At 61.4% G+C, this 56439-nt stretch carries 54 protein-coding genes (2 of these 54 running past the window's edge); 14 read left to right on the forward strand and 40 right to left on the reverse strand.

Annotated elements, in window-relative coordinates; all coding sequences use genetic code 11:
- The 14 genes from LC343_RS11185 to LC343_RS11250 all read right to left on the reverse strand — a co-directional run.
- Positions 1–712, reverse strand: the 5' portion of a protein-coding gene (locus LC343_RS11185; RefSeq protein WP_223477184.1) for a polysaccharide pyruvyl transferase family protein. The gene continues 443 nt to the left of window position 1, outside the view; the window shows 712 of its 1155 coding nt (coding positions 1–712); its start codon is at positions 710–712; the stop codon falls past the left edge of the window.
- A complete protein-coding gene (locus LC343_RS11190; RefSeq protein WP_223477185.1) occupies positions 709–2169 on the reverse strand; it encodes an alkaline phosphatase family protein in 1461 nt (486 codons plus the stop codon). Before LC343_RS11190 ends, LC343_RS11185 begins: the two co-directional genes overlap by 4 nt.
- Before the next feature lie 11 nt (positions 2170–2180).
- Complete coding sequence (locus LC343_RS11195) at positions 2181–3611, reverse strand: lipopolysaccharide biosynthesis protein (RefSeq protein ID WP_223477186.1); 1431 nt, start codon at positions 3609–3611, stop codon at positions 2181–2183.
- Positions 3608–4159, reverse strand: a complete 552-nt coding sequence (locus LC343_RS11200) for a hypothetical protein (protein WP_223477187.1) — start codon at positions 4157–4159, stop codon at positions 3608–3610. The genes LC343_RS11195 and LC343_RS11200 overlap by 4 nt, the downstream gene beginning before the upstream one ends.
- A gap of 408 nt (positions 4160–4567) precedes the next feature.
- Positions 4568–4870, reverse strand: coding sequence for a hypothetical protein (locus tag LC343_RS11205; protein WP_223477188.1), 303 nt, complete (start codon positions 4868–4870; stop codon positions 4568–4570).
- A gap of 36 nt (positions 4871–4906) precedes the next feature.
- Positions 4907–5857 carry a GDP-L-fucose synthase gene (gene fcl, locus LC343_RS11210; RefSeq protein WP_428982548.1) on the reverse strand — a complete coding sequence of 317 codons (951 nt, stop codon included), beginning with the start codon at positions 5855–5857 and terminating at the stop codon, positions 4907–4909.
- A gap of 19 nt (positions 5858–5876) precedes the next feature.
- The gene (locus tag LC343_RS11215) at positions 5877–6632 is read right to left on the reverse strand and encodes a glycosyltransferase family 2 protein (protein WP_223477190.1); all 756 of its coding nucleotides are present in this window, start codon (positions 6630–6632) and stop codon (positions 5877–5879) included.
- A gap of 121 nt (positions 6633–6753) precedes the next feature.
- Positions 6754–8175 (reverse strand): mannose-1-phosphate guanylyltransferase/mannose-6-phosphate isomerase, encoded by a 1422-nt coding sequence (locus tag LC343_RS11220; RefSeq protein ID WP_223477191.1) that lies wholly within the window; start codon positions 8173–8175, stop codon positions 6754–6756.
- A gap of 36 nt (positions 8176–8211) precedes the next feature.
- Positions 8212–9303, reverse strand: coding sequence for a GDP-mannose 4,6-dehydratase (gmd, locus tag LC343_RS11225; RefSeq protein WP_223477192.1), 1092 nt, complete (start codon positions 9301–9303; stop codon positions 8212–8214).
- A gap of 34 nt (positions 9304–9337) precedes the next feature.
- Positions 9338–9769, reverse strand: a complete 432-nt coding sequence (locus tag LC343_RS11230; RefSeq protein WP_223477193.1) for a MarR family EPS-associated transcriptional regulator — start codon at positions 9767–9769, stop codon at positions 9338–9340.
- Positions 9770–9919: 150 nt separating this feature from the next.
- Positions 9920–11134, reverse strand: coding sequence for a sugar transferase (locus tag LC343_RS11235; protein ID WP_223477194.1), 1215 nt, complete (start codon positions 11132–11134; stop codon positions 9920–9922).
- Positions 11135–11314: 180 nt separating this feature from the next.
- On the reverse strand, positions 11315–12028 hold the full coding sequence (gene nusG / locus LC343_RS11240) for a transcription termination/antitermination protein NusG (RefSeq protein ID WP_223477195.1): 714 nt from the start codon (positions 12026–12028) through the stop codon (positions 11315–11317).
- Entirely contained in the window at positions 12018–12740 is a 723-nt protein-coding gene (locus tag LC343_RS11245) for a tyrosine-protein phosphatase (protein WP_223477196.1), read from the reverse strand. Before LC343_RS11245 ends, nusG begins: the two co-directional genes overlap by 11 nt.
- An 891-nt stretch (positions 12741–13631) precedes the next feature.
- On the reverse strand, positions 13632–14126 hold the full coding sequence (locus LC343_RS11250; protein ID WP_223477197.1) for a FecR family protein: 495 nt from the start codon (positions 14124–14126) through the stop codon (positions 13632–13634).
- Between the two features lie 419 nt (positions 14127–14545).
- On the opposite strand from LC343_RS11250, the gene LC343_RS11255 reads away from it, so the two are divergent.
- On the forward strand, positions 14546–15523 hold the full coding sequence (locus LC343_RS11255) for a glycosyltransferase (protein WP_223477198.1): 978 nt from the start codon (positions 14546–14548) through the stop codon (positions 15521–15523).
- Here the strand turns inward: LC343_RS11255 and uraH are convergent.
- The 7 genes from uraH to LC343_RS11290 all read right to left on the reverse strand — a co-directional run bounded on the left by uraH (position 15520) and on the right by LC343_RS11290 (position 22267).
- On the reverse strand, positions 15520–15885 hold the full coding sequence (gene uraH / locus LC343_RS11260) for a hydroxyisourate hydrolase (protein WP_223477199.1): 366 nt from the start codon (positions 15883–15885) through the stop codon (positions 15520–15522). The two genes, LC343_RS11255 and uraH, sit on opposite strands and share 4 nt — an antisense overlap.
- A 1-nt stretch (position 15886) precedes the next feature.
- Positions 15887–16399 (reverse strand): 2-oxo-4-hydroxy-4-carboxy-5-ureidoimidazoline decarboxylase, encoded by a 513-nt coding sequence (uraD, locus tag LC343_RS11265; RefSeq protein ID WP_223477200.1) that lies wholly within the window; start codon positions 16397–16399, stop codon positions 15887–15889.
- A complete protein-coding gene (gene xdhB, locus LC343_RS11270) occupies positions 16396–18726 on the reverse strand; it encodes a xanthine dehydrogenase molybdopterin binding subunit (protein WP_223477201.1) in 2331 nt (776 codons plus the stop codon). Before xdhB ends, uraD begins: the two co-directional genes overlap by 4 nt.
- Positions 18723–20138 (reverse strand): xanthine dehydrogenase small subunit, encoded by a 1416-nt coding sequence (gene xdhA, locus LC343_RS11275; RefSeq protein WP_223477202.1) that lies wholly within the window; start codon positions 20136–20138, stop codon positions 18723–18725. The genes xdhB and xdhA overlap by 4 nt, the downstream gene beginning before the upstream one ends.
- An 18-nt stretch (positions 20139–20156) precedes the next feature.
- Positions 20157–20663, reverse strand: a complete 507-nt coding sequence (locus tag LC343_RS11280; RefSeq protein ID WP_223477203.1) for an ureidoglycolate lyase — start codon at positions 20661–20663, stop codon at positions 20157–20159.
- On the reverse strand, positions 20660–21589 hold the full coding sequence (gene puuE / locus LC343_RS11285) for an allantoinase PuuE (protein WP_223477204.1): 930 nt from the start codon (positions 21587–21589) through the stop codon (positions 20660–20662). The genes LC343_RS11280 and puuE overlap by 4 nt, the downstream gene beginning before the upstream one ends.
- Before the next feature lie 93 nt (positions 21590–21682).
- Positions 21683–22267 carry a biotin transporter BioY gene (locus tag LC343_RS11290; protein ID WP_223477205.1) on the reverse strand — a complete coding sequence of 195 codons (585 nt, stop codon included), beginning with the start codon at positions 22265–22267 and terminating at the stop codon, positions 21683–21685.
- A gap of 120 nt (positions 22268–22387) precedes the next feature.
- On the opposite strand from LC343_RS11290, the gene LC343_RS11295 reads away from it, so the two are divergent.
- Positions 22388–23299, forward strand: a complete 912-nt coding sequence (locus LC343_RS11295) for an MBL fold metallo-hydrolase (RefSeq protein ID WP_223477206.1) — start codon at positions 22388–22390, stop codon at positions 23297–23299.
- Here the strand turns inward: LC343_RS11295 and LC343_RS11300 are convergent.
- Positions 23296–24099, reverse strand: coding sequence for a DUF1499 domain-containing protein (locus LC343_RS11300; protein ID WP_223477207.1), 804 nt, complete (start codon positions 24097–24099; stop codon positions 23296–23298). The genes LC343_RS11295 and LC343_RS11300 overlap by 4 nt on opposite strands.
- Before the next feature lie 152 nt (positions 24100–24251).
- On the opposite strand from LC343_RS11300, the gene LC343_RS11305 reads away from it, so the two are divergent.
- The gene (locus tag LC343_RS11305) at positions 24252–24650 is read left to right on the forward strand and encodes a hypothetical protein (RefSeq protein ID WP_223477208.1); all 399 of its coding nucleotides are present in this window, start codon (positions 24252–24254) and stop codon (positions 24648–24650) included.
- Between the two features lie 16 nt (positions 24651–24666).
- Here LC343_RS11305 and ppdK read toward each other — a convergent pair whose 3' ends face one another.
- The 3 genes from ppdK to LC343_RS11320 form a co-directional block, all read right to left on the reverse strand.
- Positions 24667–27339 carry a pyruvate, phosphate dikinase gene (gene ppdK / locus LC343_RS11310; RefSeq protein WP_223477209.1) on the reverse strand — a complete coding sequence of 891 codons (2673 nt, stop codon included), beginning with the start codon at positions 27337–27339 and terminating at the stop codon, positions 24667–24669.
- Positions 27340–27523: 184 nt separating this feature from the next.
- Positions 27524–30985, reverse strand: coding sequence for a chromosome segregation protein SMC (smc, locus tag LC343_RS11315; RefSeq protein ID WP_223477210.1), 3462 nt, complete (start codon positions 30983–30985; stop codon positions 27524–27526).
- A 60-nt stretch (positions 30986–31045) separates the two neighbouring features.
- Complete coding sequence (locus LC343_RS11320; RefSeq protein ID WP_223477293.1) at positions 31046–31672, reverse strand: DsbA family protein; 627 nt, start codon at positions 31670–31672, stop codon at positions 31046–31048.
- On the opposite strand from LC343_RS11320, the gene LC343_RS11325 reads away from it, so the two are divergent.
- Positions 31581–31796 (forward strand): hypothetical protein, encoded by a 216-nt coding sequence (locus LC343_RS11325; protein ID WP_223477296.1) that lies wholly within the window; start codon positions 31581–31583, stop codon positions 31794–31796. The two genes, LC343_RS11320 and LC343_RS11325, sit on opposite strands and share 92 nt — an antisense overlap.
- Positions 31797–31833: 37 nt before the next feature.
- Here the strand turns inward: LC343_RS11325 and LC343_RS11330 are convergent, their stop codons facing one another.
- Together LC343_RS11330 and LC343_RS11335 are read right to left on the reverse strand one after the other, a co-directional pair.
- On the reverse strand, positions 31834–32253 hold the full coding sequence (locus LC343_RS11330) for a secondary thiamine-phosphate synthase enzyme YjbQ (protein ID WP_223477211.1): 420 nt from the start codon (positions 32251–32253) through the stop codon (positions 31834–31836).
- Positions 32253–32867 carry a LysE family translocator gene (locus tag LC343_RS11335; RefSeq protein WP_223477212.1) on the reverse strand — a complete coding sequence of 205 codons (615 nt, stop codon included), beginning with the start codon at positions 32865–32867 and terminating at the stop codon, positions 32253–32255. Before LC343_RS11335 ends, LC343_RS11330 begins: the two co-directional genes overlap by 1 nt.
- A gap of 191 nt (positions 32868–33058) precedes the next feature.
- On the opposite strand from LC343_RS11335, the gene ung reads away from it, so the two are divergent.
- Entirely contained in the window at positions 33059–33745 is a 687-nt protein-coding gene (ung, locus tag LC343_RS11340; RefSeq protein ID WP_223477213.1) for a uracil-DNA glycosylase, read from the forward strand.
- A 12-nt stretch (positions 33746–33757) separates the two neighbouring features.
- A complete protein-coding gene (locus LC343_RS11345) occupies positions 33758–34387 on the forward strand; it encodes a LysE family translocator (RefSeq protein ID WP_223477214.1) in 630 nt (209 codons plus the stop codon).
- Between the two features lie 226 nt (positions 34388–34613).
- Here the strand turns inward: LC343_RS11345 and LC343_RS11350 are convergent, their stop codons facing one another.
- From LC343_RS11350 to LC343_RS11385, 8 genes are all read right to left on the reverse strand, one after another.
- Positions 34614–35117 (reverse strand): hypothetical protein, encoded by a 504-nt coding sequence (locus tag LC343_RS11350; RefSeq protein ID WP_223477215.1) that lies wholly within the window; start codon positions 35115–35117, stop codon positions 34614–34616.
- Between the two features lie 149 nt (positions 35118–35266).
- Complete coding sequence (locus LC343_RS11355; protein ID WP_223477216.1) at positions 35267–37003, reverse strand: hypothetical protein; 1737 nt, start codon at positions 37001–37003, stop codon at positions 35267–35269.
- A 117-nt stretch (positions 37004–37120) separates the two neighbouring features.
- A complete protein-coding gene (locus LC343_RS11360; protein WP_223477217.1) occupies positions 37121–37354 on the reverse strand; it encodes a hypothetical protein in 234 nt (77 codons plus the stop codon).
- Between the two features lie 128 nt (positions 37355–37482).
- Positions 37483–38307 carry a DUF930 domain-containing protein gene (locus LC343_RS11365; protein WP_223477218.1) on the reverse strand — a complete coding sequence of 275 codons (825 nt, stop codon included), beginning with the start codon at positions 38305–38307 and terminating at the stop codon, positions 37483–37485.
- A gap of 143 nt (positions 38308–38450) precedes the next feature.
- Entirely contained in the window at positions 38451–38819 is a 369-nt protein-coding gene (locus LC343_RS11370; RefSeq protein WP_223477219.1) for a thiol-disulfide oxidoreductase DCC family protein, read from the reverse strand.
- A 52-nt stretch (positions 38820–38871) separates the two neighbouring features.
- On the reverse strand, positions 38872–40926 hold the full coding sequence (rpoD, locus tag LC343_RS11375; RefSeq protein WP_223477220.1) for an RNA polymerase sigma factor RpoD: 2055 nt from the start codon (positions 40924–40926) through the stop codon (positions 38872–38874).
- Between the two features lie 313 nt (positions 40927–41239).
- Positions 41240–43168 carry a DNA primase gene (dnaG, locus tag LC343_RS11380; protein WP_223477221.1) on the reverse strand — a complete coding sequence of 643 codons (1929 nt, stop codon included), beginning with the start codon at positions 43166–43168 and terminating at the stop codon, positions 41240–41242.
- Positions 43169–43274: 106 nt separating this feature from the next.
- Positions 43275–43673 (reverse strand): PilZ domain-containing protein, encoded by a 399-nt coding sequence (locus tag LC343_RS11385; protein WP_223477222.1) that lies wholly within the window; start codon positions 43671–43673, stop codon positions 43275–43277.
- A gap of 75 nt (positions 43674–43748) precedes the next feature.
- Between LC343_RS11385 and LC343_RS11390 the strand changes: the two genes are divergently transcribed.
- On the forward strand, positions 43749–44108 hold the full coding sequence (locus tag LC343_RS11390) for a CidA/LrgA family protein (RefSeq protein ID WP_223477223.1): 360 nt from the start codon (positions 43749–43751) through the stop codon (positions 44106–44108).
- Positions 44098–44838: an LrgB family protein gene (locus LC343_RS11395; RefSeq protein ID WP_428982542.1), complete on the forward strand. Its 741-nt coding sequence runs from the start codon at positions 44098–44100 to the stop codon at positions 44836–44838. The genes LC343_RS11390 and LC343_RS11395 overlap by 11 nt, the downstream gene beginning before the upstream one ends.
- A gap of 9 nt (positions 44839–44847) precedes the next feature.
- On the opposite strand, the gene LC343_RS11400 is transcribed toward LC343_RS11395, so the two are convergent.
- Positions 44848–45300, reverse strand: a complete 453-nt coding sequence (locus LC343_RS11400; RefSeq protein ID WP_223477224.1) for a GatB/YqeY domain-containing protein — start codon at positions 45298–45300, stop codon at positions 44848–44850.
- 276 nt (positions 45301–45576) lie between these two features.
- On the opposite strand from LC343_RS11400, the gene carA reads away from it, so the two are divergent.
- The 3 genes from carA to LC343_RS11415 all read left to right on the forward strand — a co-directional run bounded on the left by carA (position 45577) and on the right by LC343_RS11415 (position 48627).
- Positions 45577–46809, forward strand: a complete 1233-nt coding sequence (gene carA / locus LC343_RS11405; protein ID WP_223477225.1) for a glutamine-hydrolyzing carbamoyl-phosphate synthase small subunit — start codon at positions 45577–45579, stop codon at positions 46807–46809.
- Between the two features lie 47 nt (positions 46810–46856).
- Positions 46857–48176 carry a mechanosensitive ion channel family protein gene (locus LC343_RS11410; RefSeq protein ID WP_223477226.1) on the forward strand — a complete coding sequence of 440 codons (1320 nt, stop codon included), beginning with the start codon at positions 46857–46859 and terminating at the stop codon, positions 48174–48176.
- Positions 48177–48255: 79 nt separating this feature from the next.
- Positions 48256–48627, forward strand: coding sequence for a VOC family protein (locus tag LC343_RS11415; protein WP_223477227.1), 372 nt, complete (start codon positions 48256–48258; stop codon positions 48625–48627).
- A 29-nt stretch (positions 48628–48656) separates the two neighbouring features.
- Here the strand turns inward: LC343_RS11415 and LC343_RS11420 are convergent, their stop codons facing one another.
- From LC343_RS11420 to LC343_RS11435, 4 genes are all read right to left on the reverse strand, one after another.
- Positions 48657–49283 (reverse strand): DUF2937 family protein, encoded by a 627-nt coding sequence (locus tag LC343_RS11420; RefSeq protein ID WP_223477228.1) that lies wholly within the window; start codon positions 49281–49283, stop codon positions 48657–48659.
- A gap of 73 nt (positions 49284–49356) precedes the next feature.
- Positions 49357–50025, reverse strand: coding sequence for a DUF2161 domain-containing phosphodiesterase (locus LC343_RS11425; protein ID WP_223477229.1), 669 nt, complete (start codon positions 50023–50025; stop codon positions 49357–49359).
- Between the two features lie 9 nt (positions 50026–50034).
- A complete protein-coding gene (ypfJ, locus tag LC343_RS11430) occupies positions 50035–50967 on the reverse strand; it encodes a KPN_02809 family neutral zinc metallopeptidase (protein ID WP_223477230.1) in 933 nt (310 codons plus the stop codon).
- A gap of 94 nt (positions 50968–51061) precedes the next feature.
- Positions 51062–51568 carry a DUF2306 domain-containing protein gene (locus LC343_RS11435; protein WP_223477231.1) on the reverse strand — a complete coding sequence of 169 codons (507 nt, stop codon included), beginning with the start codon at positions 51566–51568 and terminating at the stop codon, positions 51062–51064.
- A 57-nt stretch (positions 51569–51625) separates the two neighbouring features.
- Here LC343_RS11435 and LC343_RS11440 point away from each other — a divergent pair, with 57 nt between their 5' ends.
- From LC343_RS11440 to carB, 3 genes are all read left to right on the forward strand, one after another.
- The gene (locus LC343_RS11440; RefSeq protein WP_223477232.1) at positions 51626–52456 is read left to right on the forward strand and encodes a LytTR family DNA-binding domain-containing protein; all 831 of its coding nucleotides are present in this window, start codon (positions 51626–51628) and stop codon (positions 52454–52456) included.
- Between the two features lie 66 nt (positions 52457–52522).
- A complete protein-coding gene (locus tag LC343_RS11445; protein ID WP_223477233.1) occupies positions 52523–52951 on the forward strand; it encodes a PilZ domain-containing protein in 429 nt (142 codons plus the stop codon).
- A gap of 165 nt (positions 52952–53116) precedes the next feature.
- Positions 53117–56439 carry the 5' portion of a carbamoyl-phosphate synthase large subunit gene (gene carB / locus LC343_RS11450; protein WP_223477234.1) on the forward strand. 181 nt of this gene lie beyond the right edge of the window, so only the first 3323 of its 3504 coding nucleotides appear in the window; its start codon is at positions 53117–53119; its stop codon lies off the right edge, out of view.

Here is a 56439-nt window from a genome sequence, read left to right on the forward strand (position 1 = left end):
ACTGGCTAAACTCCCGGATCCAAGCCCGGTCCATAATCTGCATCGTGTTGACAACCACATACGGTTGCACAGCCGGCGACACATGTCGTGCCGCCCGCATTGTTTTGCGCAACGAAAAGACCGGGTCCGGCACAATCTCTGGTGTGATATTGGGGGCGATCCGCCGGATTTGGCGCAAGGTCCAAGCATCGCGCACCGAAATCCCGTCCATCGCTCGTAAGGCACGGGCCATTCCCTGCCGAGAAACCGCGTCCATACGCGACAGGTTGGATCCCATCGCGCTTGGGGCCAAAGCCACGCGCTTGGGCGCAGTCCCTGGCCCATCTGGAATCCCAGTCAACCAATAGGGGTTGGGAAAGATCAGATCGGCGCGGCTGCTGGCCGGGTTTAGCCGAAAGACCGCGTCCGAGCCAGTAACGAACAGATCTGCCGGCGTCGCACGAACGAGCCGCTCGAACCCCGCCTGATCCTCGATAGGTTTTGTTTGCGGCAGATTATCCTCCACAAAAAGCCTATGCGCCTCCTGTTGCGCGTGGGGAATCGACTCTCGGTATTTCTCCACCAGCCCGCGAGGGCGAAAATCGACGAAATCTACATCGTAGCCACGCGCCTCCAACAATCTTTTCGTCCCCAACGCCTGCAGGTTGGCACCGAAATTCGGCACCCAATGGTGGGTCAGCACATAGGCCTTTTTGGTCGGTCCGACTATCACTTCGCACCGTAAAGCTTAGCAGTAAGGCGATAAACCAGCCGAAGGTCCATAGGATCGTTCTCGCTCTTCAGCGCCGCCAGGGAGGTGTCGGCCATCAGGATCGGTTTCGTGCCCTTTTGGCCGCTATGCATGCCGCCGGCGCCGGTTAGCGTGGTCACTGGTCCGAAATTGTGATTGCGCCCGTACCAGTGGCTTCCCAAGATCGAAGGGAAGGCGTGCCCCGATTGCAGGATCGAGACATCCGGCAATATCCTGGCCTGCGGCGCGTCCCCAAAGGTCGAGCGGTAGCGCACCGCCTGCATTGGAATCTGCCGCTGCTGCGCGATCCAGTTGAAGCTGTCGATGATGCCGTCGGTTTCTGCGCCAAGGGCATCGCCGGACACGGGCCCGCCGAAACGGTCTCTGTCGTTCACGTAGATCCCGTAGACATAGGTGCCGGAAAACGCCCGCGGTTGGTTCTTGGTATTGCGCCCCGCCGTCGCCGTCGCCCGAAAAACCTGACGCAGAGGCACGTCCGCCATCTCGGCGCGGAAGCGCGGGCGCAGCACCAACTTCGCCGCCGATTTCGCCAATGTGGTTCCCGACACGCCAAATTCGGCTAGCCCGGCCTCGGTCAGAAACCCATTGAAATCAACGTTATGCGTCCAAGGTACGATGCTGTGATCTGACGTCACAATGTGGTGCTTGGGCTGCAATTCATCGAATAATTTCGCCAGACAGTCGTCCAAAGTCCTCAGGTGGCTCTCGATGATCGCCAGCCATCCCTCGGACCAGCTTTGACGGCGAGTGTCCCCGCGCGGAACGCGCATCGCGTGGGCGACCTCGCTCATGCCCAGGAAAAGAAGGACTGTCGTCGCCCGGTAGGCCAAGAAGCCGAAGTCGATCTCTTGCGATTTCGCCAGCTTGACGAAGGTGCTGGTGCGCGCCTTCATCATCTCCTCGATATGCTGGGTAAGGTCTCGCACGCTGGAGAAATCCTGCGCGCCGGGTCGGGTGTCGAAAATATATCCGGCCTGCTCGATTTCAGAGACAAGGGCCTTCGGATAGACGGCACCGTCAGGCAGACCGCCCTGAAAGATGCCGCCGCCACCGCCAGCCACGTAAAACCCGGGCACTGCCTGAGCCGGCGACGTCGTGGGGACGTTCATCATGCCGACACGGTCGCCAGCGTCTTCGGCGAGCCTCCAAATCGGGCGGAACTTGGCGGCAGCGCTCATCATCTCGTAATTGAAGCTGAAGTCGAAGGTTCGGCTGCCGTCAAAATTGGGCCTCATATACAGCCCGCCATTCTCGGACGCATCCTGTCCCGAAAGCATGCGCGCCCAGCCGCGCTGATTGAGGTCTTCTGTCACATCGAAGGTGACGTCGGCGTTCCGCAGAGACTGCCAAAACGGCATATCGAATGCGTCGAAGATCGCGGCGGTGCCGCCGTCAATGCCAACGACTAGCTGTTTCATGGGGCGTTCCTTCAGCTCTTCAGGGCGCTGAGTTCCGGTGCGAATTCACGATCCGCTAGCAGAAGAACCGCGATGAAGAACGCGGTAGAGACCGTTACCGCAGCGACGAGCAGCGCGGTGGCGGTCCAACTGGATAGAAGGGCAACGCATGCCGAAGCTACGATGACTAGCGCGATCGCGCCCAGCAGGATGCCTCTCAAGCTGCGTAGATAGTCCAAATTGTTCGCTCCTAGCTTGCGCAGCAGGTAGCCCAGTTGCATTGGTTCGACGATTAGACCGCGCACAAACAATGCCGCCGCAGCATAAACCACCCCCAAGGGCGTCGCCGCAACCAACAGAATCGTACCAATCGCGGCGCGGAAGCTTGAGAACCATAGCCGCGCCGACGGCTGACCGATGGCCACGATCGTCGATCCGTTGATGTAGTTTAGCGCCGTCAACAGCCCAGCACCGCCAAGGAAGGCGAGGATCGGCGCGACAGTTTCCCATTGCCGGCCCAATACAACCTCGACCAAGCTGTCGCGCAGTACGATGGTGAGCAGGAAAATCGGCACTATCGCCGCTCCGCCAAGCCGGACGATCCGCAGGAATATCTCCTTTAGCCGTTTCGGAGAAGACCGGTTGACCTCTGCCAAAACTGGCAGCGTGACCTTGGTGAGGGCTACGCCGACAACTTGCAGAAGCAGGTTCATCACCCGCATGCCCATAGAGAATATGCCTAGGGCGTCGACCCCCAGAAATAGGCCGACAAACATCTTTGGACTTTCGCGATTGTAATGCGTCAGCAGATCCGCACCAGTGATCGAAGCGCCGAAAGTGAGCATCTCGCGCGCCGCCTTGATGTCGAAGCCTATCCGAATTGACCATTCGAGCATGACATAGGTCAGCGCAAGCGTCAGCACTGCGCCGCCTACCATCTGTACGACCAGCGCCCAATAGCCGAAGCCGGACAATACGAAGGGAAGGGCGACTAGTCCTGAAAGTAGATTGGCGATCAACGTACGCTTGGCGAGTGACTTCATCCGCAGATCGCGACGCAGCGCGCCGGTCAGCGTCGCCGTCAGGGAGGTGGCAACAGTCCCAATGGCAAGTAGCGGGATGATCCCGGTGATCCGTGGCTCGCCGAAAACCCATGCAAGCTGCGCAGCAGAGACCGACAACGCGAAGCCAAGCGCCACCGAGATTAGCAGCGTTGTCCACACGGCGGTGCTGAACTCTCGTTCGTCCAGTTTAGTTTTTTGGACGATGACCGTATCCAGGCCAAACACGCCGATCTTGGCTGCAAAGCCAGCCAGCAGCGCGCCGGCGGAAAAGATGCCGAAGTCTTCCGGAGTTAGTATCCGCGCGAAGGCCAGTAGAAAAATCGTGCTGACCCCTTGCCCACCGACCTGCTCCACAGCCGACCAGATGACTGCCCCGAGTACTCGTTTCTTCCAGATCATTCGAGTATCTGAAATCTTGGCAGCGCTCCGATTCTTTCGTCCAGCGCAGCATAAGTGCGTTCGAAACGGACCTTGGTAGCGGCGTCGAACTCACTCACTCCAACCCGTGGCCTGCGAGGTGGCAGCGTTATCGGGATCCCGCAAAACGCCGACAGGTCATCGGAATAGTCCCATAGCGCATCGTAGTGAATGATCGCTCGCGGCACCCCGGAAAGGCTGAGCCATCCATCGATCTGCTCCTCAAAGCGCAAAACGTCCTTTTCGCCGAGGTCCTCAAAGCGGCCAGACGCATGTAGGTGCTCGAAATGCTCTTCTATCCAATCCTCGCCGTAGCGGTTACGGCAGGACACGACCGAGAGCGCGGCATCAGATGCGGAGCCGAAGACGAAGACCACCTTCGTCCCGAGGCCGCGCGGCATTGACTGGGCAAGATCGTGGGTCTTGTAAACTACCCCCTGAGCGAAGCTAGTTTCATCTAGGTTCCACGCATAGTCTGAGACCACTCTGATCCCAAGACCTTGGAACGGGCCAAACCGCCTCTTGGCCATGCTTTCGCGTAGAGCATCCCAAATTAAAGTCGAGCCCGATCGCCCCATGCTCGCGACGATCAAAGGCGAACGGCTGCTCGGAAACACTCGTTGTAACAAGCGTTTGGTTCGGAGCCTGAGTTTGGATGAGATCATTTCAATTCAAGTGAACAGGAGTCACACCAGAGCTATAAGTCCGGCACCGTTTGGCTTTGCGCGAACATGAAATTGATCGTCGCCATCCGTTGTTAGGGCCTCGAAAAACTCATTCCTGCAGCAAACGCCCGATAATGTAAACTATCGGTTGGCTTATTCGAGAGTGGCGATCCGCAGTCCAGCGGCTAAACAGTGGACATTTGAGCGGTAATCATCGCCCCTACAGACCGGCAGTCGCCGCCGCACGGACTGTAAACGCTGCCAGTCCGACCGTCACGCCGATATGCTTGCAATCCAGTCGCTGAAGCTCATCTCGCGACCGACGGGCCTCTGAACGAATTCTAGGAGACCGCCGGCAGTAACCATCAGTGCCGCCAACAGGCCGGCGGGCGTCCATAGGCACGCGCCGATTAAGGTCAGGCAAGAAAGGGTCGCCGCATGCAGGAGATGATCGCTGCGGACCGACAGCAGCGTCAGTTTCGCAGTCGGCGGCGACAAGACCAGTCCGTAGACCAGTGCCAGCGCCATGCCGCCGGCGAACAGGCACTTCAGGCCAAGCCAGGCAGACGAAGACATCGAGGTTAGCTACACCCGCAGGAACAAACCGCCGGCTCATACAAACCGCAGCGCATCCGGCTCGCTCTCCAGGAACCAGCGATAGGTGTCGGCAAGGCCCTCCTGCAAAGAAATGGCGTGGCTCCAACCCAGCGCATGTAGGCGCGAGGAGTCGGCCAGCTTGCGCGGCGTTCCGTCCGGTTTCGATGCGTCGAACACAAGCTCGCCGTCGTAGTCGACCACCGCCTTGATCGCCTCGGCGAGAGCTTGGATCGATACTTCTTCGCCGGTGCCACAATTGACATGCATCTCCCCGGAATAGGTCTGCATCAGGAAAACCAGTGCATCGGCGAGATCGTCGACATGCATGAATTCGCGAAGCGGCGCGCCCGACCCCCAGACAGTCATCGACGGCGCGTTTTTTCGCTTCGCGTCGTGCGCCTTTCGCATCAGGGCGGGAAGGACATGGCTGGTTTCCAGATCGAAATTGTCGCCCGGCCCGTAAAGATTAGTCGGCTGCGCAGCTATGAAGTCCGATCCATGCTGCCTGCGATAGGCTTGGCAGAGCTTGATCCCGGCGATCTTTGCAATCGCATACCATTCATTGGTCGGCTCCAGCGGCCCCGTCAGCAGCGCTTCCTCCGGGATCGGCTGAGGACTGAGCTTCGGATAGATGCAGGTCGAGCCGAGCAGAAGCAGTTTCTCAACGCCAAACTCGTGAGCTGCATGGATGACATTCGCCTCGATCATCAGATTGTCATAAAGGAAATCAGCTGGAAAACGATCGTTGGCCGCGATGCCGCCGACCTTTGCAGCTGCAAGGAAGATCGCTTGCGGCTTATTTTTCTCCATCCACCGCCGCACTTCGGCTTGATCGCGAAGATCCAGGTCTCCGCTTGAAGCGGTTAACAATTCGACATTCTCGTGTTCCAGACGTCGCACGAGCGCCGCTCCGACCATACCGCGATGACCGGCGACAAAAATTTTCTGGCCGGAGAATTCGTACAAAATGTCGCTCATCTGACCGTCATGAGTGGGACACGCCGACGAACTGCCCGAGTTTTCTGGCGGGCTTAGCGATCAGCGCGTAGTCTATGAAGCCGACACCCAGCCACCTGCGGCGAGCACGCATGGCTTCCCAGTTATGTGCCAGATGAGCCGACAGACTTGTCGTGCTCCGGCCGCCCTGCTGCATGTCGATCAACACGTGGTCGATCGCGGTGATCGAATGGTCATTCAACTCGACGGCACGCAGCATCCAATCATAGTCCGACGCCGTCTTGAGCGAGAGATCGAAAGCTCCCACCCGCTCTGCGACCGCGCGGCGCACGTAAAAAGTCGGATGGGCCGGCATCCAGCCCGTTCGAAAGCCGCGCGGAGGCCGCGCCTCAGCGCGCCATCGGCGCACCGGTTTCCGGGTGACGTGATCCGCGACGAAATCGAGATGACCATGCACGATGTCGGCCTTTCCCAACCCATCAGCGATGCGTGAGAGTGCGGTGCTGTCATGATAGGAATCGTCAGAGTTGAGGACGCCAACCGCATCGCCGGTGAAACGCTCAAGGCCCTTGTTCAAGCCATCATACATGCCATCGTCGGCTTCCGAGATCAGCGTGATTTGGTCGCTTGCAAAGGACCGAACGATATCGACGGTCCCATCCTGCGACGCCCCATCAATGACGATCATTTCCTTTTCTTTGTGGTCCTGTGCCAGGAAGCTCTCAATCGTATGCGAGATCGTGGCGGACGAATTGTAGGATACGGTAAGAACAGAGATTTTCATCGCCGTACCGACATTTGCGCCGTGGTGCCGAACGTAAACCAAGCTCGGAGCTCTTTCTCGCCGCGATTCCTAGGCAAACGGATCCCACTAAAAACGGCCCCGGTGTCCGGGCATCGAGCGCTCACGCGACTTCTGCTCGATCGTTGCGGTTATAGCGATCCTCAAGGCGGATAATATCATCCTCGCCGAGATAACTTCCGGTTTGTACTTCGATCAGCACGACCGGCTCCTCGCCTCGGTTGGAAAGGCGATGAACGGCACCAAGAGGCACATAGACCGACTGGTTCGGCTCCATGATACGCTTAACGCCGTCTATCTCCACGTCAGGATGCCCCTGAACGACGATCCAGTGTTCAGCGCGATAACGGTGCTTCTGCAGAGACAGGACTCCGCCCGGCTTCACGACGATCCTCTTTACCTGATAGCCATCATCGAAATCGAGACGCTCATAGTTGCCCCACGGCCTGAAAATCTTCAAAGCCTCGGTGGCTTCCGTCCAGTCTTCCTTTTCAAGACGCGCGACCAGCGGCTTGACGTCTTCGGCGCGATCTTTGGGCATTACCAAAACGCAGTCACGCGTCGCGACGACAACCATATCTTCCGCACCGATCACCGTAGTTAATCGGCCCTCGGAGTGAATTACATTGTTCCGACCATCGAGGACAACGCCGCTGCCGACAACCGCGTTCCCATTGTCATCGGCTTCAACGGTTGTAGAAACCGCACTCCAGCTTCCGACATCCGACCAAGCGTAATCGACCGGCATTACAGCCGCCTTGTCGGTTCGTTCCATCACGGCATAGTCGAATGCAATCGATGGCGATGCTCCGAATGCATCGGCATCGAGCCGCAAGAAATCTAGATCGTTCGTTGCGCCCTCATGCGCCTTGGTGACGGCCTTGAGTGTTTCCGTTTCATACCGACCCACTTCATCGATCAGCACATCGGCACGGAAGGCGAAATTACCACTGTTCCATAAATAGCCGTCATCCACGTATCGCCGTGCATGTTCGCGATCAGGCTTTTCAACAAACCGGTCGACCTTGCATGCGTTGCCGAGCGAATGCCCGGGTAGAATGTAACCGTAGGCGGTCGAAGGTTGTGTTGGTTTGACCCCAAAGGTCACCAGATGTCCTGCTTCAATGTCGTCGCTGGCTGCATCAACGGCAGCGACAAAAGCGTTGGCGTCGGGAATGAAATGATCGGCAGCGAGCACGAGGACACGTGCACTTGTCGATCGTCGCAATGCCTGAAGCGCACCGGCGACGATCGCGGCGCAGGAGTTGCGCGCTACCGGCTCCAAGAGGATATCGGCTTCGACGCCGATTTCGAGAAGGTCCTCAGCAAGGAGAAACCGGTGGTCGTCGGAGCCGACAATGATAGGCTGCGGATCGAATAGATCCGAGCGACAGCGCAGTACCGTCTCCTGGAACAATGAGTGCTCGCTGCCGAATGACAAGAACTGCTTCGGTTTCGACTGTCGCGACACTGGCCAGAGCCGTGTGCCTGCGCCACCGCTCAGAATGATCGGAATGATGGTCATTTCTTCACTATTTGCGATCGCTACCACAAGATCGGCTTATTCAGCGGCATGCCGATCATGCTCTTCGTCGAGACGACGCCATTCGGCTTCACGCCTGACCGTATCCAGATCCGAACGCACCATCTCGTGCACCATATCTGTAAGCGACGTCTTCGCCTCCCAGCCTAGGACCTGCTTCGCTTTGGTCGGATTTCCGATGAGGAGATCGACCTCGGTCGGACGAAAGTAATGCGGATCGACCGAAACGAGGACCCTGCCCGTCTTCTGCTCCACGCCGATCTCGTCGACACCGGTGCCTTTCCATTCGATTCCAATTCCGACCTCGCCGAATGCCGCCTCGACAAAGTCTCGAACTGAAACCGCGCTGCCTGTCGCCAGCACATAGTCATCAGGCACATCCCGCTGGACAATGCGCCACATACCCTCGACATAATCTTTGGCATGCCCCCAATCACGCTTGGCATCGAGATTTCCAAGAAAGAGCCGGTCCTGCAGCCCAAGCGAAATAGAGGCCACGCCCCGAGTGATCTTCCTCGTCACAAAGGTCTCGCCGCGCAGCGGGCTTTCATGATTGAAAAGGATGCCGTTCGACGCATGGATATCGTATGCTTCGCGGTAGTTGACGGCGATCCAATAGGCGTAGAGCTTTGCCGCCGCATAGGGCGAACGCGGATAAAACGGCGTTGTTTCCGACTGCGGTATTTCCTGCACCTTGCCGTAAAGCTCGGATGTGGACGCCTGGTAGAAGCGCGTCTTCTCTTTAAGCCCCAACAGGCGGATCGCTTCGAGTAGTCGCAACGTACCAAGTGCATCGGCATTCGCCGTATACTCCGCAGTTTCAAAGCTCACCTGGACATGCGACTGAGCGGCCAAATTGTAGACCTCGTCGGGCTGGACCTCCTGGACGATGCGAATGAGATTGGTCGCGTCGGTCAAGTCGCCATAGTGAAGCTTCAGACGAACATCGCGTTCGTGAGGATCCTGATAGAGATGATCGATTCGTCCGGTATTAAATGACGAAGCGCGCCGTTTGACTCCATGTACGTGATAGCCCTTTTCAAGCAACAACTCGGCAAGGTAAGCGCCGTCCTGGCCTGTAATGCCTGTTATGAGCGCCGTTTTGGTCATCTGAGTTCCATCCTTACTGGATCTATCTTGGACACTAATCGCTCATAAGCGAAATATTTTGGACGCTCTGCTCTCCCTGGAGCATCTCAATTTCGCGTTTCAACGACTCGTATTCGCGAAGCTTGCGCCGCAGAAACCGCGAGGTCAGCGCCGCTTTTTCGGATATCCCCTTGGGCGTCAGCAGGTAGGCATATCTGAGCTTGTTGTCGGCGGCGCGGAAGTTATTGACCTTCACATGCCCCTTTTCGATCAGCGCATTAAGACAAAAATTCACGGCACCCAGGCTCACACCCAGTTGCCGGGCGATATCCCGCTGCGAACAATCGGGATTGTCTTCGAGCATTCTGAGCACTCGAAAGCGGACATCCTCGCGCTGTTCGCTGATCCTGTCTGATGTCATCGAGGAGAAAGAATGAGCTGGGAGATCGACAAAAGCTACCGCAGCGAGGGTCGCTTCAACGACCACTCGTGATCAGCTTTTCGGCAATATGTGCGAAACGACATCGTAAGCGTTCACGCGTGAACACTAACTCCTCCGCGTGGACTTGCAACTCCAAATTCTTCGCAGGTATCGGTTTAAGCCAACAATCTGACCGCTGTGCGACAGGCGACCGTCTTACTTGGACCCGACCCCTCGAATCATCGTCTCGATGGTGCGTAGAACGATCAGGCAATCGAGCCAGAAGGACAGGTACTTGATGTAGAAAAAATCGTAATAGAGCTTCTCAAGTACGTCATCGGAAGCAACCACATGGCCCTGATTGACCTGCGCCCAGCCCGAAATCCCCGGACGCACCACGTGACGATAGCGATAGAAGGGCAATTCCTCCTCGTACCAGACGGACAAAGGCACCGCCTCTGGACGCGGACCGATCCAGCTCATCTCGCCTTTCAGGATATTGATGATCTGCGGCAGTTCGTCGATGCGGTATTTGCGCAGGACCTTGCCGACCGACGTGATGCGGCCATCGTCATCCTTGGTCTGCGCCGCCTCCCGGTCACCGTGACCGGATTTATTATCGGTCATGGTGCGGAACTTGTAGACAATGATTTCCTCGCCGCGATAGCCGACCCGCGGCTGTCGAAAAAAGACAGGGCCATCGGATGTCAAACGGATCATCGGGCCTACGACCGCCAGGACCAGGCCGAAAAAAGGCAGAAGGATCAAGGCCGCCACCCAGTCGACGACCTGTTTCGCCTGGATATAGATCAGATTAGGCAGGAGCGACCCGAAAGTATTCTCGGAAAGATGTTCGATCTGCACGCGGCCAGTCAGCGATTCCATCACCTGCTTGGTGTGATAGACGGGAACGCCTCGAAGAGTCGTATCGGCCAGAAACTTTTCCCATTCATCGCTCAAATCGGAGCGAAGGTCAGCGACGATGCCCCCGACATGCGGCAACGGACTATCCGGGGCGGGCAGCGCCGTCCAGCGCACCCTGTCTATCGCCAGCACGTCATCGGCATTGCCGCCCGGCACGACCGCGAGATGCGGGCGAACCACGCGTTCATTGATCCACTGGATCACCGTGAACCAGCCAAGCGCGAAGACATAGCTCGCAATCAGGATGAAGCGGCTATAGTCGAAACGGAAGATCAGGAATGTGACAGCGAGCGCGGCATAGGGCAAGCTCACCGTGACAAGCGTATAGGCCCCCGTCTGGATACCCGGGAAACTATAAAGTCGCCGGACGAGAATGAACGCGGCGATCACTGCGATGCTGGCCCCTGTTGCGGCAAAAAAGACCGTATCCGGCATCCGCCCGAAGATCTGATACTGCCCCCTCAGGAGCACCGGCACGACAACGCAGAGCAGAAGCGCGATCGGCAATTGAAACCGCATCCGCATGACGAAACGCGGTATTCGACTTTCTCGGCCGCGCGTCGTCTCCGAGCGAGCATGGTACAACGAGAAAGAAGTGTTCATCTTTTCGGTCCGTTTTCTCCATCCGCCGCTTGCGCCCAGATGATACTTTCGGGTCCGGCCGCTGCTTTTCGGCCGGTTGAAATGTCATGCCGGCAACAAATTGTCCTGTGTCGTCTTGACCGCCACCGAGGAGACGAAACGCATCAGCACCTCGACACGGCCGCGATCATCCTTCGCGATCAATTCGCCGATCTCGTTTGCAAACGGTCCCGCCATCAAAGTGACCTTGTCGCCAACTTTTAGATCCGGCGCATAAGTCACCATGCCGTCCGATCCGGCATGAGCTATGATCGCCTCCACGAAGCCTTGGGGAAGCGGTACCGGCCGCTCGTCCTGGCTTAGAATGAACTTAACGCCCAGCGTTCCGTTGATCGCGCGCCAGCGGATCGAGTCGAGACGCATTTGTACGAAGAGATAGCCGGGGAAAAGCGGCCTTGCGCGTGTCACAAGTTTTCGCACACGACGCATCGTCGCCTTGCGCTTCGGAGAAAACACCTCGAAACCCTGGTTGCGTAATTGGCCGGCGGCGAAGAACTCGCGCGCAGGCTTGGTGGCCACCACATACCATCGTGGCCTACCGGCGATCTCGTGCGTTGCCATGCGTCTTCGCACCCTTTCCCGGTTTCCCGGTATTTCATCACTCGCCCTGCCCGGCAAGAATCCCGCTCTGCCCACAACCCGGACAGAAATAAGGACAACCCACGGTATAGCGCAACCTGAAATATTTAATCCGGCAACATGTTGCCATGTCCGCCACACCGACCCTTGTCCGCAGGCCTGTAACTGGTCATGCCGCAAGATCCTTGTCTGCCAGTATCTTCAGCGGCATGCCCTCCGTCACCTTGAGCGCCAGCTCATCATCGTGACGTGCCGCGATCGCATCGCGTGCCTCCGACATGATCGGTGGGCGCCGGCGCGGATCATGGGCATCCGTGGCGATCACATCGACGATGCCTTCATCGAGCATTCGCTCCGACCAGTATTTTACCCGCGATCCGAACCGCCCCGTTACCGCGCCTGCCGTCAACTGGATAAGACAGCCCGCCTTTTTCAGATCGAGCACCGTCTGATAATGCTGTTCTATCCAGCTCAACCTCTCCGGATGGGTGACGATCGGATAGTAACCGGCGCGGATCAGAACGCCGGCGAATTGCACCAGGCCCGGCAGGCGAACATGATGTGGCGGCTCGAACAGGAAATAGCGGGTCTCATTCAGGGTCGGGATTTCGCCGCGCCTGAACCGCTCATCGAGATGCGGTGCGACATGAATATCTGCGCCCGCAAGGAGCCACAGGTTGATCGCTTCCTCGTCAAGGCGCTGCTGCAGCGCGGCGATGCGCTTCAGGATATCCGGCTTGGTGTTGTCATAAACACCTGGCGTCACATGCGGCGTGCAGGCCATATGAGTAATTCCGTCATCAACCGCGATCCGCGCCATTTTCAGCGCAGTCTCGATCGTGTCGGCCCCGTCGTCGATGCCAGGCAGGAGATGAGCGTGCAGATCAATCATGGATCGGTTGTCGAATTCGCAAATTGTCCGGCGGCCCGTCTTTGCGTTACCGGTCCCGGATGCTCCTGCATAACTTAGGCATCGACGTCCTGTCGACCTTGACTGCGATCAATTACTCAACGCTCATCTTCTTGTCGCCGCCATCGGTTGTGGCGAAATGAATAGTCAAACCCGCTTCGAGCGCGCTAAACCCGATGAGTGGACCCCAATTCTGCCAGAACCCAGGCGATGTCGACGCGGTTGTGGGAACTTCGCTCACCCTCACGCACATTTGCCCGCGCGAATCGAGGATCGAAACCTCCGAATTGGCGGCAACCGACATGGAACAGTCGCCAAGAGCAAGATCGGCGGATGATGCCGGCCCGGTTATCATCTGCGAGCCAACGACAAGCGGACTTCCCTGCTGCGCAGGGACCAGCCCCCCATCCGTCGACACGAGGACCCGCCCTGTCATACGCGTCAGTTCGCCGGCCGCAGCGCCTTGCGGCAACTGCGTCGCACAATCGCAGTCAAGCGATTGCGCCGCCACCGGGCCCGCGGCGGCAAATGTCGCGACGGCCAAAATCAAGATCGTTTTCATCGGTTCAAACACTCCAGGTTTTACCCCCCAACCTAGCTGTCGCCTTAAACGTGCAATGCCAAGCTGTTGTGAAACTTGATTCGCCGTCCGGCTCTTGTGCCATGCAACAAGCCGGATGCGCCGGGATTGTACAATTCACGAAATCTTATAGGCCAGAACCTGCGGAAGCCCCCGCGCAGCGGAATGTGAGCGCACCGCACCGATCAAGTGACTGGAATATCGAGGGAAAATATCAGGAAACCGAAAATGAAAACGGCCGCGATCGAAAGAGCCCGGCCGATCAACAAGTCGCAAAGGCTGTAAACCGAGCGTTATTGGGCGCTCGTCTTCTTGTCGCCGCCGCTCACCACGATCGCGGTCACGCCACCAACGGTGCCCAAGATAAGAAGCGCCGCTGCAGCCTGGCCATTTCCGCCCGACGCAGTCGTCGAGGCCGGTTGGGACTGATAAGCCGCAACGCAGATTTCCGTGTCGCTGGCGAAAATCGACATCTCCGAGTTCACATCCATCGTGAACCGGCAGCCATTATCCGCCGTGTCATTGGTTGGGAAGATCGAGATCTGTGCCGTCCCGTCGGTGCCGGTCACAACCCGCGAACCAAGAAAAAGAGGTTGCCCGGCCTTCGCGCCAGACAATGCCCCACTGAAATCGATCGCGCGAACGTCACCAGCACCGTCGGCGATTTCGCCGATCTCCTTGCTGCCATCGGTGAGCGGGATTTTACAGGTGCATTCCTGCTGCGCGAAGACAGGCCCGACTGTAGCTGCCAACAATGACGCGGCCAACAAGGCTTTGATCGTGTTCATGCGAGCGGACCCCCAGATCCTCAAATAAATAATTGATTCCGTGATTTTGAGGTATCATGCACAGCAGTTGCTGATCAACAGTTAACCTCTTCGGATTTCCGAAGTTTTGCGTTCAGTAAAGCAAACGTGAGTGATTGTAGCAAAAGCACAACACGTGCCCTGACGTCAGCAAACGAAATATTTCTGTCAGTCGCGGATCCGGGCACGAATGACGACGCCAAACCGGAAACGCCGGATTAAGAAAGCGCCAGATTCAGCGCGCGCGCCAGTTTTTTAAGCAGACCACCGGCAGCATCATTTCACTTGCCTGCAGGACCGGTTGCCAAAACAAAAAAGCCCTCTCGCCGGCCGTTAACGGTTTTGACGGGGCTTTTATGCCATGACCCACGCAAAGCTCTCGCGAAGGGGAACCCCCCGTCATGGAAATCCAAAAGCTGTCACTGGAACAGTTCGGTCGGGCCTTGTCGCCGACCATCGCCGTCCTGATCCCCTGTTTCAACGAGGCTGCGACGATCGCGGCGGTCGTGAGGGATTTCAAGGCGGCCCTGCCCGACGCGCGCATCTATGTGCATGACAACAACTCGACGGACGGCACGTCCGAAATCGCCGCCAAGGCCGGCGCCATCGTCAGGCACGAGGGAAATCAGGGCAAAGGCAATGTCGTGCGGCGCATGTTCGCCGACATAGAGGCCGATCTCTACATCATGGTGGACGGGGACGGCACATATGATGCCCAAAGCGCCACGCGTATTCTCGAAATGCTCCGCACCGGACCCTTTGACATGGTCAACGCCGCGCGCGCGCATACGGAGTCGGGTGCCTATCGCCCCGCGCATGTGTTCGGGAATCGAATGCTCACAGGCACCGTCGGCATGCTTTTCGGCAAGCAGACCAATGACATGCTGTCGGGCTACAAGGGATTCAGCCGCCGTTTCGTGAAGACATTTCCTGCGCTCAGCCGCAATTTCGAGATCGAAACCGAACTGATGATCCACGCCCTCGACCTGCGCCTGCCGATCGCGGAGATCGAAGCGCCTTACGGTGCGCGCCCGGACGGATCGGAAAGCAAGCTCAGCACGTTCCGCGACGGCTTCAGGATCTTGCGCCTGATCGGCTGGTTCCTGCGCAACGAAAAGCCGCTCGCATTCTTCTCGGCGGTCGCCGCGGCCTTCTGCCTGCTGTCGATTGGCATCGCCACACCCGTGATCATCGAGTTTTTCGAAACGGGGCTCGTGCCGCGTCTGCCGACGGCGGTCCTTGCGGCATCGATCATGCTGCTGTCCGCTCTCAGCCTCTTTACAGGGTTCATTCTCGACACCGTCACCCACGGTCGCCGCGAGGCGAAGCGCCTCGCCTATCTCAAGGAACCGCCACCGCCGGAAAGCGGCCGAATCTAGCTTCCGCGATAGGTGGAGTAGCTCCAGGGTGTGACCAGCAACGGGACATGATAGCCCGAGTTGGTGTCCGATATCCCAAAACGGATCGGAACCACGTCCAGGAACGGCGTATCGGCCTGTTCCACGCCGCCCTTTTGCCCATAGTAAGCCGCCACTTCGAAATGGATTTCGTAGACCCCGGCCTTCATTTCGTCAGCGCCCAGCAGCAATTCGTCCGTGCGTCCATCCGCATTCGTGACGGCCTGCTTGACTGTTTCGAGATCGCCTGTACCCGACTTCGCCGCATAAAGTGTCAGGCGCATGCCCTGCGCCGGCTTTCCGGTGGCGGTGTCGAGCACATGGGTCGAGAGTTTTCCGGGCATGTTATTCCTCGATCAGGTCGTGAAGGCGAAAAGAGCCGATCTGAGCAATCTGCGCCAGCGCTTCGGATTTCTCATCGGGTTGTGAGTTCTCGAGACGGCGCTCGAAGGCGTCGAGTATCGAATGCTTGTCGTGACCTCGCACTGCCAGAATGAACGGGAAACCGAATTTCTGTTTGTAGGCGTCGTTCAGGGTGTGAAATCGGGTAAATTCCTCGCTCGTCAATCGGTCGAGGCCGGCTCCCTTTTGCTCGGACGTCGATTCAGCCGTCAGTTCACCGGCGAGCGCGGCCTTTCCCGCAAGGTCGGGATGCGCGCGAATAAGCGCCAGCTGCGCGTCCTCGTCCGCGTCGTCGACGGCTGAGACCATGGCGGCGTGAAGAGCTTCGATGCTCGCAAAGGGCCGCATGCCCGAAACCGCCTCGGCGACCCATGGCGAATGCTCGAAAATCGCACCGAGCGCGGCGACGAATTCGGAGTCGGAACAGGTGTTTAGCGTGGAAAGCGGAAGGGTCACGAAAGGCTCCCGCTGCGCGCGCGGACATCGTCGATCGCGGCCAGAATATTTTCCGGCGTAGCCGGCGCTATCAATTGCGGCGCCAGGCCGGGTGCCCCGCAGGAGGCGACCGCGTCGCGGATCGCAAGCCACACCGACACGGCGAGCATCAATGGCGGTTCGCCAACCGCCTTCGAGCGATAAACGGTTTCCTCGGCGTTCGGTGCATTGCCCAGAAGGTGAACATTGAATTCGCGCGGCACATCGCGGGAACCGGGAATCTTGTAGGTCGACGGCCCGATCGTGCGCAGCCGCCCCTTGCCGTCCCACCACAGTTCCTCGCATGTGAGCCAGCCCATGCCCTGTATGAAAGCCCCCTCGATCTGGCCGAGATCGATCGCAGGATTGAGCGACGCGCCGCAATCCTGCAGCAGGTCCGCGCGAAGGCAACGGCTTTCGCCGGTCAGCGTATCGATGGCGACCTCGGCGACGGCGGCGCCATAGGTGTAGTAGAAGAACGGCCGGCCCTTCAGCGTCTTCGGGTCCCAATGGATCTTCGGCGTCGCATAGTACCCCGCCTCGGAGAGCTGCACTCGGGCCGCCCAGGTCATCTTCGCCAGTTCCCCGAAGGAGACGGAGCGATTGCCGGCATGCACGCGGCTCTCGCGAAAAACGATCTGCTCGACGGAAACATCGAAATGTTCGGCGGCAACACTGGCCATGCGTCCCCGTATCGCTGTCGCCGCATTGTAGGCCGCCATGCCGTTCAGGTCCGAACCGGTGGATGCGGCGGTCGCCGACGTATTCGGCACCTTTCCGGTCGTCGTCGCCGTGATCTTCACCTGGTCGATGTCGATCTGGAAGACTTCCGCCACGACCTGGGCGACCTTCATGAACAGCCCCTGCCCCATCTCGGTACCGCCATGGTTCAGATGCACCGATCCGTCCTGGTAGACATGGACCAGCGCGCCGGCCTGGTTCAGGGAGGTCAGGTTGAAGGAGATGCCGAACTTGATCGGCACCATCGCCAGGCCGCGACGCAGCAACGGGTCTTCGGCATTGTGCGCATCGATTTCCGCACGGCGGCGCTGCCAATCGGAACTCGCCAGCAGCGCTTCTGTCACTTCGATTAGTCGATTGTGCTCGACCGGCTGACCATAGGGCGTAACCTCGCCCGTTTCCGGACCGTAATAATTGATCGCGCGGACCACGTTCGGATCGAGCTGCAATTCGCGCGCGATCGAATCCATGATCGCCTCGATGGCGATGATGCCCTGCGGGCCGCCGAACCCGCGAAATGCCGTATTCGAGACGGTGTTCGTCTTGCAGGCATGGCCGACAAAGCGCGCTGCGGGGATGAAATAGGAATTGTCGGAATGGGTCAGTGTGCGCGTGATAACCGGGCCCGTCAGGTCCGGTGTGTTGCCGGCGCGCGCAAGATACTCAATATCGAGACCGCGAATGCGTCCGTTCGCATCAACCCCGGCCTTCCATGTCGCCACCATGTCGTGGCGCTTGCCGGTGGCCGTCATGTCCGTCGAGCGCTTGAGGCGCAGCTTCACCGGCTTTCCGGTCTGTCGAGCCAGCAAGGCGGCGGCCGCTGCAATAATCGTCGGCTGACTCTCCTTGCCGCCGAAGCCGCCGCCCATGCGGCGTGTGAACACATCGACGGAGTTCGCCAGTCCGCCCAGCACATGGGCGACGTGATGCTGCACCTCCGTGGGATGCTGGGTGGATGAATGGACCACCATGTCGCCGTCCTCGCCGGGAATGGCGTAGGCAATATGGGTTTCCAGGTAGAAATGGTCCTGGCCGCCGATATCCAGCCGGCCCTCGACGATCTTTTCGGCAGAAGCAAGGGCCGCGTCGACATCGCCTTCAAGCACCTTTTGCGGCGGCATCACGTAGGAACCGGCCTTGTGCGCGGCTTCGACATCGAGCGCAGGTTCCAGTTCATCGATATCAAGCCCGACCGCACGCGCGGCCTTCACGGCCTGTTCGAATGTCTCGGCCGCGATCGCGCCGATCGGCTGACCGAGATAGTCGACGATCTCTTCCGCGAAAAGCGGCTCTCCGTGAAGGATCGGGCCGATGTCATTGTGACCCGGAATGTCCGCCGCCGCGACAAAGCCCTTCACACCCGGCAGGGCCAGCGCCTTTGCCGGATCAATGGCGTTCAACCTGCCATGCGCGACCGGCGAGATGACCAGCGCCGCATGCAGTGTGCCGGGCATTTCGGTCATATCGTCGATATAGGCCGCATCGCCCGAAACATGTTTGACCGCGCTGTCGTGGGCCAGGCCATGGCCGACAACGCTTCGCTGAATCGTTTCGATCTCGATCGTCATAGCGCCATTACCTCCACCGTCTCGCCCGCGAGGTCACGGGCAAAGCGCTGCAGCAACGATGCCGCGCTGCGCGAGCGATAGGCCGCACTGCCGCGCCAGTCCGACAGCGGATCGAAATCCTCCGAAAGGGCCTGGCCCGCCTCGGTCGCCGAACCTGATTCAAGGGACGTGCCCAACAGCTTGTTTTCAGACGCTTTTGCGCGCTTCGGAATCGCGGCCATTCCGCCGAAAGCCAAGCGGCACGCGGCGACTTTTCCGTCGTCCATCGAGACCCAGAAAGCGCCACAGACGGTCGAAATGTCCTGATCGTAGCGTTTCGACAATTTATAGACACGGAACGCTTCGCCGTCCTTCGGACGCGGCAAAGTCACGGCGGCAATCACCTCGTCGTCTGCGAGTTCGGTCTTGCGGTAATCGAGGAAGAAATCCTCCAGCGGCAGCGTTCGCGCGCCACGCGCCTTCGAGGCGAGCGTGATCGATGCGCCAAGCGCGATCAGTGCGGGCGGACCATCGCCGATGGGACTGGCGGTCCCTATGTTGCCGCCGACCGTTCCCATCGCGCGGATCTGGGTCGAGCCGAACCGGCGGATCAGGACTGCAAGGCTCGGATAGTCCGCGCCGACTGCCTGAAGGATTTCATCCCAGGTTACGGCCGCGCCAAAGGTCCAGGCGTCCGAGCCTGTCTCGATCATGCGCAGTTCACGAACGTGACGTGTGGAGATGATCCGGTCCCAATCGGAATGATAATCGGCGCGCGCGACACCGAGGTCGGTTCCGCCCGCAAGGATGACTGCATCGTGATATTGCGCGCGAAGGTCGGTGAATTCATCCAGTGTTGCGGGCTGATGCAGGACCGATCCGCCGAACTCGATTTCCGGCTGACAACCGGGCAGCTCCGGTGCGGCCTGCTCCGGCCTGTCCGCTTTCGCCGCCGTTTTCGCCGCCTCGACGATCGGCCGGTAGCCGGTACAGCGGCACAGATTTCCCGCAAGCGTGTCGTGAATGACCTCCTCGTCCGGATCGGATGTCTTTTCGAGCAACCCGGTCAGCGCCATGACGATGCCCGGCGTGCAAAACCCGCATTGCGACGATCCGTTCGACGCCATCGCCTCCTGGACGGGGGTCAGAACATTGTCGGTCTTCAATCCTTCCACGGTCGTCAGTTCCGCGCCGTCGAGCTGGGCCGCAGTCATGATGCAGGCATTGGCGGCCATGCGAGGTCCATCGCCACGCCGCAGAAGCACGGTGCAGGCCCCGCAATCGCCTTCTGCACAGCCCTCTTTCGTGCCCTTCAGACCGAGATGATTGCGGATCGCGTCGAGTGCCGTTGTGTCCGGCCGGACCGGCAGATCGACCGGACTGCCGTTGAGCACGAACCGAATTGAACCGGATGATTGCGGAGAGGTTGTCATGATCGGAAACCCTGCCCGTCAGCTTGCAATTGCGTCAATGCGGTAATGCGCGTTGCCATAGACCCGCTCCTCGAGATTGTCGCCCGGTCCATCGCGGTCGACGACGATGAAATCGCTGACCGCCTCAAGGGAAAGCAGCGGATGATGCCAGGTATTCCTGGCGTAGTTCACGCCGGTTCCGGGCGGGCACAGAAACGCAACCGGCTCGCCCGGCAACCCGTCCGCGTCCGGCGCGACAACGGCGAGAAACGGCCGTTGCGACAGGGGGAAGAACAGCTGGCTTCCCAGCGGGTGACGTTCCATCATCGAAATCGTGATCGGCAGGGAGAATGGCTGACCGCGAAACAGGCTTACGATCGCACTTCCGCCGCCGTCGGAAACATCGATTGTCGCCAGATCGTGAAACCGCTCCGTCGAGCCCTGATTGATCATCCGCAGTTCCGCGCCTTCGGTTTCGACAACATCGCCGAAATGAGCGAAAGCTTCCTTCGACAGCGCGCGAACGGGAAGCGGTACGATTCTCATGCGGTCTCCGACTTCGGGGGGTGAACGTCCTGCCAATGGCGCGCGATCTCGATACGCTTCGCCACCCAGACATCCTCGTGCGCTTTGACGTAGTCCAGAAAACGCGCAAGGGCCGCGGCCCGCCCCGGTCGGCCAACGAGACGGCAATGCAGGCCGACGGACATCATCTTCGGCGCGCCCGCGCGTCCTTCCGCCAGCAGGACATCGAAACTGTCCTTCAGATAGGCGAAGAACTGATCTCCGGAATTGAAGCCCTGCGGGGTCGCGAAGCGCATATCGTTTGCGTCGAGCGTGTAGGGCACGATCAGATGCGGTCCATTCGGTCCGTCAACGTAATAGGGCAGTTCGTCGGCATAGGAATCGGCCGAATAAACGAACCCGCCCTCCTCCATGACGATCTTCAGCGTGTTGTCGGACGGCTTGCCCTGGTAGATGCCGAGCGGTCTCTCACCGGTGATTTCCGTATGCAGCCGCACGGCCTCCAGAATGTGGGCGCGCTCGGTCTCTTCGTCGAAATCCTTGTATTCCAGCCATCGCAGGCCGTGGCTGGCGATTTCCCAGCCCGCTTCCTTCATCGCCGCCACGGCTTCCGGATTGCGGGCCATCGCGACCGTCACACCGTACACCGTGACCGGCATGTCGCGCTCCGTGAACAAGCGCCACAAACGCCAGAAGCCGGCCCGCGACCCGTACTCGTAAAGCGATTCCATGTTGAGGTTGCGCTGACCGGGCCATGCATCCGCGCCGACGATCTCGGAGAGGAGCTTCTCGGAAGCCGGGTCGCCGTCGAGAATGGTGCTTTCGGCGCCTTCCTCGTAATTGACCACGAATTGCACCGCCAGTTTCGCACCGCCGGGCCACTTGGGATCGGGTGGAGTCCGACCGTAACCGGTCAAATCCCTCGGATAATCGTTTTTTGAATACATGGTCTAATTTTGAACCCGGAATTGTCTTGTTCGCAAGCGCAAAAAAGCCGCGGACACAGCCGCGGCTTTCGATTGTGTCGTAAACAGCCGTTCTTACTTGCGGCGGAACAGGCTCCACAGCGCCGGAACGAGTGCGGCCGCCAACGTTGCCTTGATGATATCGGTGATGATGAACGGGCCGACGCCCCAGGCGATCATCTTTTCCGATCCGAAGAGAATGCCCATCCAGAGAGCGCCGAGGACGAGAACCACAAGCGTACCGGCCATGTTCGCCGTCCAGAGCTTAACCGGGCTGCGCGACCAGCCCCGATCCGCCGCCCAGCCGGTGATTCCGGCGGCAACGACGAAACCGACGAGGTAACCGAAGGTCGGTCCGACAAGGTTCGCGACACCGCCACCATTGGTGAACACAGGCAGGCCCGCGGCGCCTTCTGCGAGGTAGGCGATCAGCGTGGCGACGGCGAGGTTGCGGCCATAAGCGGCTGCGATGGTGAAAATGGCGAGCGTCTGCAGCGTGACGGGCGTCGGGTTCGGCCAGAGCGGCACCTTGATCTGGCCGGCGACGGCGATCAACATCGAACCGGCGATCACGAGAAACGCATACATCGCGTAGCGCGTCGCGGTTTCCGTCGGCAAGGCGCGGGAAACGAGCGATTGGGAAGTGGTGGGAAATGCCATGTCCATAATCCTGTCTTGGAGCCCCGGACGGGAATGCGGGACCTTCCTTGCCTATATCGGCGAAGCTGGTAATCAGCAACCCGACCTTATGGCGAGACCGCAAAAAGGACCGCATTATCCATGGCCGAAGACATCGAGTTCGACCGCCATTTCGAACCGGCACATGGCAAGGCCGTTCCCGTCGCGGAGAATGTCCTGCGCGTCACGGTCAATAATCCCGGTCCGTTTACCTTCGAGGGGACGAACAGCTACGTGATCGGGCGCGACACGCTCGCGGTGATCGACCCAGGCCCGGATGACGAGGCCCATTTGCAGGCCTTGCTTGCCGCGATCGACGGACGGCCGGTCAGCCATATCTTCGTCAGCCATACCCATGCCGACCACTCGCCGCTCACGCCGCGTTTGAAGGACGCCACGGGCGCGACAGTCATGGCCGAAGGCCCGCATCGGGCCGCCCGCCCCTTGCATATCGGCGAGGTAAATCCCCTCGACGCCTCCTCCGATACCGCCTTCGAACCGGACTTCCGGTTGGCCGACGGCGAAATCGTCGATACCGGCGAATGGGCCGTGGAAGCAATCGCGACGCCGGGGCATACGGCCAATCACATGGCGTTCGCGCTCAATGGCACCGGGATATTGTTCTCCGCGGATCACGTCATGGCCTGGGCCACCTCGATCGTCGCGCCACCCGACGGCGCGATGGCGGATTACATAGCCTCGCTCGAACGGCTCCTGCAGCGGGACGACGCGATCTATTTGCCCGGCCATGGCGGCCCGGTGACGAAACCGCGCAGCTTCGTCCGCGCGCTGAAAACGCATCGCCGGCTGCGCGAGGCCGCCATCCTCGAGCGATTGCGCAAGGGCGACCGGACGATCGCCGGGATGGTTCGCGAGATCTATCGTGACACCGATCCGCGGCTGCATCAGGCGGCCGGGCTTTCGGTTCTTGCGCATCTGGAAGACCTTGTGGCGCGCGGGGCCGTCGAAACCGACGGGCCGCCGGCCATCGAGGGCATCTACCGGCCGAACTAGGCTTCGACAATTCCGATGAGTTGGAAATCGAGCGCTTTCAGGTAGCGGTCGATCAGCCAGGCGTTCCAGCCGAGATCATGGGTTACGAAATCGGTGCGCGCGCGCATGTCGATGAAACTCGTGTCGCCCTCGTCGGTGAGCCTCAACACGACCGTGCCGGGTATACCGATGACCGGAATGGAATAGGCGAACTCGAACAGAAGTTCATCATCCGCACCGATTCGCCCGCGCCGCGAGACCAGCGTCCAGCCGAGATTCCCGCCAACCGCCAGTATCGTTTCCTCGATCGCGTCCGGCGCTGCCTTGAAACGCCGGCCGGTCAAATTGGGATAGCCGTTTCTCAGTTGCGCGGCGACCTGGGCCGCCGAGCCGCCGGCAGGTGTTCGCAGTTCCTCGGACAGGAGCGGCGGATCGATCAAATCCGTCGAGACATCGCTCTGTTGCGGGCGCGCGATCCAGGCGAACAGGGCGAGCACGAAGGGTGCGAGCGTCAATGTGACGAGAAAAAGCGCCCAGATGGCCTGCTGACCGCCCCTCGTTCCCCGCGTCCAAAGGCTTCGAAACGCCACGCCGACCAGAAACAGCGCAAGCAGCGCGACGAGCGCGACACAGCCGATCAGGAGAAGGAAGTTCGGCGTATCGACGATTTCCATGTTGTGCGCGATGAGGATCACGATCGCCAGGACCGGCGCAAAGGACGCCAGACGGAGCGACCAGCCGGCGGCATGCGAGCGTTTTCGCTCCGGCAAAGGGCGAAGTGTAACGGGTTCGTGTCTGCGTCCAGCCTTGAGCATCGCCATGATCAGTCGCGTTAGCGCGAAAACACGCAATGTGTAAAGCCGATCATAAAAGTGCCCCGGTACCGCCCCGTCCCCGCCCAATTGCGGCCAAACTGGCCTTCGAGAGTCGATCGCGCTGGTGGGAATGAAAACCACAAATGGGAGACGTGCATATGCCGTCGGCTGACATGATTGAAACGACGCTCATCGAGCAAACCGGAAACCAGATCGCAAACGGCGAAAAGGAGTTCGTCGACCTGGAATCGGTTGAACTGGAACTCGCCCTGAACCTGCAGACACTTCAGGAGTTCGGCTTCGAGGAATGTCTCAAGGAAGCCAGCGAAGCGAGCGGCTTCAAGTTCCTTTTCCAGCTTCCGGTCTTCGACCAGATACCCGGCCAGCGTATCGCCGTGATGAGCACCAAAGACGGCGACAAGCTGCTCTATGCGGTGCTCGACAACACCGGCAAGGCCATCGAGATCGTTCCACAGGATGCGATGCGCGTCGAAATCCGTGATTTCGCATCGGCATTCATGGACGTGTTCGCGCAGCTCGGAAATCTGCAGAGCTAGGCTCTGCACGGCACGGTCAGGCGCGCTCGTCCGTCCCGTTGGCGAGCGTCGCCTGTGCCGCGGCCAGGCGCGCGACCGGCACGCGATAGGGCGAGCACGAAACATAGTGCAGACCCACGGTCTCGCAGAAATGGATCGAGGCGGGATCGCCGCCATGTTCGCCGCAAATTCCCAGCGTGATGTCGGGCCGCGTCCTCTGGCCGCGTTCTGCGGCCATCTGGACGAATTCGCCGACCCCTTCGACATCGATGGTTATGAACGGATCGCGATCGATCACGCCCTTGCGGAGATATTCGTTGAGGTAAAGGCCCGCGTCGTCACGCGATATTCCGAACGTCGATTGCGTCAGGTCGTTCGTGCCGAATGAGAAGAAGTCCGCACTCTCCGCGATCTTGTCGGCCCGAATGGCCGCGCGCGGCAATTCGATCATCGTGCCGACGAGATACTGGATTTCGGTGCCCCACTTCTCCATGACCGCCTTCGCGATCACGTCGATGCGGTCCTTGATGAATTTCAGTTCGCGCTCATAGGCGACGAGAGGCACCATGATCTCCGGGACGACCTTCTTGCCCGTCTTTTCGCCGGCCTTCATCACAGCTTCGAAAATCGCGCGGGCCTGCATCTCGATGACTTCCGGATAGCAAATCGCCAGCCGCACGCCGCGATTGCCGAGCATCGGATTGATCTCGTGCAATTCCTCCGCCCTCTGGCGGATCCGCTCCACGTCGATACCCATAGCCTCGGCGGCATGCTCCATTTCCCGGCCCGGACGCGGCAGGAATTCGTGCAGCGGCGGGTCGAAAAGGCGGATCGTCACCGGCATGCCGCGCATGATCTCGAAGAGCTCGAGAAAATCGGCTTCCTGCATCGCCTGCATGTCGGCGAGCGCTCCGTCTCGCGCCGCGCCGCCATCGGCCAGAATGAACTCGCGCACCGCGCGCAATTTCTCATCGTCGTTGAACATGCGCTCGGTGCGGCACAATCCGAGTCCTTCGGCACCGAACTCCCGCGCGGTCAGTGCGTCTTCCGGCGTCTCGGCATTGGCGCGCACCTTCATGCGGCGGATGCCGTCCGCCCATTCCATCAATTTCCCGAAGTCGCCGGACAGTTCGGGCTGCACCATCGGCAATGCGCCGAGAAGCACCTCCCCCTTCGTGCCGTCGATCGTGATCACCTCGCCGGCGTGCAGGGTACGGCCGCCGGCGAGCATGGTCCCCTTCTCGGCATTGATCCGGACCGCGCCGGCGCCGGAGATACAGGGCTTTCCCATACCGCGCGCGACCACGGCCGCATGGCTCGTCGTGCCGCCATGGATGGTCAGGATGCCCTCGGAGGCATGCATGCCATGGATATCCTCGGGACTCGTTTCCGGCCGGACGAGAATCGTCTTTCGGCCGGCGCCATGGGCTTCCACCGCTTCTTCGGACGTGAAGACGATTTCCCCGGTCGCCGCGCCCGGCGAAGCCGGCAGGCCACGCCCGATGACGATGCGCTCCACGTCGGGGCTGATGGCCGGGTGGAGCAATTGTTCAAGCGAGGCGGGGTCGATGCGCCGTAACGCCTCGGTCTTGGAGATCAGCCCCTTTTCCGCCATCGATACGGCGATGCGGATCGCTGCCCGCGCGGAGCGCTTGCCGTCGCGGGTTTGCAACAGCCACAGCTTACCCGCCTCGATCGTGAACTCGATATCCTGCATCTCGCGATAGTGGTTCTCGAGCCTCTTGGCGACGTCCTTCAATTCCTGGAAAGTCACCGGCATGGCGTCTTCCATGGAAACCGCATCGCCGCTCGAAGCCTGCGCCTTGCTCAAAGGGTGCGGGGTACGCAGCCCTGCGACGATGTCCTCGCCCTGGGCGTTGGGAAGGAATTCGCCGTAGAGACAGTCCTCGCCGCTCGCCGGATCGCGCGTGAATACGACGCCGGTCGCGGATCCCTCTCCCCGATTGCCGAACACCATCGACTGGACGGTCACCGCCGTACCCCAGCCCTCGGGAATGTTGTGCAATGCCCGGAAGGTCAATGCCCGCGGATTCATCCAGCTCTTGAGGACGGCGCGAATGGCGCCCCAGAGCTGTTCCGTCGCGTCCTGGGGAAACTCTTCGTCGAGCTCGTCGATAACAGCCGCCTTGTAGCCGTCGATCACCGTGCGCCAGTGGTCTGCGGTCAGTTCGCCGTCACGGGTCGCGCCGCTCTCCTGCTTGACGCTGTCTATGATGTCCTCGAACACGGAATGATCCAGGCCGAGCACGACGCCGGCATACATCTGGATGAATCGTCGGTAGCTGTCATAGGCGAATGTCGCGTCACCGCTCGCCTTGGCCAGGGCTTCGACCGACTTGTCGTTGAGACCGAGATTGAGCACCGTGTCGAGCATACCCGGCATGGATTCGCGCGATCCGGAGCGCACCGACACGAGGAGCGGTTTCCCTGCCCCGCCGAATTCCCTGCCGGTTTGGCGCTCGAGGGTTTCCAGCGCCTGGGTAACCTCGCGTTCGAGGCCATCAGGCAATGCATTCGCGTTCGCATAGAAATGCCGGCAAACGTCCGTGGCAACAGTAAAACCGGGCGGTACGGGCAGGCCCAGCCGCGCCATTTCCGCAAGGTTAGCACCCTTGCCGCCGAGCTTGTCTCGGTCGCGCGCGCTACCCTCGGCCTTTCCTCCTCCGAAGCTATACACCCAATTCGTCATTGGTTCTGGTCGGTCCTCTCCCGTCCGGTCATTGGCGGCCTCCTCCTTGCCGCGTCAACAGGAACTGATGCATAGCGCAAACACATGGCGCAATGCGAGGTCTTTTTTGCAGTGCAGCAAATTCGGCCACAATCGCGGTAAATGCGGTTGGAACTCACGGTCTGGGCCAAACTCGGAGAATTCCCTAGACCGCCTCGCGCAATTCCTCGGCCTGCTGGAGATCGACCGAGACCAGCTGAGATACGCCCTGCTCCGCCATCGTGACTCCGAACAGGCGATCCATGCGCGCCATGGTGATCGGGTTGTGGGTGATGATAACGAACCGGGTGTCGGTATCCTTGGCCATCTGGTCCATCAGGTTGCAGAAACGCTCGACATTGTGGTCGTCGAGGGGAGCATCGACCTCGTCGAGGACGCAGATTGGGGCCGGATTGGTCAGGAAGACGGCGAAGATCAGCGCCATCGCGGTCAGAGCCTGCTCGCCGCCGGACAGCAGCGTCATGGTCTGTGGTTTCTTGCCTGGCGGCCGCGCGACGATTTCCAGACCGGCTTCCAGCGGATCCTCGCTTTCGATCAGTTGCAAGTCGGCCGTTCCGCCACCGAAGAGATGCGTGAAAAGCCGCTTGAAATGGTCGTTGACCACGTCGAAGGCTTCGAGCAACCGCTCGCGGCCCTCCCGGTTCAGGCTTGCAATCGCCGAGCGCAATTCACGGATTGCGTCGATCACGTCATCACGTTCGCGGACCAGCGATTCCAGCCGCTCGATCAGTTCTGTCTGCTCTTCCTCGGCGCGAAGGTTCACCGCCCCGAGGCGCTCGCGCTCTATCTTCAACCGGTCGAGGCGCCGTTCGGTGGCGTCCATGTCCGGCATGGCGTCGTCCGACGACAAACCGCTCAGTTTCAGGGCTTCGTGCGGCGCGCAGTTCAGCGCCTCGTGAATACGCCCCTCGACCTCCTTGCGGCGCTCCATGGCGGCCGTCAGGCGTTCTTCGGCGCGGGCGCGTTCCTCGCGGGCGCCGGAGAGCGCCGTGATCGCGTCGGTCGCGGCCTTGTCGGACTCCCGCACCGCCGTTTCCGCCAGAGCCAGCTTGTCTCCGGCTTCCTTGCGAGCCTGTTCCGCCGCCTCGATTTCGCGAACCAGTTGGCGGCGGCGCGCCGGCATCTCGTCCGGCGTCTCATCGAGCGAAGCCAGTTCGGTCGCCGTTTCCTGGCGGCGCTTCGCGAGAACGCCGATCTGCCCGTCCGCATTCGCGGCGCGGGTGATCCAGTTTTCGCGTTCGCTCTTGATGGCAGCGAGACGCCGCTGACGCGCTTCGCGCTCACGGGCCAGAGATTGGTGGTTGGCGCGCGCTTCGGTCAAAGCCGCGCGCTCCGTCGTGACGATCGTGCCCTGCTTCTCGACGCCGACATCGAGGGCAGAGAGATCCGGCTCGCCGGCCAACGCGGTCTCGGCTTCAGCGAGAACGCCCGCCGTCTCTTCTATGTCGGATTTTGCCCGCTGGAGGCTTTCATCGAGCACTGCCTTGCGTTTGGACAATTCGCCTGTTGCGCGTTCGGCGGCGGCGAGCGCCTCGCGGGCTTCGCGCGCGCCGCCCTGTGCGGCGCGAAGTGCTTCACGGGCCTGCCGTTCGGTTTCGATGGCGGCGCGTGTCGCTTCCTTGCGTTCCGCGGCGTCGGCCTCGCAAGCACGCAGCGATTTGGTCGCTTCCACGATCTCCGCATCGAGTTCGGCAAGACGGTTCTTCTGCGCAAGGCGCTGGGCTGCCGGTGTCGGTGCATCGGCGCGTGCGGTGTATCCGTCCCAGCGCCACAGGGCACCGTCCTTCGTCACAAGCCGCTGCCCGGTTTTCAGCTCAGCCTGCAGCAGGCCGCCCTTGTCGACGCTCTCGACCACGCCGATCTGGCTCAGGGCGCGTTTCAGAGCGTCCGGCGCCTTGACGAAATCGGCAAGCGCCACTGCTTCCGTCGGCAGGGCCGGATCGTCGGCGAGCGGGTCGACCGCAGCCCAGTAGGCGGGCGCGTTGGAGTCGAGAGGCAGATCGAGATCGTCGCCAAGCGCCGCGCCCAGCGCAGCCTCGTAGCCCTTCTCGACCCTTATCTTTTCGACGACGGCGGGGAACAGGTCGCCGGCACCGGTATTGAGCATCTTCGCCAGTGTCTGCGCTTCGGTTTCGAGGCGGTTAAGCGCCGCCTTGGCTTCCTGCAAGGCTGGCTGGCGCGCATTTTCGGCCTCGCGCGCGGCTCCGACACTCTGCTCCGCCTCCGCAGCGACCCGCTCGGCCTGGATCGCGGCGTCTTCCGCGGCTTCCAGCAGAACGCGCTTTTCGGCGGGATCGGCAAGTGTCTTGATGCGATTGTCGATCTCCGACAATTCGGACATCAGTCGGTTCTGCTGCGACACCAGGCGGTCGTTGCGTTCGCGTGTCTCGCGAATTCGACGTTCAAGCTGCGTTCGCAGCGCGCCGACCTCGGCACGTTCGCCGGTCAGGCGCGCCAGTTCCGCCTCACTGCGGGCCAGTGCCGCTTCGGCCGCCTCGAACAGCTGTTTCAATTCGGTTTCGCGATCGCCAGTCGCCGCTTCCTCGGCGCTCAGCTCAGCTTCTTCCGCGTTGAGACGGGCGATGGCGGAGGCGTTTTCCTCCTTCATCGTTTCCTCGCGTTCGATGTCCCCCGAAAGCTGGGTCAGCCGGTTTTGCAGTTCGGTGCGCCGCGCTTCCTGGCGTCGAGCATCCTCGTCGAGCTGATTGAGGGCAATCGTCAGGCGCTGCAACGCGGCGGCGGCGGCCGCTTCATTGTCACGCAGTTCGGGCAGTTTCTTCTGCGCGATGGCCTGAACCTTCGCGGCTTCCATCTGCAGTTGCGAACGCTCACCCACCAGCGAGGTCGCCCTGGACAGGGTCGACTGCGCGTCGCCCTCCTGCTGCTTGGCAAGGGTCCATTTCAGGTGAAGAAGCGTCGCCTCGGCTTCGCGAATATCGCGCGACAGGGCCTTGAAGCGATTGGCCTGGCGAGCCTGCCGCTTCAAGCTCTCGATCTGGCTTTCCAGTTCGGAAACGACATCTTCAAGGCGTTCGAGATTGGTCTCCGCGCCGCGCAACCGCAATTCGGCGTCGTGGCGGCGGGAATGGAGGCCGGAGATACCGGCCGCCTCTTCCAGCAAGGCTCGCCGCGCCTGCGGCTTGGCCTGAATGAGCTCGCCGATACGGCCTTGCCCGACCATCGAGGGCGAACGGGCGCCGGTCGACTGGTCGGCGAAGAGCAGCTGCACGTCCTTGGCGCGGGCGTCCTTGCCGTTGATCTTGTAGGCAGACCCCGCCTCGCGCTCGATACGCCGGGTCACCTGCAGCGTATCATCCTGGTTGAATGCCGCCGGCGCGGTGCGGTCGGCATTTTCGAGGAACAGGGAAACTTCGGCGGTATTGCGCGAAGGACGCGTGCCGGACCCCGAAAAGATCACGTCATCCATGCCGGATGCGCGCATGTTCTTGTAGGAGGATTCACCCATCACCCAACGCAGGGCCTCGACAAGGTTCGACTTGCCGCAACCATTCGGCCCGACCACACCGGTCAGGCCGCTTTCGATGATGAATTCAGTCGGCTCTACGAAGGACTTGAAGCCCAGAAGGCGGAGTTTTTCGAAGCGCATCAGCGGCTCCGCCCATAGTGTCGGCCGCGCACGCGACGAAGCGCGCGCGCGGACCTGCCATTACAGCAGGTCGTCGAAAATGGCCGACATCTGGTCAACTGTCAGGGCTCCGGAATATTTCTTTCCGTTGATGAAGAACGTCGGCGTGGCGTTAACGCCGAATTCCGCCGAGGCGCGCTCCCGTATGGAATTGATGTCATCCAGAAGCTTCTGATTGGTCAAGCAGGTCTGAAAGCTCTCCTGTGTAAAACCGGCGAGCTTCGCGATATTTTCCAGCGGCGGACGCGCATTCTCCACGAAGGCCCAGCTTTGCTGCTGCTTGAACAGCACATCGACCATGGCGAAGTATTTCCCCTCGGGGGCGCAGCGCGCGAGCATGAACGCGGCGGCGGCGCGAGGATCGAAGGGAAACTCACGCAGGATGAAGCGCACCTTGCCGGTGTCGATGTAATTTTCCTTGATGGCAGGGAAGGTTTCCTTGTGGAAATGGGCGCAGTGGCTGCACGTCATCGAGGCATATTCCACCACGGTGATCGGCGCATCTTCCGCGCCTTCGACCTGCTCTTCAAGCGGACCGGGCTCCAGCAGCTTGTCCATGTCTACGCTGCCGGCAGCCGCCGGTGCGGATTGCGCAAAGGCCGTCAGCGGCACGGCCGAAGCGGCTGTGAATGCGGCCGCGGCCAGCAGCGTGGAACGGCGCGTCAGGAAAGTGTCAGCCATCTTTGTCATTCTCCGGATTCATTCGATCTGGGGCGATATAGAATATCAAGGGTGTCAGGACCATGGCGTTTTTCGGCTGAACGCAATCTGAACGGCGGATACCGGTAAACTCTTCGTCAAGCGATCGGTCATGTCGAGAGGTGCAGGACAACCTCGCGGCGATGCCTCCGGTCGCGATGTTCGAACAGGTAGATCCCCTGCCAGGTTCCGAAAACGGGTCTGCCGCCCGTTACCGGTATGCCGATGGAGGTCTGCGTCAGCGCCGCCTTGATGTGTGCGGGCATATCGTCCGGGCCTTCCATCGTGTGCACGATCCAGTTCATCGACGGGTCGGTCGAAGGCGGGACAAGGCGGCGAAAAAACGCGTGCAGGTCACGCTGCACGTCCGGATCGGCATTTTCCTGGATCAGCAGTGAGCAGGAGGTGTGCCGCACAAAGACGGTCAGCAGCCCTTCTCCGGCGCCCGCCTCCCGCAGGAAGGCATGCACGCGGTCGGTGAACTCGTACAAGCCCTGCCCGCTGGTTTCTATCGTCAGCGCGGCCTGCATTACCGGGCGGTTGTCAGGGCCAGTTTCGCACCCAGCGCAACGAAGGCGGCGGCAAAGCCGCGGCGCATCCACGCCATGACCCGCGCGCTTGCCAGCATGCGGTCACGCACCGCCGAGGCCACGAAGCCGTAAGCCGCGAAAACAACGAAGGTCATCGCCATGAAGACGGCGGACAATTCCACCATCGCGCCCAACGGGCTTGCCGCCGCCGGATCGACGAATTGCGGCAGGAAGGCGAGGAAGAAGATCGACAGTTTCGGATTGAGGATGTTGATCAGCGTGCCCGTTACGGCGATGCGCGGTAGGCTTCCCGCTTCCTTGCCCGCCTCCACTTTCAGCGCGCCGCGATCCCTGATCGTCTGCCAGGCAAGCCAGAGCAGGTAGGCGACGCCGGCGAACTTCACCACCTGGAACAACAGGGCGCTGGCATGAAGGATTGCCGCAACACCGAGAATGGCGGCCACCATGTGCGGCACGATGCCAAGCGTGCAACCGAACGCCGCCCAGATGCTGGCGAGACGACCCCGCGCAAGCGCAACGGCCAGCGTGTAAATGACGCCCGTGCCCGGCGCCAGAACGACGACAAGTGCCGTTGCGAGAAATTCGGGAGACATGGAGCACCTTTCTTTTTGATACCGGGACGGTATCGACGCGAGCAACCAAAGGCAATCGGCGCATGCGGGCCCAGCGATCATTCGCCTGCCGTCTGCCCGAAAAACGAAAACCGGGGAAGTTACCGTCGCAAACTGGAATCGCGGACAAGCCCGTGTGACGATCCGGACAGGATGGAACAGGGCGATCGACAATGGTCAAATTGCACGAAAGCTGGCTGACGCCGCTGCAGGGCGAATTCGACAGCCCATACATGGCCGCGCTGAAACAGTTTCTCGTCGCGGAGAAACAGGCGGGCAAGCACATTTTTCCACCGGGAGCCGAATGGTTCCACGCGCTCGACGCGACGCCGCTGGACGACGTGCGCGTGGTGATACTGGGCCAGGACCCCTATCATGGGCCCGGACAGGCGCACGGCCTGTGTTTTTCAGTGCGACCGGGCGTGCGCGTGCCGCCGTCGCTGGTCAATATCTACAAGGAGTTGAAGGCAGATTTGGGCATCGAACCGCCGGGACACGGCAATCTGGAGGCTTGGGCGAAACAGGGCGTTCTGCTGCTCAACGCTGTCCTGACTGTGGAGGCGCATCGTGCCGCTTCGCATCAGGGCAAGGGCTGGGAGCGCTTCACCGACGCCGTCATCCGGCTCGTCAACGACCGCGACCGGCCGGCCGTGTTCATCCTGTGGGGCGCCTACGCACAAAGAAAGGCCGCTTTCGTCGATCAGTCGAAGCACTGCATCATCAAGTCGCCCCACCCCTCGCCGCTTTCGGCCCATAACGGCTTCTTCGGCTCGAAGCCGTTCTCGAAGGCCAACGCGTTCCTTCAGGACAAGGGGCTGGAGCCGATCGACTGGCGGCTGCCCGAAATCGCGGCGAACTGAGGCAAGGCGAACATGAACCCGCATACGCTGGCGCTCTTCATTCCAGCCTGTTTCGCGCTCAACCTGACCTTCGGGCCGAGCAACCTGCTGGCGCTGACCAACGGGGCGCGGGCCGGCGTCGGCGCGGCGGTCGTCGCCATCTTCGGCCGGCTGGTCGCCTATGCGATCCTGATCGCGATCACCGGCGTCGGCCTCGGTGCGCTGCTGGCGGCGTCGGCGCATGCCTTCGCGATCGTCAAATGGGGCGGCGCGGCCTATCTGATCTGGCTCGGCGTCAGGATGATGCGCGGTGGCGGCGCACGGACAAGCATCGAAGCCGCGATGGCGACCCGACCGCCGACGCCACAGCTTTTCCGCCAGGAATTCCTCGTCGGCATCGGCAACCCTAAGGCGATCCTGATCTTCACGGCCTTCTTTCCGCAATTCGTCGAGCCCGGACGCTATCTGGCGAGCTTCGCGGTGCTGGGGGCGCTCTTCCTCTTGCTGGAACTGACGGCCGCCGCGCTCTACGCGCTGGCCGGACGCCATATCGGCCGAATGGCGAGCCGGACCAGCGCCACGCAATGGCTCAACCGTATCAGCGGCGCGATGATGATCGCCTTCGGCCTGCTGATGCTGTTCGCGAGACGGCCGGCGGCATAGCGTGCGACATCGCTGCCGCGCCTCGCCATCGAGACCGGCTCGTCAGGCCCGCGATTTCCCCCCGTTCACGACGAGTTGGGCGAGAGGACGCGCAGGGCCAGCAGGTGACAGTTCCTCAGGATCTCGTCGACCTCGTGGATCTGCCGCTTGCGGCGGCCCGGCGGATAACCCGGACGCATGGGGAGAGCCGTCCGATACGGTATGGCTCACGGTCGCGCCTCGCCCGTCATCGCGCCAGGCGACGGGCCTGGGCGTCGATATCGTCAAGCGCGCGCCGGACCGACGCAAGCCGGCGACAAACGCCCGTCGCGTCGACCATTTCGTTGTCCGACGGGATCGGCGGAAGCGGTGGCGGGGTCGGCCCGTCGAGAAAGAGGATGCGCGGGACCGAGCGGGAGTATCTGCGCCGGGGGGCGAAGTTCTTCAGCGGATCGAGCAGGGGAAAGGCAGTCTTTGTCCCGTCCGTAAGCTTCGGGCTTCGCCCTCGCTGACGGGCCCCTGATGCCCCGATGACGGAGCGCAAGGGGCGCACATCGACAACTAGGTCGCGCGCGGCGATCACGATCAGCCGGCGGGCGGCGGATTCGGCGGGCCGCAGGATGCGCGTCAGATAGTTGCGCAACTGCCGCCGCATTTTTCCGTCTTCCGTCAGACCGGCAAGATCGAGCAGCGCCACGACGACGCGCAGAAGCGCGGCGCGATTGCTCTCGATGATGGCGGCCCATTCCACGCGCCTCGTTCTCCGTTAAAGGTTCAGCCGGACAAGGGTACGCAAGGGCGGAAGTCGGTCGATAGAGCGTCGAATTGAAAGGCGATTTTTAAGACAAATCAATGCATTGCCAGCCATTTACGGAACCTTCATCCACCGGATGATGCCGTCTACGGCGCTTCATCGGCGGAATCTTCTTCTTCGATCGCCTCCGGTCCAGCCGTATCGGACTGGTTTTCCGCGATGGTTTTCGCGGCTCTTCCCAAAGGCGCGAATGACGCGATGAACATTCCGAGTCCAACGACCGGGCCGGCCAGATTCGCGGCCAGATAGGCGAGGCCGGCCTTGACTGCCGCTTCGGTCCCTTTCTCCAGTCCGGCCAGCGATCCCTTGCGCACGCTCCCAGCCGCATCGCCCGCGTAACGTCGCGCTTCACGCAGCACGACGCTCGCCACATTGCGGACGACCAATGCGTATTCGGCCGTTCTTTTTTCACGCACAGAACCGGACGCCGCTTCGGAGGAGATTTCCTCCATCGTGTGCAGTGCGGCTATCGCGCTTTCGTCGGCGAGGTCATCGGCTTCACCGATAATGTCCAGGACATCGTCGAGACCGGATTTCACCGCATCCAGATCGGCGCCGGCAAGATCGAGCGCCAGCACCTCTGCCTCTATGTCACGCACAACCGGGAAGCATCCGAGCAGGTCGCGTAGTGTGTCCGACAGATCGACCATTCCGGCGACGGCGTCAGGAAAAAGCTCTTCCTCGTTTCGTGAAAAGGCCGCCGCGTCCGCCTCAATCGATCGCGACCTCGATCGCAAGACCCCCGGGCGTATCCCCGAAAGGTCTGAAGGAAGCGCGCCCAGGAGTTTGCCGACAGAAGCGGTGACGCGAGGGGACGCATTGGCACGACCGAGGCGCTGAGCCAATTCGGTCGCCTTTTCCCTCACCTCCTCCAACAGATCGGCTGCGAAATCGTTGTCGATGGCATCCGCTGCCGGAGGTATCGCTCCGATCCGGTTGTTGCGCCATTGGAACTGGAAAGGGGCCGGCCGCTGTTCGGTGACGGTTTCGTCGTCTTGCTCGGGATGTTCGGCTGTGCTCGCGCGACCCCTCAAAACGATCTCCGCGATCTCATCCACGATCTGCCCAGCCGAACGTTCTTCGGAGGCTGTCCAGAAGGCGTCCGGCTGGGTGGCGATTTCGGTTACGACTTTCCCGTTAAAAAGGGTTTTATCACGCGTTCTTTGCCCAGATGCCTTAACATACCAAGAGAAAATGACCGCCCACGAACCGGGTTGACTGTTTGCGCGATTTTGCCATTCCGCCAATAGGTCCCGATACGATCCGGGCGGCATATGAGCCAATGTAGGGAAGCCGGTGTCAATTGGTAGCCATAGCGATTGATCAAAAAGGGCCACTGTGTCTGCATCGCCGCCTTCATTAGCCAGCCATTGGCAATCGTATTCCACTGCCTTCCAAATCTCTCGCCTGGCGTCGGCGGCGGCGAAGGCGGCGTCGGCGGCTCTGGTGGCGGCTCCGGAGACGGCGGTGGAGGCGACGGCGGCTCTGTTGGCGGCGAAGGCGGCGTCGATGGCGTTGATGGCGGCGTCGTCGGCGGCGTCGATGGCGTCGGCGGCTCTGGTGGCGGCGAAGGCGGCGTCGATGGCGAAGGCGGTCATATCATGGGCGGGATATTTGTGCGCCGCCCATGATATGAAGTTTGCGCGGAAAGTCTGGAGAATCAAGTTCTCCCCTCCTTCCCGATCGGCGACCCGCAATACCAGCGGAAACACGCGCAAGGCCGCGCGCGTGGCGATCGCGTGCGCCCATTCGGTCGGCTTGTCGCTCAACCAGCCTGTAAGGTCTTCCGGCGAATTGATATTCGGTTCCGGCGCGGTTGCCATTGCGTATCCCCCACCCCGTCATCGTTGCAGAGGGTACGCCGCGCTTCAAGTCAAAGCTGCAGTAAAAAACCGCGAAATCGGCAGCTTAGCCGAGCTTTTGGCCGTATCGATTCAATTCTATTTCGCGGCCAAAAGAGGCGTCGCGAGCTTGAGCGCGGCGACGAGAAATGGGGCGGCGTGCATGAGGAGGTCGAAGATGTCGATCGGTCTGGCGAGCGTACCGGCCATCAGCATTTTCAGCTTTTCCCAGATATGCGGCTCGGGAACGAAGGGCGCGAGGCCGAGCGTCAGGCAGGCGATGATGACGAGGCTCCAGGGAAGCTGGTCGAGAAGATTGGCGAGCGATTGCATCTGGAGCGTGTCTCCGAAATTTCAGGGCGGTCCGCCGGTGCGGTGAGGCGCATATCGTTCGGCCCGGGCCGGAATACCACTACGCCCCACGGCGTTGGGCGCTTATGTCGCGGCCGCGGCCTTCATGCTCAGCCGCCCGGGAACCCCCTCGCCCGCCACTGCTCGCGCGGGATCGGCGCACCGACATCGAAGGCGAATGAGCGGACGCGGGTGGCGGCTTCGTCAAGATCGCAGCGGAAGCTGAGATTGTACCAGACACCGCCTGCCCGGAACGCCGCCTCGCGAACCTCGATCGCCGTCCCGGAACCGAGCCTGTAGGCCGGAAGAAGGTCCGGCCAGTAAAGCGGCGAGACGCGGCGAAGCTGTTCTCGCAATTCCGTTGTGCACAGTTCAGCGCCGCGTTCGCCGCGCGACAACGATCCCATCGCAGCCATCGCGACCGGATCGTCGGTCACCGCACGCGAGAAAAGCGTGCGCGCCTCCGTCAGTTCGACCGGAGGCTTCGGTTCCGGAAGCGGCGCGGCGGCCTCGTCGATCTCGGCCGGTTCCGGTTCGAGCGACGTGTCGTCGGTTTCGGAGTCGGTGGATGAATTCCCATCCTGCGTTTCGCGCGGGCCGGTCTCCTCCTCGCCGAATTCGAAAACCGGCCGCAGGACCTGGATCGGCTGGGCGCTTGCCTGTTCTTCTCCCGCAGCGTCTTCGGGCGGCGGAGGCGGCGCTTCTTCCGCGGCCTGCTCGACCTCTTCTTCCTCGGGCTCTTCGGCCTCAGGTTCCGGCGCCTCGGGTTCGGGCGGCGGGACCAGTTCGACGGCGATCGCCTCCGGCTCCTCGCGGTCGAACTCCGGCAATGGCAGGCCGAAGATCAGCAGGGCGATGACAAGCACATGCGCCACGACCGAGGCGGGAACGCCCCAGTGCGCATATCGTCCCTGTTTTTCGGTATCCTGCTGCATCGCGCGATCACTACATGGCGAAAGGGCATGATTGAAATCAACTTGCCGCCAACGCGAAAAACAAGGTGATTTCGAGGCCGTGTTTCTCGCTCAGGCACGCGACACGAAGACCCGCCTGACCTCGGCAGGCTCTCTGCCGTTGCCTACCAGCGCCCGTTTCGGCGATTCCACGCGTAGAGAATATCGGCGAACCGGTCATAGGCGACGCGAGTCACCGGGAGCACGACCCTGTTGCCAAGCAGGAAAGCGATCCAGCCCTCGCCGGGCGTGGCGCGCCAGACCGCAATCGCGACATCGGCCCCGACCAGGAGATTGCCTTCGCCGTCAGTCGCGTGGAGGCGCCGGCGCACGTCATTCAACGATGCTCCGTGACCGGCAAGAATGTCCGGCTCCAGATTGATGTCACGAAACTCGATACGGCCCGCCTTTACGGCCTCGATCAATCGGCTTTTCTGTCGATTGATACCGGCATCGCAGACCGGGCAGCGCGTGTTGTACCAGACGGTGAGCATCGCAAAGACATGCCGAACAAAAAAGGGCGCCGTATGGCGCCCTTTCGCAAAACTAGCTGTCGAGGAAGCTCCGGAGCTTCCGCGAGCGGCTCGGGTGCTTGAGCTTGCGGAGCGCCTTGGCCTCGATCTGGCGGATACGTTCGCGGGTGACCGAGAACTGCTGGCCGACTTCCTCAAGCGTGTGGTCGGTGTTCATGCCGATGCCGAAACGCATCCGCAGCACGCGCTCCTCGCGCGGTGTGAGCGATGCCAGAACCCGCGTGGTCGTTTCGCGCAGGTTCGCCTGAATGGCGGCGTCGATCGGCAGGACCGCGTTCTTGTCCTCGATGAAATCGCCGAGATGCGAATCCTCCTCGTCGCCGACCGGCGTTTCGAGCGAGATCGGCTCCTTGGCGATCTTGAGGACCTTGCGGACCTTTTCGAGCGGCATGGCGAGTTTCTCGGCCAGTTCTTCCGGCGTCGGCTCGCGGCCGATCTCGTGCAGCATCTGGCGCGAGGTGCGGACGATCTTGTTGATCGTCTCGATCATGTGCACCGGGATGCGGATCGTGCGGGCCTGGTCGGCGATCGAACGGGTGATCGCCTGGCGAATCCACCACGTTGCATAGGTCGAGAACTTGTAGCCGCGGCGATACTCGAACTTGTCGACGGCCTTCATGAGGCCGATATTGCCTTCCTGAATCAAATCAAGGAATTGCAGGCCCCGGTTCGTGTATTTCTTCGCAATCGAGATCACGAGCCGCAGGTTGGCCTCGACCATCTCCTTCTTGGCGATACGCGCTTCGCGCTCGCCCTTCTGGACCTGGTTGACGATCTTGCGGAATTCCGCGATCGAGATGCCGGTTTCGGTCGAGAGTTCCTGGATTTCGGAACGCAATTCGTCGATTGCCGCCAGTTCCTTGGCGAATTCGCGCCAGCCGCGCGCCGTCAGGCCCGAGACGGTATCGACCCAGTTCGGGTCCAGTTCGGAGCCGTGGTAGCGCAGAAGGAATTCTTCGCGCGACACGCCGTAGCTTTCGGCAAGGCGCAGAAGACGGCCCTCGTTCTGCACGAGACGCTTGTTGATCGAATAGAGCTGTTCGACGAGAGCCTCGATGCGCTGATTGTTCAGCGAGAGCGACTTCACGTCGGTGATCAATTCGTCCTTGAGCTGCTTCAGGCGCTTCTGCTGGCTCGGCGACAGGGCGTCGCTATCGGAATCCGACAGCGAGCTTTCGACGTGCTGGTCCTGCAGCTTGCGCAGCTTCGCATAGGTCGAGGCAATGGTGTCGAGCGTCTCCATGACGCCCTCGCGCAGTTCCGCCTCCATCGCGGCGAGAGACAGGTTGACCTCGTCCTCGTCGTCGTCATCGTCTTCCTGCTGGCCCTCGCCGCCGACATCGGTGATGTCGTCGGAGCGGCGCGGCTGACGCAATGCGCGTTCCTTTTCCTCGCGCTCCTTCTTGGCCTGCTCGATCTCTTCCGGCGTCGGCACCTTGGGCGCCTGCTTGGCCTCGGGGCCGGCATAGGTCGCTTCAAGGTCGATGATGTCGCGCAGGAGGATGTTGCCTTCGTTCAATTCCTCGCGCCAGATGATGATCGCCTGGAAGGTCAGCGGGCTTTCGCACAGACCGGCGATCATCGTCTCGCGGCCGGCCTCGATCCGCTTGGCGATGGCGATCTCGCCTTCGCGCGACAGCAGTTCGACCGTCCCCATCTCACGCAGATACATGCGCACGGGATCGTCGGTCCGGTCGGTCGGCTCTTTCTTCTTGACGGTCGTCGTAACGGCGCTGCCGGTCGTCGTCGCCAGTTCGGTAGAACCTTCGTTGTCGTCACTCGAGGTTTCATTGTCGGAATCGTTGTCGTTGTCGCTCTCGACCTCGTCGTCCTCGACAACATTGATCCCCATTTCCGACAGCGAGGACATCGTGTCCTCGATCTGCTCGGACGTGACCTCTTCCGACGGCAGGACGGCGTTCAGCTCGTCCATGGTCACATAGCCACGCTTTTTCGCGAGGCGCAGCATCTTCTTGACGCTGTCTGCGCTCAGGTCCAGGAGCGGCCCATCGGGCGCGTGCTCCGGCGTGGTTTCACTTTCGGTCTTTTCTTTGGTCTTGGTTGCCATGAAAGCCTTCATCTCCGGCGACGGTGATCCAGGGCCCTGATCCCGCCTCGTGAAGCCCACCTGTTCGGTGAACGTCGCATTTCCGATCCCGATATCCCCGGGGTCAGGATTATGCGAAGGTTGTTAATTGCCAATTACCCCTAATCTAGGCGTTATTCGCGCCAATCCAACACGACGCGGCGAAAAACGAATCCCCAAACTGACAATAATTTTCGGGAGGCAGCCCGGACCGCCCTTGATTCCCGCGAATCGGGCGTGCGTCAACACCCGAGCAGCCGAATCAGTCAAAAAAGCGGGTACTGCGCGCGAATCACTAGAAAGAGCGCGTCGGACGGCCGGATGAGACGCCGAATCCCTCGACCAGCGCCTCCAGTGATTCCGTCTCGTCGATCTCCTTGCGGATATCCGCCAGACGTCCGAAATTGAAATCGCTGGCGTCAGTGCCGAGCGCGGCCTCGGCTGCACGCAACTCCCGCCGCAGGGTTCGGGACCTGCGGTGCAGATGCAATGCCTGGCGGAACCCCTCGAGCGCATCCTCATGCGCCGCCTCGCCCGTCGCCGTCCACAGGCGGGCACGGCGTATCAACTGGTCCAGTGCAGCAACCGTCGTCGCCTGCGAAACCAGCGCGGGATGCTCCAACAGCGCGTCGCGACTTCTCGGGCGGCCGGTGGCGCAGGCATCGAGGATGGCGCTGCGCAATCGCTCCAACCCGCCATGGTCGAGTTCCAGAACCGCAAAATCGTCGAAATGGTCTGCGAGCAGATCCGGGTGCCAAAGGACCGTCGAGACAAGCGCTGCCTCGCGCAACGGCATGTCCACTCCGCCAGTGGTCAACAGGCGCGACCGCGTCAGGCTTTCGGAGATCGCCAGGCGTCCGCCACTCATGCCGCCCCGCCCCGAAGACCGGCCATAACGATCGCGATTGCCTTTTCCGCGTCCCTTGCCGCCCGAAGACGGCGCACCGAAATGCGCCGCGATACGCTCGCGCATTGCCTGGCCGTAGTGACGCCGCACGCTTTCGTCCTTGATCTGGCTCGTCGCCTCGCGCAACTGCTTTTCGAGTTCGGCGCGACGCTCGGGCGTATCGAAGACACGGCCCTGCGTCTCTCGCGACCACAGCATGTCTGCGAGCGGCTTTGCAGATTTCAGCACCGCCTCGAAGGCTTCGTGCCCGCCGGCCTTGACGAGATCGTCGGGATCCTTGCCCTCCGGCAGCAGGGCGTATCGCACCGACCGACCCGGCTGGAGCCCCGGGAAAGCAAGATCGAGCGAACGCCAGGCCGCGCGCAAACCCGCCTTGTCGCCGTCGAAGCATAGGACCGGCTCGGGCGTAACCCGCCATAAAAGTGCAAGCTGGTTTTCGGTCAGCGCGGTCCCGAGCGGTGCAACAGCATTGGAGAAGCCGGCCTGATCGAGGGCGATCACGTCCATGTAGCCTTCGGCGACGACCACGGTGCCCGCCTCGCGCACCGCCTCGCGGGCACGACGGAAATTGTAAAGGACATTGCCCTTGTGAAAGAGGTCGGTTTCCGGGGAATTGAGATACTTCGCGGGCACGTCCGGCGACAGGGCCCGCCCGCCAAACGCGATCGTCCGTCCCCGCGCATCTTCGATCGGAAACATGATGCGGTCGCGGAAACGGTCAAAGGAAACCGGAATATCCTCACCGAAGACGACAAGGCCGCATGCCTCGATCTGCTCTTTGGACGCACCTTTCTGCGCGAGATGCTCCTTCAAGGCGTTACGGCTGTCCGGCGCGTAGCCCAGGCGAAACTTCTTCTGGGTCGTGCCCGAAAGGCCCCGGTCGCGCAGATAAGCCCGCGCCTTTGCGCCTCCGGAAAGCTGCAGTTGGCTTTCGAAGAAGACGACCGCCATCTCCATGACGTCGTGCAGCGTGGCGCGTATTTCCTCGCGGCGCTCCGCTTCCGGATCGCGTTCGGGCATCGGCACGCCGGCGAGATCGGCAATCTGCTGCACCGCCTCCGGAAAGGACACACCTTCCAGTTCGGTCAGGAAGCGGAAGTGATCACCCTTCACGCCGCAGCCGAAGCAGTAATAGCGGCCCTTCTTGTCCTCGCAGTGGAAACTCGGCGTTTTCTCGCCGTGGAACGGGCAGCACGCCCAGTAGTCGCCGCGCGACGCGTTCGTCTTGCGCTTGTCCCACGCCACGCGTTTGCCGATCACGTCCGAGATGGGAACGCGATCGCGGATTTCGTCGAGGAAAGATTGCGGAAAACGCATCGTCGGCCTTTTCGGGATTCTGCCCCTCTATACAGGGCCGACCGATCCGAGGCCAAGGATGCCTGCGTGCTTTCCCGCTATTCACAGGAGCTACGCGAAAGGCACTTCAGAATTGCGCGTTTTTCAGGAAAGCCGCCACCTTGGCGGCATTGTTCGTGGTGCGGTCGAATTCGATGCCGATCCGGCGCGGTTTTACCCAGCGGATCATTCCATCGATATAGCCGATCTCTTCGGAGTGCAGTTCGACCTTGTCTCCGAAATTCATGCCGGAGGTGTTGTGCATTTCCACATCCACGCCACCCGAAGATATGTCGAGCACAATGCCGCCGGTCTTCATGAAGCCGTTGCGCAAGTTGATATAGGTGCGTGCCACTCCCCGCGGAGCGGACTTGTCATCGGCAATACGGGACGCTGGCATGATGTTTTCCCGGGTGCGACTTTTCCTGTTGTTCGCACCAACCTCCCAGAAAAAGGCAAACATTGCGTTTACTTCCCGCAACGTCACTTTCGATCGGGATTGCCCAATGCGCGACAAATCCGGCCCGGTGAGTCAGGATAGTCGCGACAACGGAGCGGCGCGATGCTGAATTACCTGACCTTGATTTTCCTGTGCCAACTCATCGGCGAAGCATTTGTTGCGTTCGTTGAACTTCCCGTGCCCGGTCCGGTGATGGGCATGGTGCTGCTTTTCGCCGGGCTGTCGGTGCGCCGCTCGGTTCCAGACGATCTCGACACCGTGTCACGTGCGCTCCTCTCCAACTTGTCATTGCTGTTCGTACCGGCGGGAACAGGCATCATGGTGCATCTCGGCCTGCTTGCGAATGACGGTCTCGCGGTCTCTGCAGCGCTTGTCGTTTCGACCGTGGCAACCGTCGCGGTCACGGGCCTTCTCATGCAGGCGCTGACGGCAAAACGCGGGGGAAATCAGGATGATGCATGAAACAGTGCAAACCGGGATTCAGGATGTCTGGGTCTATCTGTCCGCCAGCCCGCTGCTGCACCTGACGCTAACGCTTGTCGCCTATCAGGCAGGCATGTGGATCTACAAGCGCGCCGGGATGAACCCGTTGCTCAATCCCGTCCTGATCGCCGTCGTGGCGCTGGTCTCGATCCTGCTCGTGACCGGCACTTCCTACGAGACATATTTCGAAGGTGCGCAGTTCGTGCACTTCCTGCTCGGCCCGGCAACCGTCTCGCTCGCCATTCCGCTCTACAGGCAGTTTCATCGGGTTCGAAAATCCGCTCTCGCCATAGCGATCAGCCTGCTGACCGGATCGATCTTTGCCTCTGCGAGCGCGATGGCGATCGCCTGGCTGCTCGGCGCGGGCACTCAAACGATCATCTCGATCGGTCCGAAATCGGTCACGGCACCGGTTGCGATGGGCATATCCGAAAGCCTGGGCGGACTTCCCTCCCTGACCGCGGTTCTGGTCATAGCGACCGGGATACTCGGCGCGGCGCTCGGCCCGCTCGTGCTCACCGCCGTCGGCGTGAAGGACTGGGCCTCGCGCGGATTCGCCATGGGGACGACCGCGCATGGCATCGGTACGGCACGGGCGCTTCAGGTCGATGAGGTGGCTGGCGCGTTTTCGGGCCTCGCCATGGGTCTCAATGCGCTGGCGACGGCAATCCTGTTGCCGCTCGCATGGTCCCTGTTTTTCCAGGATTGATCCGCGCGGCTACTGGCGCAGCATTGTCTTGACGACGCCGCTCGCCTTGGCGAAATCCATCTGGCCGGCAAAGCGCTGCTTGAGCGTCGACATGCATTTGCCGACGTCGCGGAGGCCTTCGGCGCCTGTTTCCTGGACGACGTTCTGGCAAGCCTGCTGAACTTCTTCTTCGCACATCTGCTTCGGCAGAAATTCCAGGATAACCGCAGATTCGCTGCGCTCCTGCTCGGCAAGTTCGAGACGCCCGGACTGCTCGTAAGTCGCGGCCGACTCGCGCCGCTGTTTGACCATCTTGGTCAGGATATCCGATATCTCGCTGTCGGAGACGGGATCCTTGCCGGCGGCCCGGTTGGCAATATCACGATCCTTCACCGCCGCGCAGATCAGGCGCAGTGTTGAAATACGTGTATTGTCCTGGGTTTTTTGAGCATCCTTGAGCGCAGCTTGAATCGCATCGCGCATCGTAAAAAACTCCTTGATGGTCGCCGGACCATAGCGCCGTTCAAAGCGCAAAGCAAGAGCGACCAAAGCCTATAACGTGTTGAATTTGCTTCGTTTTTTTATCCACAGCCAGAATGTGATCACTGGCGGATCACAAAAAAGCCACAAATCGCTACGAACGCCTCACCGCCATTTGCGGCCCTGTGATCAGCTCGCACCCGGTGTTTCCAGCGCCTAGATATGGTGTTACAGGCCCGCTACGGCAAGATGCCCCCCAATCACTGTTCCGAGAGCCCCATGACCGACCCCGCCGCACCCGAAACCACACAAACCGAAACCGCATGGACGATTGCCAAGCCGACCGCCCTCCTCGTTCTCGCCGACGGGACTGTTCTGGAAGGCAAGGGCTTTGGCGCAAGCGGCGCCGTGGAAGCGGAAGTCTGCTTCAACACGGCCATCACGGGATATCAGGAGATCCTGACCGACCCGTCCTATACCGGACAGATCGTGACCTTCACCTTCCCGCATATCGGCAATATCGGCACGAATGACGAGGATCTCGAAGATCTGAACCCTGCGCGCCGGGCGGGTGCCGTCGGTGCGATCTTCAAGGCCGATATCACCGAGCCGTCGAACTACCGCGCCTCAGAACATCTCGACGCATGGCTGAAGGCGCGCGGCATCGTTGCGCTCTCGGGCATCGATACGCGCGCGCTGACGGCGCATATCCGCGAGCACGGCGTGCCGAACGCCGTATTGGCGCACGAACCGTCCGGGCAATTCGACATCGACGCGCTGAAGGCGCGCGCAAAAGCCTGGGGCGGACTGGTCGGCCTCGATCTTGCGAAGGAAGTCACCTCGGGCCAGTCCTCGACATGGGAGGAGACGCCATGGGAGTGGGACAAGGGCTACGGATCGTATTCGGTCGGCGACGGGGACATGCACATCGTCGCGCTCGACTATGGCGTGAAACGCAACATCCTGCGGCTTCTGGCCGGTCTGGGCACCAAGGTCACGGTCTTGCCGGCCACGGCGACAGCCGAAGACGTGCTGGCGCTGAAGCCTGACGGCATCTTCCTGTCGAACGGTCCGGGCGACCCGGCGGCGACCGGAGAATACGCCGTGCCGACGATCAAGGATTTGCTCGATACCGGGATACCGGTCTTCGGCATCTGCCTTGGCCACCAGATGCTGGCGCTGGCGCTGGGCGCGAAGACCGTGAAGATGCACCAGGGCCATCATGGCGCGAACCACCCGGTCAAGGACCACACCACCGGCAAGGTGGAGATCGTGTCGATGAACCACGGTTTCGCGGTCGATTCCGGCTCCCTGCCGGCAGGCGTGACCGAAACGCACATCTCGCTTTTCGACGGCTCGAACTGCGGATTGGCGGTCGATGGCAAGCCCGTCTTTTCGGTGCAACACCACCCGGAAGCTTCGCCCGGCCCGCAGGACAGCCATTATCTTTTCAAGCGCTTCCTGAACCTGATCCGCGAAAAGCGCGGCGAAGAGGCGCTGGCCGAGCGCTAACGCCCCGAAAAGCTTTCCATATCCGCCGGATGCTCTAATCTCGGATCATGGAAAGCTACGACATCACCGAATGGGGCCAGCGGCTGGGGGATTTCCTCCGCTTGCTGCAAGGCTATGTCGCGCAACCCTGGACGCTCTACCAGTTCCTGATCATCGCCGCCTGTTTCGGCGTCGCCTATCTGCTTTCGCTGAAGATCGAGCCTGCGCTCGAAGAGAGAGCGCGGCAGATCAAGGGCAATCCGGGGCTGTTGCGCGTCATCATCGCCTTCATGCGACGCACCGAATGGGTGATATTCCTTGTCTTCCTGGCGGTTGCCCGGGAAGCGATCCTGATGATGACATGGCCCAGCCGCAGCTACATGCTTTCACTGGCGCTGGTGCTCGGCTTCACATGGCTCGCCGCCTCCGTGCTGACACGGATCATCCGCAGCCGTTCGCTGGCCCGATTCGTGGCCTTCTGCATCTTTGTCTATGTCGCCGTCGGCGTCCTCGATGTGCGCGACGAGGCGCAGACATTCCTGGATGGTCTGGCGGTCAATCTGGGCGATTTCCGGCTGTCGGCGCTGTTCGTGCTCCGCGCTATCGCGGTGACGACGGTGCTGCTCTGGGTGGCGCATATCGCCGGCAGCTTCATCGCCAGCCTCATCGCCACCTCGTCGGACCTGTCGCCCTCTTTCAAGGTGCTGGCAGGGAAGGTGGTGAGCATCACGCTCACCGTGCTGGCGGGGATGATCGCGCTCAATGCCATCGGCGTCGATCTGACCGCGCTGACGGTTTTTTCCGGCGCGGTCGGCGTCGGGCTCGGCTTCGGGCTGCAGAAAGTGGTGTCGAATTTCATCTCCGGCGTGATCATCCTTGCCGACAAGTCGATCAAGCCGGGCGACACGATCGAACTGGGCGACACGTTCGGATGGATCCGCGAATTGCGGGCCCGCTTCGTCTCGGTGATCACCCGCGACGGGCGTGAATACCTGATCCCGAACGAGGATCTGATTACCCAGCAGGTGATCAACTGGTCGTTCTCCGACAAGTTTGTCCGCCTCGACGTCGATTTCGGCGTTTCCTATGACAGCGACCCGCATGAGGTGATCCGCATCGCCATCGAGGCGGCGCAGTCCGTCGAGCGCGTGGTGGCCAACAAAAAGCCGGTCTGCTGGATGACCGCCTTCGGGTCGTCGTCGATCGACTTCAAGCTGCGCTTCTGGATCACCGATCCGCAGGGCGGATTGACCAATATTCGCGGCCAGGTGCTGCTGGCATTGTGGGACGCCTTCAAGGAGGCGGATATCAACATCCCCTTCCCGCATCGCGAGCTCATCATGCGCACGCCGGTGGAGGTGGTGCACAAGGATGGAAAGGCGGACTAGAAACCGGTCAAGGCGAATCTCTCCTGAAACGTTCCGGCGCCGTGTCATGCGATAGCGGCCCCGAAACAGGAGCCAGATCATGCCGACACCGAACCTCGTCCTCCTCTATGTGGAAGACCCAGCCAAAAGCGCCGCATTCTACGAAACGCTGTTCGAGACCGCGCCGACCGCAGTCTTCCCGACCTACGCCGCCTTCGATTTCGAGAACGGGACCAGCCTCGGCCTGTGGTCGACCGCCGCCCGGGATTTTGTCTCCGGCGGCTCGGGACACCGCAGCGAGATCGCTTTCATGGTTCCCGCCGAAGACGAGGTGCGGGCGTTGCACGAGCGGTGGTCGGAAGCGGGAATCGCGATCGAGCAGGCGTTGCACGACGCGGTCTTCGGCCTGACCTTCGTCGCCATCGATCCGGACGGGCACCGCATTCGCGTTTGCATGCCGGACGAGACCTGACAAACCGTCGGGCCTTCATCGCCGAACATTCATCGTCGAATATGGCGCCCGTCATCGACGGTGGGGCCGTCCGGATCGGGCAGCACTTCCGGCGCGCCGCCAATCATCTCGCCGGCATAGGCCGCCTTGCCCTGCCGGGTGGCGGGGACGCCGCGGCGGCGCGCGGCGCCGGCCGTACCGCGGCCGACAATGCGGCCACCCTGGGCCAGAAGCGCGGCCGCGAGGAAGCCAAGGGCGGCCCAGATCGCGCCTGTCGCCGTCAACGGCACGCCAGGCCTGAATTCCTGCCATGCACCATGGACAAGCGTCGGGTCGCTTTCGCCGATCAGCGCGGCAGGCCGAGCGAAGTCCGGCCATGTCTCGAAGCGGACAGCCTGACGCTGCAGGCTCTCATAGCGGTGGATCGCCTTGCCGATTGACATGCCGCGCTCACGCAGGAAAGCGTCGGCGGAGGCGCGGTAGCGGCTCAGCGCTTCCTGCCGCGACAGGTCGCTGCGGTTGGCGTCGGCGTCGAAATCCTCGACGATCGTGCGCAATTCCTGCAATGCGCCGCCAAGGCGCTGGCGATATTGCTGGGTGAATTCCGGCGCCTGCGACGTCACCGCTGCACCGGCGATACCGGTCACGACGACAATGGTACGCGCAATCAGGGCCATGCTCTCCTCCCGTGCAATGCAGATTAACACAGCCATATGAAAAGTAATGTGCGGCGAGTTGGTTGCCCAGCGATCAAGGCTGATCCTGATCGCCTGACGCCTTCTCCCCTTTCGGGCTGAGGCGATATACCCCGCGTTCGACGCGCTCGAACCAGCCATAGTGATCGTCGGCCATGATCGTGCGCGCACGGGTAACCCCGGTTTCCCTGGCAACGTGGGACGCCTTGGAAGGGCCGGCCTCGCCGAGATATGCCGCGACGCGCATGGCATCCTGCCGGTAGGCGGTCATGATCGTCGTGCGATTCGATCCGCCGAGATTGGGGTCTCCGACACGGCGGGCGAATTCGCGGAGCAAACGCGCCGATTTCGCTTTGCTTTTGCGCGGCGCATAGGGGCCGGGATCGAGGTGGATTTCCGTGAACCCGTCTTCCATGCGCACGGTAATCAGACCGAGACCCAGCCGGCGGCAGAGTTTCAGGTTGGATTTCAGCGATGAAAGGAATGCGCGGCCGCTTCCGCGCGGCACAGCCACATAGACCGTGTCGGTAATCGCCAGCCGGTCGATCGCCTGATGGAAGAGCGACAGGGTGAACCCCGTTTTCAGTTCGACGACAAGGGGCGGCTCGTCACCTCGGACCCCGACGACATCCGCTGCGCCTATCTCCGACTTGACCTCGTAGCCCTGCTCCTCGAGCAACTTCTTGACCGGTGGATAGAGGTCGGTTTCCTTCGGCTTCGCCATGCGAAGTCGTCAGACAGGATTGTTGAACGTGTCGCAATCCTGCAGCCGTCCGGACTGGAAGCCGCGATTGAACCAGTCGCGGCGCTGTGCCGACGTGCCGTGGTTGAAGCTCTCGGGCACGATATAGCCCTGCGTCCGGCGCTGGATTGCATCGTCGCCGATCTGTGTCGCGGCGTTGAGCGCCTCCTCCAGGTCGCCGGCTTCAAGCAGCCCTTTCTGCGCCGTGAAATGCCCCCAGATGCCGGCGAAGCAATCGGCCTGCAGTTCCACGCGGACAGACATCGCATTCGCTTCGGCCGCGCTCATCGTGCGGCGCATGCGATTGAACTCCGGCAGGACGCCAATGACGTTCTGGACATGGTGGCCGACCTCATGCGCGACGACATAGGCCTGGGCGAAGTCGCCGGCAGCCTTGAAGCGACGCGCCAGTTCGTCGAAGAACGACACATCGAGATAAAGCTTCTTGTCGCCCGGACAGTAGAACGGGCCGGATGCCGCGCTGGCGTAACCGCAGGCGGACGAAACCTGCCCTTCGAAGAGGACGAGGACCGGTTCCGGATAACGCTTGCCGTTTGCCTCGAAAATACCGCCCCAGACATCTTCCGTCTCGGCGAGCACAGTCGCGACGAACTGGGTCGTCTGATCGGTGCGTGTCGTGCCGGTTGGCGCGCTGGTCTGTGTCCGCGGCGCAACCTGATCGAACGGGTTGGAGCCGCCGCTCCCCGCCAGGATCGCGAGAGGATCGATACCGCAGGAGCGCAGCACGAAGAACAGGACGACCAGCAAGACGATCCCGCCTATCCCGCCGCCACCGGCGCGCATTGTGCGGCCGCCGGAGGGAATGCGCACACGCGGTCGGGGGGAATACCCGGAAGTGCGGCGGGAGCGTTTGCCGCGCATGTCCTGGATGTTCGAACTCTGTCGGCGGCCTTCCCAGCGCATATGCTGTCTCCTTACGCACGAATCCCATCAATGGCGCAGGAATGAAAAAGCTTCAAGGCGTCGAAGGTTGCAGCCTGGCTTAACCCGGCGGCGGTCAAGCGGACAGGCCAAGGCGGCGCGCAAAACCCGGAAAGGCCTTCGCAGCGACAAAGAGGGCGAACAGAACCGCCGCGCCGACCGCCGCATACCCCAGCAAGGGATGATCGCCGTGAAAGGCGAGCCGGTTCATCAGGCGGCCCGGCAGGAAGGTGAAGGCCCCTGCCCCGATCAGCGCGAAGACGTAGAGACCGCGCATGGTGTTCAGGTGGCGAGCGATGTCGCGTTGCCGCGCGGCGCGCAGCGCGATCCATAGCGAGCCCAGCGTGACGACGGAAAGGATGTGGATCGGGCTGAACGGGCCGATCATGCGGATCGTATGGATGACGAAGGAAGACAGTGCGGTCAGCGCCATGAGTGCGACCCAGACCTTGCCGAGATTGCGGTGCAGGCGGTCGCCCTTTCGGCGGATCAGTACATAGCCGCCGATCAGGAAGGCGAGGATGGCGGCGACGACGTGCACCTGAATGGCGAGCGATGCGTTTGCGAAGAGGGCGAGGTTCACGGCAAACTCCTTTTGCGTGCGCTTTTCGTTGTTCGAAACGCTTGCTAGGAAAGCTGCATGGAGCAGCACAATTCCGATTACGCGGACAGACGGGACGCCTTCGCGAAAGGCGGCGCGCTGCAATTCGCGCTTCGCGAAGTGCGGGGGCTTTTGCGTCGTCCGGGCTTCTGGATCGTGCTCGCGGCGGCCATCGCGATCCTCGTCGTCAGCGGCCCGTCCGACACGCTGACCCGTTTCAACGCAGCCGAGCGAACCGCCTATTGGGCGACGATCGCGTTCCCCACCTTCGTGACAGGCCAGTTTGCAACTGTGCTTCTCGTGCGGCTGATCCGGCCGCTCATCGGCGCGCGCATACCGTCGATCGCGCTCGGGGCGCTACTGGCCGCCTTGCCGATTACGGCGGAGGTCTGGCTGGTCAATTTCGTCTTTCCCGATTCAACGCCGACTTCCGCCGCCGATCTGGTGGGGCTCTACGGCATGTGCCTTGTGATCACGCTGGCGATCGCGACGATCTACGATGTGTCGAGCCCAAAGGCGGCGGAAACGGTCCCGTCTCCCGCACTCGCGGAGGACAACGGCAACCGCTTCCTGAAACGTATTCCGGCCCGACTGGGTACGGAACTCGTCAGCCTGCAGGCGCAGGATCATTATCTGGAAGTGACGACGACCAGGGGGCACGATCTCATCCTGATGCGGCTCTCCGACGCGGAGGCCGAATTGGCCGGTTATCCCGGCATGCGCGTGCACCGGTCCTGGTGGGTGGCGCGCGCCGGCGTAGACGGCATCGAGACGGCGGGGGACCGAATGACGATCCGGCTGTCTAGCGGGGCCGTCGCGCCCGTCAGCCGTGCGAATCGGACGCGGGTGAAATCCTGGATGTCGGGATGAGCCCCCTACCGGATGGTTGAAGAGCATGTTTACGTAACGTTATAAAAACCATGTAACATTCGAAGAATGAACGACATTCAGAAAAACAATCGAGAAAGCACTCGACGCCGCGCCCTAAAGGCCGGTCTGGTCTCCTACCATAATGACGAGATGTCGGTTCCTTGCACTGTTCGCGACGAGAGCGAGTCCGGCGCGCGGCTGCAATTCGAGCGCCACGTCAATCTGCCGGCAAGCTTTCACCTGACGGTCCCGCTCGACGGCAAGAAATGGCCTGCAGCGGTCCAGTGGACCAAAGGCCTGGTCTGCGGCGTACGTTTCACCGGTCCGGCGGTTCCCTCAGACATACACCGCAACCAGTATATCGAGCACTATCAGCCTGACGAGAACGCCGGCCAAGAGCCCGGCGCAAGACCATCGGCCACTCCAGCGCCTGAAACCGAAAGACAGCCGGCGCCATCGACCATCCGCAGGAAGCCATTCGGTCGGCGCAAATAGTCGATCGGGGTCGCCCTCGGCCGACGGATTTTTCTCGGCAAAACTTCCGCAGGGGGTTACATGGCGAAGCGGTTTACCCTATAGCCCGCGTCTAGCCTGAAATTCGAGTTTTCACGCCGGATGAGCCCAGCCCATCCGGTCGTTTTGCACGAGCCGGACCACACCATGCCCAAACGTAATGATATCGACACCGTCCTCATCATCGGCGCGGGGCCGATCGTCATCGGGCAGGCCTGCGAATTCGACTATTCCGGCACACAGGCCTGCAAGGCGCTCAAGGAGGAAGGCTACCGAATCGTCCTGGTCAATTCGAACCCGGCGACGATCATGACCGACCCGGACCTGGCCGACGCCACCTATATCGAGCCGATCACGCCCGAGGTCGTCGCCAAGATCATCGCGCGCGAGCGGGCGGAACGCCCGGACGAGACCATGGTGCTGTTGCCGACCATGGGCGGCCAGACGGCGCTCAACACCGCGCTCTCGCTGCAGCAGATGGGCGTCCTCGAAAAATACGATGTCGAGATGATCGGCGCGAAGCCGGAAGCCATCGACAAGGCCGAGGACCGCAAGCTTTTCCGCGAGGCGATGGACAAGATCGGGCTGGAAAGCCCGCGCTCGGTGCTCGTCAATGCGACCGAGATCAAGGATACCGACCGCAAGGCGCATGAAGCGAAGCGCGCCGATCTGAAGGCGAAGCTTTCCGGCGCCGAACTCGATGCCGCCCTGGATCGTCTGGAGCAGGAATGGCGTGACGGGACGTCCGACCGCAAGCAGCGCTACATGAACCATGCCATGGGGCTTGCCGCGCAGGCGCTCGAGGAAGTCGGATTGCCGGCGATCATTCGCCCGTCATTCACGCTTGGCGGAACCGGCGGCGGCATTGCCTACAACCGTGCCGAGTTCTTCGAGATCGTGCAAAGCGGCCTCGACGCGTCGCCGACGACGGAAGTCCTGATCGACGAGAGCGTGCTCGGCTGGAAGGAATATGAAATGGAAGTCGTCCGCGACAAGGCGGACAACTGTATCATTATCTGTTCCATCGAAAACGTCGATCCGATGGGCGTCCACACGGGTGATTCCATCACCATCGCCCCGGCCCTGACGCTGACCGACAAGGAATACCAGGTCATGCGTAACGCATCGATTGCGGTGCTGCGCGAGATCGGCGTCGAAACCGGCGGCTCCAACGTCCAGTTCGCGGTCAATCCCGACACAGGACGCCTCGTCGTCATCGAGATGAATCCGCGCGTGTCGCGCTCTTCCGCGCTCGCATCGAAAGCGACCGGGTTCCCGATCGCCAAGGTGGCTGCGAAGCTCGCGGTCGGCTACACGCTGGACGAACTCGAAAACGATATCACCGGTGGCGCGACCCCGGCATCGTTCGAACCGTCGATCGACTATATCGTCACGAAGATCCCGCGTTTTGCCTTCGAGAAATTCCCCGGCGCCGAGCCGACTCTGACAACCGCCATGAAATCGGTCGGCGAGGTCATGGCCATCGGCCGGACATTTGCGGAATCCCTGCAAAAAGCGCTTCGTGGTCTCGAAACCGGCCTGACCGGACTCGACGAGATCGAGATCCCAGGCCTCGACGAGGGCGATGACAAGAACGCCATTCGTGCCGCCATCGGCACCCCCACGCCGGACCGTCTTCGGATGGTGGCGCAGGCTTTCCGCCTTGGCTTCACGATCGAGGAAGTTCATGCGGGCTGCCAGATCGATCCGTGGTTCCTCGAACAGATCAAGGCGATCACCGACATGGAAGCGCGCATCCGCGCGCATGGCCTGCCACAGGACGCAACCAACCTGCGCATGCTGAAAGCCATGGGCTTTTCCGATCAGCGTCTCGCAGGACTGACCAACTCGACCGAGAAACACGTCGCCCAGCTGCGCCATGCACTGGAAGTGCGCCCTGTCTTCAAGCGCATCGACACCTGCGCGGCCGAGTTCGCGTCGCCGACCGCATATATGTACTCGACCTACGAAACGCCCTTCGCGGGACAACCCGCCAACGAGGCGGGAATATCGGATCGCAAGAAGGTCGTGATCCTCGGCGGCGGGCCGAACCGGATCGGCCAGGGCATCGAGTTCGACTATTGCTGCTGTCACGCCGCCTTCGCCCTGAGGGACGCAGGCTTCGAAGCGATCATGATCAACTGCAACCCGGAAACGGTCTCGACCGACTACGACACGTCGGACCGGCTCTATTTCGAGCCATTGACCGCGGAAGACGTGCTGGAAATCCTGAAACTGGAACAGGAGAAGGGCGAACTTCTCGGCGTGATCGTCCAGTTCGGCGGCCAGACGCCGCTGAAACTCGCCGATGCGCTCGAAAAGGCCGGCATACCGATCCTCGGCACTTCGCCGGACGCGATCGACCTTGCCGAGGACCGCGACCGTTTCCAGAAGCTGCTGATCAAGCTCGATCTGACGCAGCCGAAAAACGGCATCGCCTATTCGGTGGAACAGGCGCGGATGGTCGCCGCCTCGCTGGGTTTTCCGCTGGTCGTCCGGCCATCCTACGTCCTGGGCGGTCGCGCGATGCAGATCATCCGCGAGGATTCAGGCCTCGACTCCTACCTTCTCGGTACGGTCCCGGAACTGATCCCCGAGGACATCAAGGCGCGCTATCCGAACGACAAGACCGGGCAGATCAACACGCTGCTCGGCACCAACCCGCTGCTGTTCGACACCTATCTGACCGATGCCGTGGAGGTCGATGTCGACTGCCTGTGTGACGGCACGGATGTCTATGTCTCCGGCATCATGGAGCATATCGAGGAAGCCGGCATTCACTCCGGCGACTCCGCCTGCTCCCTGCCCGTTCACACGCTCGGCCCCGACATGGTCGCGGAACTGGAACGGCAGACGATTGCCCTCGCCAAGGCGCTGAATGTCGGCGGCCTGATGAATGTGCAATACGCGATCAAGGACGGCCAGGTTTACGTGCTGGAGGTCAACCCGCGCGCCTCGCGGACCGTGCCCTTCGTCGCCAAAACGATCGGGTTGCCCATCGCCAAGATCGCGGCCCGGATCATGGCCGGCGAGATGCTGGAGCCGGCAATCGGAAATTACGGCACACGGCGCGATGTCAATTCGCTGAACCACATCGCGGTCAAGGAAGCCGTTTTCCCGTTCTCCAAGTTCCCCGGCGTGGACACCCTGCTTGGACCGGAGATGCGGTCGACCGGCGAAGTCATGGGGCTGAACCACGACTATGCGGTGGCTTTCGCGAAGGCGCAGCTCGGCGTCGGCGTCGATCTGCCCAAGACGGGATCGGTGTTCATTTCGGTGAAGGACAGCGACAAGGCCCGCATTCTTGACACTGCCAAGTTGTTCATCGAACTCGGATTCGGCGTGCTGGCAACCGGCGGTACGCAGCGCTATCTCGCCGAAAACGGCGTCCCGGCGACCAAGGTCAACAAGGTTCTGGAAGGCCGCCCGCATATCGAGGACGCAATCCGCAACCGGCAGGTGCAACTCGT

Origin of the sequence: Oricola indica (genome assembly GCF_019966595.1) — a bacterium.
GTDB lineage: Bacteria > Pseudomonadota > Alphaproteobacteria > Rhizobiales > Rhizobiaceae > Oricola > Oricola indica.

What these genes read in the sequence shown, in the direction of transcription:
- LC343_RS11330 (WP_223477211.1), bottom strand. Translation starts at nt 32,253, where the DNA reads ATGCAGGCCGCGCTGACGATAGAAACCAGCGGGCAGGGCTTGTACGAG.
- uraH (WP_223477199.1), bottom strand. Translation starts at nt 15,885, where the DNA reads ATGCCCGGAAAACTCTCGACCCATGTGCTCGACACCGCCACCGGAAAG.
- LC343_RS11215 (WP_223477190.1), bottom strand. Translation starts at nt 6,632, where the DNA reads ATGAAAATCTCTGTTCTTACCGTATCCTACAATTCGTCCGCCACGATC.
- LC343_RS11425 (WP_223477229.1), bottom strand. Translation starts at nt 50,025, where the DNA reads ATGGCGAAGCCGAAGGAAACCGACCTCTATCCACCGGTCAAGAAGTTG.
- LC343_RS11445 (WP_223477233.1), top strand. Translation starts at nt 52,523, where the DNA reads ATGAACGACATTCAGAAAAACAATCGAGAAAGCACTCGACGCCGCGCC.
- LC343_RS11415 (WP_223477227.1), top strand. Translation starts at nt 48,256, where the DNA reads ATGCCGACACCGAACCTCGTCCTCCTCTATGTGGAAGACCCAGCCAAA.
- ppdK (WP_223477209.1), bottom strand. Translation starts at nt 27,339, where the DNA reads ATGACGAATTGGGTGTATAGCTTCGGAGGAGGAAAGGCCGAGGGTAGC.
- LC343_RS11290 (WP_223477205.1), bottom strand. Translation starts at nt 22,267, where the DNA reads ATGGCATTTCCCACCACTTCCCAATCGCTCGTTTCCCGCGCCTTGCCG.
- smc (WP_223477210.1), bottom strand. Translation starts at nt 30,985, where the DNA reads ATGCGCTTCGAAAAACTCCGCCTTCTGGGCTTCAAGTCCTTCGTAGAG.
- LC343_RS11190 (WP_223477185.1), bottom strand. Translation starts at nt 2,169, where the DNA reads ATGAAACAGCTAGTCGTTGGCATTGACGGCGGCACCGCCGCGATCTTC.
- LC343_RS11365 (WP_223477218.1), bottom strand. Translation starts at nt 38,307, where the DNA reads ATGCAGCAGGATACCGAAAAACAGGGACGATATGCGCACTGGGGCGTT.
- carA (WP_223477225.1), top strand. Translation starts at nt 45,577, where the DNA reads ATGACCGACCCCGCCGCACCCGAAACCACACAAACCGAAACCGCATGG.
- gmd (WP_223477192.1), bottom strand. Translation starts at nt 9,303, where the DNA reads ATGACCAAAACGGCGCTCATAACAGGCATTACAGGCCAGGACGGCGCT.
- LC343_RS11305 (WP_223477208.1), top strand. Translation starts at nt 24,252, where the DNA reads ATGCCGTCGGCTGACATGATTGAAACGACGCTCATCGAGCAAACCGGA.
- dnaG (WP_223477221.1), bottom strand. Translation starts at nt 43,168, where the DNA reads ATGCGTTTTCCGCAATCTTTCCTCGACGAAATCCGCGATCGCGTTCCC.
- LC343_RS11390 (WP_223477223.1), top strand. Translation starts at nt 43,749, where the DNA reads ATGCTGAATTACCTGACCTTGATTTTCCTGTGCCAACTCATCGGCGAA.
- LC343_RS11280 (WP_223477203.1), bottom strand. Translation starts at nt 20,663, where the DNA reads ATGAGAATCGTACCGCTTCCCGTTCGCGCGCTGTCGAAGGAAGCTTTC.
- LC343_RS11355 (WP_223477216.1), bottom strand. Translation starts at nt 37,003, where the DNA reads ATGGCAACCGCGCCGGAACCGAATATCAATTCGCCGGAAGACCTTACA.
- LC343_RS11420 (WP_223477228.1), bottom strand. Translation starts at nt 49,283, where the DNA reads ATGGCCCTGATTGCGCGTACCATTGTCGTCGTGACCGGTATCGCCGGT.
- LC343_RS11200 (WP_223477187.1), bottom strand. Translation starts at nt 4,159, where the DNA reads ATGGCCAAGAGGCGGTTTGGCCCGTTCCAAGGTCTTGGGATCAGAGTG.
- LC343_RS11345 (WP_223477214.1), top strand. Translation starts at nt 33,758, where the DNA reads ATGAACCCGCATACGCTGGCGCTCTTCATTCCAGCCTGTTTCGCGCTC.
- LC343_RS11220 (WP_223477191.1), bottom strand. Translation starts at nt 8,175, where the DNA reads ATGACCATCATTCCGATCATTCTGAGCGGTGGCGCAGGCACACGGCTC.
- LC343_RS11300 (WP_223477207.1), bottom strand. Translation starts at nt 24,099, where the DNA reads ATGGCGATGCTCAAGGCTGGACGCAGACACGAACCCGTTACACTTCGC.
- ung (WP_223477213.1), top strand. Translation starts at nt 33,059, where the DNA reads ATGGTCAAATTGCACGAAAGCTGGCTGACGCCGCTGCAGGGCGAATTC.
- LC343_RS11395 (WP_428982542.1), top strand. Translation starts at nt 44,098, where the DNA reads ATGATGCATGAAACAGTGCAAACCGGGATTCAGGATGTCTGGGTCTAT.
- LC343_RS11245 (WP_223477196.1), bottom strand. Translation starts at nt 12,740, where the DNA reads ATGATTGATCTGCACGCTCATCTCCTGCCTGGCATCGACGACGGGGCC.
- puuE (WP_223477204.1), bottom strand. Translation starts at nt 21,589, where the DNA reads ATGTATTCAAAAAACGATTATCCGAGGGATTTGACCGGTTACGGTCGG.
- LC343_RS11195 (WP_223477186.1), bottom strand. Translation starts at nt 3,611, where the DNA reads ATGATCTGGAAGAAACGAGTACTCGGGGCAGTCATCTGGTCGGCTGTG.
- LC343_RS11335 (WP_223477212.1), bottom strand. Translation starts at nt 32,867, where the DNA reads ATGTCTCCCGAATTTCTCGCAACGGCACTTGTCGTCGTTCTGGCGCCG.
- rpoD (WP_223477220.1), bottom strand. Translation starts at nt 40,926, where the DNA reads ATGGCAACCAAGACCAAAGAAAAGACCGAAAGTGAAACCACGCCGGAG.
- LC343_RS11370 (WP_223477219.1), bottom strand. Translation starts at nt 38,819, where the DNA reads ATGCTCACCGTCTGGTACAACACGCGCTGCCCGGTCTGCGATGCCGGT.
- LC343_RS11205 (WP_223477188.1), bottom strand. Translation starts at nt 4,870, where the DNA reads ATGTCTTCGTCTGCCTGGCTTGGCCTGAAGTGCCTGTTCGCCGGCGGC.
- LC343_RS11255 (WP_223477198.1), top strand. Translation starts at nt 14,546, where the DNA reads ATGGAAATCCAAAAGCTGTCACTGGAACAGTTCGGTCGGGCCTTGTCG.
- xdhB (WP_223477201.1), bottom strand. Translation starts at nt 18,726, where the DNA reads ATGACGATCGAGATCGAAACGATTCAGCGAAGCGTTGTCGGCCATGGC.
- ypfJ (WP_223477230.1), bottom strand. Translation starts at nt 50,967, where the DNA reads ATGCGCTGGGAAGGCCGCCGACAGAGTTCGAACATCCAGGACATGCGC.
- LC343_RS11250 (WP_223477197.1), bottom strand. Translation starts at nt 14,126, where the DNA reads ATGAACACGATCAAAGCCTTGTTGGCCGCGTCATTGTTGGCAGCTACA.
- LC343_RS11410 (WP_223477226.1), top strand. Translation starts at nt 46,857, where the DNA reads ATGGAAAGCTACGACATCACCGAATGGGGCCAGCGGCTGGGGGATTTC.
- LC343_RS11325 (WP_223477296.1), top strand. Translation starts at nt 31,581, where the DNA reads ATGTCTACGCTGCCGGCAGCCGCCGGTGCGGATTGCGCAAAGGCCGTC.
- LC343_RS11295 (WP_223477206.1), top strand. Translation starts at nt 22,388, where the DNA reads ATGGCCGAAGACATCGAGTTCGACCGCCATTTCGAACCGGCACATGGC.
- LC343_RS11360 (WP_223477217.1), bottom strand. Translation starts at nt 37,354, where the DNA reads ATGCAATCGCTCGCCAATCTTCTCGACCAGCTTCCCTGGAGCCTCGTC.
- LC343_RS11400 (WP_223477224.1), bottom strand. Translation starts at nt 45,300, where the DNA reads ATGCGCGATGCGATTCAAGCTGCGCTCAAGGATGCTCAAAAAACCCAG.
- LC343_RS11440 (WP_223477232.1), top strand. Translation starts at nt 51,626, where the DNA reads ATGGAGCAGCACAATTCCGATTACGCGGACAGACGGGACGCCTTCGCG.
- xdhA (WP_223477202.1), bottom strand. Translation starts at nt 20,138, where the DNA reads ATGACAACCTCTCCGCAATCATCCGGTTCAATTCGGTTCGTGCTCAAC.